The organism is Leptothoe kymatousa TAU-MAC 1615 (assembly GCF_018739865.1).
GTDB lineage: Bacteria > Cyanobacteriota > Cyanobacteriia > Phormidesmidales > Phormidesmidaceae > Leptothoe > Leptothoe kymatousa.
On sequence record NZ_JADOER010000004.1, the window covers coordinates 812982 to 870652 of the forward strand.

At 50.5% G+C, this 57671-nt stretch carries 45 protein-coding genes (2 of these 45 cut by a window edge); 21 read left to right on the top strand and 24 right to left on the bottom strand.

Going from position 1 to position 57671, the window contains the following annotated elements; genetic code table 11:
- On the bottom strand, positions 1-173 hold the start of the coding sequence (locus IXB28_RS05855) for a hypothetical protein (protein WP_215617597.1). Its footprint begins 244 nt before the window's first position; the window shows 173 of its 417 coding nt (coding positions 1-173); it begins with the start codon at positions 171-173; its stop codon lies off the left edge, out of view.
- Between the two features lie 588 nt (positions 174-761).
- Here IXB28_RS05855 and IXB28_RS05860 point away from each other — a divergent pair.
- Together IXB28_RS05860 and IXB28_RS05865 are read left to right on the top strand one after the other, a co-directional pair.
- On the top strand, positions 762-1352 hold the full coding sequence (locus tag IXB28_RS05860; RefSeq protein WP_215617598.1) for a sulfite oxidase-like oxidoreductase: 591 nt from the start codon (positions 762-764) through the stop codon (positions 1350-1352).
- 125 nt (positions 1353-1477) lie between these two features.
- Positions 1478-2263: a cobyrinic acid a,c-diamide synthase gene (locus IXB28_RS05865; RefSeq protein ID WP_215617599.1), complete on the top strand. Its 786-nt coding sequence runs from the start codon at positions 1478-1480 to the stop codon at positions 2261-2263.
- Positions 2264-2290: 27 nt separating this feature from the next.
- Here IXB28_RS05865 and IXB28_RS05870 read toward each other — a convergent pair whose 3' ends face one another.
- Positions 2291-2545 (bottom strand): hypothetical protein, encoded by a 255-nt coding sequence (locus IXB28_RS05870; protein ID WP_216862988.1) that lies wholly within the window; start codon positions 2543-2545, stop codon positions 2291-2293.
- A gap of 236 nt (positions 2546-2781) precedes the next feature.
- Positions 2782-4380 carry an ATP-dependent DNA ligase gene (locus tag IXB28_RS05875; protein WP_215617600.1) on the bottom strand — a complete coding sequence of 533 codons (1599 nt, stop codon included), beginning with the start codon at positions 4378-4380 and terminating at the stop codon, positions 2782-2784.
- Positions 4381-4586: 206 nt separating this feature from the next.
- Here IXB28_RS05875 and IXB28_RS05880 point away from each other — a divergent pair, with 206 nt between their 5' ends.
- Positions 4587-5210: a LabA-like NYN domain-containing protein gene (locus IXB28_RS05880; RefSeq protein WP_215617601.1), complete on the top strand. Its 624-nt coding sequence runs from the start codon at positions 4587-4589 to the stop codon at positions 5208-5210.
- On the opposite strand, the gene IXB28_RS05885 is transcribed toward IXB28_RS05880, so the two are convergent.
- From IXB28_RS05885 to IXB28_RS05920, 8 genes are all read right to left on the bottom strand, one after another.
- Positions 5207-5842 carry a type I restriction endonuclease gene (locus tag IXB28_RS05885; protein WP_215617602.1) on the bottom strand — a complete coding sequence of 212 codons (636 nt, stop codon included), beginning with the start codon at positions 5840-5842 and terminating at the stop codon, positions 5207-5209. The genes IXB28_RS05880 and IXB28_RS05885 overlap by 4 nt on opposite strands.
- 77 nt (positions 5843-5919) lie before the next feature.
- The gene (locus IXB28_RS05890) at positions 5920-6138 is read right to left on the bottom strand and encodes a hypothetical protein (protein ID WP_215617603.1); all 219 of its coding nucleotides are present in this window, start codon (positions 6136-6138) and stop codon (positions 5920-5922) included.
- Between the two features lie 37 nt (positions 6139-6175).
- Positions 6176-7171, bottom strand: coding sequence for a hypothetical protein (locus IXB28_RS05895; protein ID WP_215617604.1), 996 nt, complete (start codon positions 7169-7171; stop codon positions 6176-6178).
- Position 7172: 1 nt separating this feature from the next.
- Positions 7173-7544, bottom strand: coding sequence for a PadR family transcriptional regulator (locus IXB28_RS05900; RefSeq protein ID WP_215617605.1), 372 nt, complete (start codon positions 7542-7544; stop codon positions 7173-7175).
- Positions 7545-7778: 234 nt separating this feature from the next.
- Entirely contained in the window at positions 7779-8264 is a 486-nt protein-coding gene (locus tag IXB28_RS05905) for a DUF4198 domain-containing protein (RefSeq protein WP_215617606.1), read from the bottom strand.
- Between the two features lie 411 nt (positions 8265-8675).
- On the bottom strand, positions 8676-10475 hold the full coding sequence (locus IXB28_RS05910; RefSeq protein WP_215617607.1) for a serine/threonine protein kinase: 1800 nt from the start codon (positions 10473-10475) through the stop codon (positions 8676-8678).
- A gap of 336 nt (positions 10476-10811) precedes the next feature.
- Positions 10812-12152 carry a TldD/PmbA family protein gene (locus tag IXB28_RS05915; RefSeq protein ID WP_215617608.1) on the bottom strand — a complete coding sequence of 447 codons (1341 nt, stop codon included), beginning with the start codon at positions 12150-12152 and terminating at the stop codon, positions 10812-10814.
- 124 nt (positions 12153-12276) lie between these two features.
- Positions 12277-13755, bottom strand: coding sequence for a TldD/PmbA family protein (locus IXB28_RS05920; protein WP_215617609.1), 1479 nt, complete (start codon positions 13753-13755; stop codon positions 12277-12279).
- Positions 13756-14203: 448 nt separating this feature from the next.
- On the opposite strand from IXB28_RS05920, the gene IXB28_RS05925 reads away from it, so the two are divergent.
- Entirely contained in the window at positions 14204-15634 is a 1431-nt protein-coding gene (locus IXB28_RS05925) for an adenylate/guanylate cyclase domain-containing protein (RefSeq protein WP_326520958.1), read from the top strand.
- Here IXB28_RS05925 and IXB28_RS05930 read toward each other — a convergent pair.
- Complete coding sequence (locus tag IXB28_RS05930) at positions 15616-16479, bottom strand: M15 family metallopeptidase (protein ID WP_215617611.1); 864 nt, start codon at positions 16477-16479, stop codon at positions 15616-15618. The two genes, IXB28_RS05925 and IXB28_RS05930, sit on opposite strands and share 19 nt — an antisense overlap.
- A gap of 355 nt (positions 16480-16834) precedes the next feature.
- Between IXB28_RS05930 and gcvH the strand changes: the two genes are divergently transcribed.
- The 6 genes from gcvH to IXB28_RS05960 all read left to right on the top strand — a co-directional run bounded on the left by gcvH (position 16835) and on the right by IXB28_RS05960 (position 25363).
- A complete protein-coding gene (gene gcvH, locus IXB28_RS05935; protein WP_215617612.1) occupies positions 16835-17227 on the top strand; it encodes a glycine cleavage system protein GcvH in 393 nt (130 codons plus the stop codon).
- A gap of 414 nt (positions 17228-17641) precedes the next feature.
- Positions 17642-20548, top strand: coding sequence for an aminomethyl-transferring glycine dehydrogenase (gcvP, locus tag IXB28_RS05940; protein WP_215617613.1), 2907 nt, complete (start codon positions 17642-17644; stop codon positions 20546-20548).
- 229 nt (positions 20549-20777) lie between these two features.
- Positions 20778-21572: a class I SAM-dependent methyltransferase gene (locus IXB28_RS05945; protein WP_215617614.1), complete on the top strand. Its 795-nt coding sequence runs from the start codon at positions 20778-20780 to the stop codon at positions 21570-21572.
- Positions 21573-21644: 72 nt separating this feature from the next.
- A complete protein-coding gene (locus IXB28_RS05950; protein WP_215617615.1) occupies positions 21645-22304 on the top strand; it encodes a Uma2 family endonuclease in 660 nt (219 codons plus the stop codon).
- Positions 22305-22338: 34 nt separating this feature from the next.
- Positions 22339-25071 (top strand): GUN4 domain-containing protein, encoded by a 2733-nt coding sequence (locus tag IXB28_RS05955; protein WP_215617616.1) that lies wholly within the window; start codon positions 22339-22341, stop codon positions 25069-25071.
- The gene (locus IXB28_RS05960) at positions 25061-25363 is read left to right on the top strand and encodes a transposase (RefSeq protein WP_215617617.1); all 303 of its coding nucleotides are present in this window, start codon (positions 25061-25063) and stop codon (positions 25361-25363) included. The genes IXB28_RS05955 and IXB28_RS05960 overlap by 11 nt, the downstream gene beginning before the upstream one ends.
- A 959-nt stretch (positions 25364-26322) precedes the next feature.
- Here IXB28_RS05960 and IXB28_RS05965 read toward each other — a convergent pair.
- Positions 26323-26541, bottom strand: a complete 219-nt coding sequence (locus tag IXB28_RS05965; protein ID WP_215617618.1) for a hypothetical protein — start codon at positions 26539-26541, stop codon at positions 26323-26325.
- A 561-nt stretch (positions 26542-27102) separates the two neighbouring features.
- On the opposite strand from IXB28_RS05965, the gene IXB28_RS05970 reads away from it, so the two are divergent.
- Positions 27103-28035: a diguanylate cyclase gene (locus IXB28_RS05970; RefSeq protein ID WP_215617619.1), complete on the top strand. Its 933-nt coding sequence runs from the start codon at positions 27103-27105 to the stop codon at positions 28033-28035.
- A 409-nt stretch (positions 28036-28444) separates the two neighbouring features.
- Positions 28445-30826, top strand: coding sequence for an alpha/beta hydrolase family protein (locus IXB28_RS05975; protein ID WP_246559629.1), 2382 nt, complete (start codon positions 28445-28447; stop codon positions 30824-30826).
- Between the two features lie 105 nt (positions 30827-30931).
- On the opposite strand, the gene IXB28_RS05980 is transcribed toward IXB28_RS05975, so the two are convergent.
- The 3 genes from IXB28_RS05980 to groL form a co-directional block, all read right to left on the bottom strand.
- Positions 30932-34843: a G8 domain-containing protein gene (locus tag IXB28_RS05980; protein WP_215617621.1), complete on the bottom strand. Its 3912-nt coding sequence runs from the start codon at positions 34841-34843 to the stop codon at positions 30932-30934.
- A 1028-nt stretch (positions 34844-35871) separates the two neighbouring features.
- Positions 35872-36369: a hypothetical protein gene (locus IXB28_RS05985; RefSeq protein WP_215617622.1), complete on the bottom strand. Its 498-nt coding sequence runs from the start codon at positions 36367-36369 to the stop codon at positions 35872-35874.
- Between the two features lie 202 nt (positions 36370-36571).
- Positions 36572-38251, bottom strand: coding sequence for a chaperonin GroEL (gene groL, locus IXB28_RS05990; RefSeq protein ID WP_215617623.1), 1680 nt, complete (start codon positions 38249-38251; stop codon positions 36572-36574).
- Between the two features lie 1176 nt (positions 38252-39427).
- On the opposite strand from groL, the gene IXB28_RS05995 reads away from it, so the two are divergent.
- Positions 39428-39742: a Mo-dependent nitrogenase C-terminal domain-containing protein gene (locus IXB28_RS05995; protein WP_215617624.1), complete on the top strand. Its 315-nt coding sequence runs from the start codon at positions 39428-39430 to the stop codon at positions 39740-39742.
- 215 nt (positions 39743-39957) lie between these two features.
- On the opposite strand, the gene IXB28_RS06000 is transcribed toward IXB28_RS05995, so the two are convergent.
- Positions 39958-40830 (bottom strand): ATP adenylyltransferase family protein, encoded by an 873-nt coding sequence (locus IXB28_RS06000; protein ID WP_246559630.1) that lies wholly within the window; start codon positions 40828-40830, stop codon positions 39958-39960.
- Between the two features lie 195 nt (positions 40831-41025).
- On the opposite strand from IXB28_RS06000, the gene IXB28_RS06005 reads away from it, so the two are divergent.
- A complete protein-coding gene (locus IXB28_RS06005; RefSeq protein WP_215617626.1) occupies positions 41026-41874 on the top strand; it encodes a CPBP family intramembrane glutamic endopeptidase in 849 nt (282 codons plus the stop codon).
- A 23-nt stretch (positions 41875-41897) separates the two neighbouring features.
- On the opposite strand, the gene IXB28_RS06010 is transcribed toward IXB28_RS06005, so the two are convergent.
- Complete coding sequence (locus tag IXB28_RS06010) at positions 41898-43151, bottom strand: YcjF family protein (protein WP_215617627.1); 1254 nt, start codon at positions 43149-43151, stop codon at positions 41898-41900.
- A 219-nt stretch (positions 43152-43370) separates the two neighbouring features.
- Between IXB28_RS06010 and psb34 the strand changes: the two genes are divergently transcribed.
- Both psb34 and IXB28_RS06020 read left to right on the top strand, forming a co-directional pair.
- Positions 43371-43541 (top strand): photosystem II assembly protein Psb34, encoded by a 171-nt coding sequence (gene psb34 / locus IXB28_RS06015; protein ID WP_215617628.1) that lies wholly within the window; start codon positions 43371-43373, stop codon positions 43539-43541.
- A 342-nt stretch (positions 43542-43883) separates the two neighbouring features.
- On the top strand, positions 43884-46010 hold the full coding sequence (locus IXB28_RS06020; RefSeq protein ID WP_215617629.1) for a hypothetical protein: 2127 nt from the start codon (positions 43884-43886) through the stop codon (positions 46008-46010).
- Positions 46011-46029: 19 nt separating this feature from the next.
- Here IXB28_RS06020 and IXB28_RS06025 read toward each other — a convergent pair whose 3' ends face one another.
- Complete coding sequence (locus tag IXB28_RS06025; RefSeq protein ID WP_215617630.1) at positions 46030-48315, bottom strand: caspase, EACC1-associated type; 2286 nt, start codon at positions 48313-48315, stop codon at positions 46030-46032.
- A 534-nt stretch (positions 48316-48849) separates the two neighbouring features.
- Here IXB28_RS06025 and IXB28_RS06030 point away from each other — a divergent pair.
- Positions 48850-49380 (top strand): hypothetical protein, encoded by a 531-nt coding sequence (locus IXB28_RS06030; protein ID WP_215617631.1) that lies wholly within the window; start codon positions 48850-48852, stop codon positions 49378-49380.
- An 18-nt stretch (positions 49381-49398) separates the two neighbouring features.
- On the opposite strand, the gene IXB28_RS06035 is transcribed toward IXB28_RS06030, so the two are convergent.
- From IXB28_RS06035 to IXB28_RS06050, 4 genes are all read right to left on the bottom strand, one after another.
- Entirely contained in the window at positions 49399-49827 is a 429-nt protein-coding gene (locus IXB28_RS06035) for a hypothetical protein (RefSeq protein WP_215617632.1), read from the bottom strand.
- Between the two features lie 234 nt (positions 49828-50061).
- Positions 50062-51351 carry a di-heme oxidoreductase family protein gene (locus tag IXB28_RS06040; RefSeq protein WP_246559631.1) on the bottom strand — a complete coding sequence of 430 codons (1290 nt, stop codon included), beginning with the start codon at positions 51349-51351 and terminating at the stop codon, positions 50062-50064.
- Between the two features lie 369 nt (positions 51352-51720).
- Positions 51721-52737 carry an imelysin family protein gene (locus IXB28_RS06045; RefSeq protein ID WP_215617634.1) on the bottom strand — a complete coding sequence of 339 codons (1017 nt, stop codon included), beginning with the start codon at positions 52735-52737 and terminating at the stop codon, positions 51721-51723.
- A 779-nt stretch (positions 52738-53516) separates the two neighbouring features.
- A complete protein-coding gene (locus IXB28_RS06050; protein ID WP_215617635.1) occupies positions 53517-54221 on the bottom strand; it encodes a pirin family protein in 705 nt (234 codons plus the stop codon).
- A gap of 143 nt (positions 54222-54364) precedes the next feature.
- Here IXB28_RS06050 and IXB28_RS06055 point away from each other — a divergent pair, with 143 nt between their 5' ends.
- The 3 genes from IXB28_RS06055 to IXB28_RS06065 all read left to right on the top strand — a co-directional run bounded on the left by IXB28_RS06055 (position 54365) and on the right by IXB28_RS06065 (position 56808).
- Positions 54365-55255, top strand: coding sequence for a LysR family transcriptional regulator (locus IXB28_RS06055; RefSeq protein WP_215617636.1), 891 nt, complete (start codon positions 54365-54367; stop codon positions 55253-55255).
- 266 nt (positions 55256-55521) lie between these two features.
- The gene (locus IXB28_RS06060) at positions 55522-55713 is read left to right on the top strand and encodes a hypothetical protein (protein WP_215617637.1); all 192 of its coding nucleotides are present in this window, start codon (positions 55522-55524) and stop codon (positions 55711-55713) included.
- 243 nt (positions 55714-55956) lie between these two features.
- Positions 55957-56808: a DUF4114 domain-containing protein gene (locus tag IXB28_RS06065; protein WP_215617928.1), complete on the top strand. Its 852-nt coding sequence runs from the start codon at positions 55957-55959 to the stop codon at positions 56806-56808.
- A 153-nt stretch (positions 56809-56961) separates the two neighbouring features.
- On the opposite strand, the gene IXB28_RS06070 is transcribed toward IXB28_RS06065, so the two are convergent.
- Positions 56962-57396, bottom strand: a complete 435-nt coding sequence (locus IXB28_RS06070; RefSeq protein ID WP_215617638.1) for a hypothetical protein — start codon at positions 57394-57396, stop codon at positions 56962-56964.
- A 129-nt stretch (positions 57397-57525) separates the two neighbouring features.
- Here IXB28_RS06070 and IXB28_RS06075 point away from each other — a divergent pair, with 129 nt between their 5' ends.
- Positions 57526-57671, top strand: the 5' portion of a protein-coding gene (locus IXB28_RS06075) for an aspartyl/asparaginyl beta-hydroxylase domain-containing protein (RefSeq protein WP_215617639.1). The gene runs 583 nt beyond the window's last position; only the first 146 of its 729 coding nucleotides appear in the window; it begins with the start codon at positions 57526-57528; its stop codon lies off the right edge, out of view.

Sequence of the window (57671 nt, forward strand, 5' to 3'; positions counted from 1 at the left end):
ACATTGGCCCACTCGCTGCCCTGGGCAATAAACTCCACCGTTACCCGTTTTCTAGCAGGGCGGCGGCGGCGTTCGTGCACGGGATAGCGATGGTGGGAATCCCTAGGGGAATCTCTATAAATAATGATTTGGCCTGCCTCGGCCATGGTGGCGAGAAGAAAAGGGGATGCCATTAGCCCCAGTGCCCCTAGTTTGAGCCATTGGTGTCGTTTCATAGTAGGTTCAATGCGCTTAGATTGCAGATGAATGGCTGTTTTTATACTAAGTCCATTCCCAAAACGTCCTGATTTCAGTAGCCAGATAATCAAAGTGGTCAGACGGACGGAACCGCCTCATCTGGCTCACGTTGCAGGACACCATGATGATAGAAAAACTCTCTCGGATACCGCTTGTAAATTCCGATGATTTACAACACATTTCCCTGGTAGAAAAAGCTTTGATGCGATCGTTCGCTGGAAGTGATGCGCCCTTTTCAACAGTCCCCGCTAGCTGAGCGGAGTCGAAGCTAACCCCAACTAATGGTCCTTTTCAATAGTCCCCGCTAGCTGAGCGAAGTCGAAGCTAACCCCAACTAATGGTCCTTTTCAATAGTCCCCGCTAGCTGAGCGAAGTCGAAGCTAACCCCAACCCAATGGTCCTTGCAACTTTGCTATGGCTGGTTATTGCCTGGCGTTACTTAAATCGCTTTACAATAAAAACGATAAATATTTTCTCCCTAGCACTGTTAGATTCCATTTGCTTGGGATATAGCCAGCGTTTCCATGAAATTTTTTGAAAAACCGGGTCCTGAGTTAGCCGATCGCGTACCCCCTGGACAGCATTTAGCCAAAGGGTTTCCTGTCTTAACCTATGGCCCCACCCCAGAAATTAACCAGGCCGAATGGCGGCTCAAACTGTCTGGTTTGGTCACTGAAAAATCCCTAACCTGGGATGAGCTGATGGCCCTGCCGCAGCAGGAGTTTACGGCGGATTTTCACTGCGTAACCACCTGGAGTAAGTTAGACGTCACCTGGCGGGGCGTCAAGGTGACTGACCTGCTGGCAACGGTGGATGTGGATCCGCAGGCCGTTCATGTTATGGCCCACTGCTACGGTGGCTATACCACCAATGTGGCCATGGCAGATTTTGCGAGACCCGAAAACTTTTTAGCCCATACCCTAGAAGGCGACCCCCTGCCCCCCGACCACGGCGGTCCTCTACGCCTCGTGGTGCCCCATTTGTATGCTTGGAAAAGTGCAAAATGGCTCAGCGGTCTGGAGTTTTTACCAGAGCCCGCCCCCGGATTTTGGGAGCGGAACGGCTACCACATGCGGGGCGAACCTTGGGCTGAAGAACGTTATGGCGATCTCTAGGAACCCCAGAGTTTCCTGATCGTCATTCTAAATATCTGTAAAACTTTGCAGTTGGTCTATTCTGATCAGCCTTTGCTAAAGGGCTAGCGCACTTTGCGATTCCACCCGGTACCCCCACAGGTCGCATGTCCGCAATTAATAAATTTCACTCGAAAAAGATATACAACCAGCAGCTCATTGCCGCGTTACCCTCGGAGGCACAAACCTGGCTGGCTGGATTGCCCTGGGTGCAGCGGCGTTACGTGCTGTCCCTGTGTCATGTTATGTGTGCCACCTCCCCAGAAGGGCAGGCTCAATTTTTAGACGAATATACCGCCGATGGCGTGGTTTCTCGCTTTATCCACGATCGGGCTACCCAGCAGCGTATTTACCATCACCTGCGGCGGTTTAGCATTAAAACCAAGCTGACTGAATCTGTTTTGCGGCGCTACGTACGGCAGTTTTATGTGCACGAAGCTCAGATGCGCCAGCGGCAGGGGCATGCATATCTAGAAGCCGTACTACGCCTGATGACCGATGGCCAAGAACATAATCGTGTTCTGAGCTATATCCTGGGTTTTGAATTGCTGATATTGCTGTTCGGTATGAGTTGGGAGCAGCATGAACGTTTTTATCGCCTGCAACCCAATCAAGAAGACTTTTTTAACCTGTACATTCGTCCTGTGCAGCAAGCCCATCGCCTCAATGGCATCATCATTCCTAAGGATGAAGAACGCTTTTTTGCCCGCCGAGATTATTTTGTCCGTATTCCTCAGCTCAAATCCGGTCGTGCGGTGGCATTAATTATGGCCAGCTTTGCCCCTGACCAAATTGGCCAGCTGGGGGCTAGCATTATGCGCCACGAAAAAGCGCTCCAGTTTGACTACGAACATATATTTCAGCAGGCATCCGATGCTGCTATCTTCGAGTAGCGGGAAGCTGCGCCGCCCCGTTGGCAGCTAATCGAAGATGCGAACCGCCCCTGCTTGAATGGCATCAAATAGGCGATTGATTTGTTGCCGCTCCTGTTCATCCACGGTGCCGTCGGCCAATACCATTTTGGAAAGGGTTTGATATTGACTGTAGGTCAGGCGTTTCGTGCGGATAAGTTTTTCTACCAGCTGCGCAACGTCGTCATGCTCTGTGGGAATTTGTGAATCTGTTTTGGCGGGGCTGGCTGCAGAATTAGCCGCTTTTTTAGAAGAGTTTCTCATCTTGGTTTTGAACTCTGTGCCCGAACTATATTGGCATCCTACCGGAAAGCTAGGGAGCTTGATCGAGTTTGTTGGGCAGATACTTAATTTTGCGGACGAATTTCAGATGTGTACGTCCCATGGGGGAATCTGCTAATTCTTTTGAGGAGATAAATTATGGCGCTGCTGCTCAGGATGCTGGCATCTGAACGATTTATTCTCTCAATTGGTAACTTGTTTGCCCCTATGACCCTTGGCTATAAAAGGGCCATGGCCGTTTCTAGGGAATCTGCTTCCTGAATGGGTTTATCGTGGCGCCACCGTAAAATGCGAGGAAAACGCACGGAAATGCCTGACTTGTGGCGTTTTGACTGGGCAATGCCTTCAAACCCGATTTCAAAAACATGGGTGGGTTCAACGGAGCGGACGGGGCCAAAGCGTTCCTTGGTGTGGCGACGAATCCACTTATCGAGGGTGGAAATTTCTTTGTTATCTAAGCCGGAATAGGCTTTTGCAAAGGGCACTAATTCTTCTCCATGCCAGAGGGCAAAAGTGTAGTCCGTAAATAGGTTGGCCCTTTTCCCACTGCCTGCTTGGGCGTAGATCAATACCGCATCTAGGGTCATTGGATCCACCTTATATTTCCACCAGTAACCGCGTTTTCGACCTACTAGATAGTGGCTTTCTATGGCCTTTAGCATTAAGCCTTCTGCCTGGTGCTGGCGGGCCTGGGTTCTGAGGGTTTGCAGGGCTTCAAAGCTGGTAAAGTCCACCGTTTGGGAATAACTCATGTTGGCGGCGGGGTGGGTGTCTAATAGAGCCGTCAAGAGCTGACGCCGCTGCTTGAGCGGGTGGTCTCGAATATCTTGCCCCTGGTGCTCTAGGAGGTCATAGGCTAGAAAGTGCACCGGATTGTCGGCCATAAGTTTAGGGCCCACCCGTTTGCGCCCCAGACGTTTTTGTAGATGGTTAAAGTTCATGGGCCGCTGACCATCCCAGCAAACGATTTCTCCATCTAGTACGGTGCCTGGGGGAAGCGCCTGTAGCGGTTCGGCAAATTCGGGAAACTGATGGGTGATTAAATCTTCGCCACGGGACCAGATAAAATGCTCCCCGGCCCGATGAATCATTTGGGCCCGAATGCCGTCCCATTTCCATTCGGCTTGCCACTTGTCCATGGCTTCATGGGCAAATTTTTCTACATCTATGGGGGAGGCTAGAAAAAATGGATAGGGTCGGCTGGGTACCGTTTGATTGGGGTCGTTACAGAGTAGCTGCTGGTAAAATTCCACCGACGGGGTGAAATCTCCCATTAATCTATGAGTGAGGACGTCGGCGGGAATGTCATAGGCAGCGGATAGGGCTTTGACCACGAGTTTGCCAGAGGCCCCTACGCGAAAGGCACCGGTTAAGATTTTATTGAGCACAAAGATTTCATAGCCGTCTAAACTAGCCCACCATGAAAGAATTAGTGTTTGTTGTTCGTTGTCGCCACAGGCTTTGACTTTGGGAATAATGGTTTCTAGCCATTGGTGCAGGGGCTGATTTTGAAACTCTGCTACCGGAGTGGGTAGGGGGGTGTCGGCTAGGAGCAGGGCAATGGTTTCTGCTGAATCGCCCACATGGGCATAGCTAGCGGCAAATAGCCACTCGGGCATATCGGAGGTTTGTAAAAAAATATCCCGCAATACCCTTGAGGTGATTAAGCGTCTACGGGTTTTTCCTAGAAATAAATAGAGAGCCCAAACGGCATTGGCTGCTGACTCTTCGGAAAAATATTGTTTGAGGGCTGCAACTTTTGCATTGGTGGAGGTTGTCCCATCCACCGCCTGAAAAAGTTGGGTAAATCGTTTCATGGATATTTGAACAGCTTGCTTGAGTAATGTAGCGAACCTTGTGGGAAGCGTCCAAGGGAATGGATTAGCGCTAATTGCGCATCATGGTGGAAAGATGAACTTTTGAAGATGATGATAAAATCTTAAGAAATAATTAATATTTCATACTATCCTCGATATATTAGCCTGCACATTGCAGTGCGAATAGTCAGCTGCTATCGATTTTTATGGTCAATAATATTGAACACAACGGAGCTGCTCGGGCATCGTCTAATGTCCCATCCGAGCGTCTGAGTAGTGATAGGTTTCAGTTGTCGCCCGACGGTCTATTTGCAAGCCAATTACAGAGTCAATTGCCGGAAAGTCGCGATCGCATGGCTGTCCTTGTCGATGGGGCAAATTTGTTTTACTCCGCCTCCTATTTGGGCATCGAAGTAGACTACATTCGCCTGCTACAGGCTTTGGTGGGACGGCGACGGTTGTTGCGGTCCTATTTTTATACCGGTGTGGATCCTAAAAATGAAAAGCAGCGGGGCTTTTTGCTATGGCTGAATCGCCATGGCTATCGGGTGGTTAGCAAAGATTTGGCCCAAGTGTCCGATGGCTCGCGGCGGGCAAACCTGCATGTGGAGATGGCCGTGGATATGCTGCAACTGGCGGACCATTGTGAAACAATTACCCTGCTCAGCGGGGATGGTCATTTGACCTATGCGGTGGATGCCCTAAGCTCTCGTGGGGTGCGGGTGGAGCTGGTGAGTTTGCAGTCGATGACCAGCGATACGCTGATTGATCTGGCGGACCAGTATACGGATCTGGCGGAGCTGCAGGATAGTATTTGCAAGCGAGGCTAGGGATTGGCGGAAATCGCTAGCTGCCCCAAATGCTTTAACACTTGCAATACGTTGTATAGATTGTTGCCCTGGTTAAGGAGTGAGAACAGATTAGACCGACTGTATCGCACCCCATCACCAGGGTTTTTTATAACTTTCAAAAATAGAAACTCACTGCCATTTACGACCATCCCAAAGGCTGGCGTCGTTGGTGCTGCCAACATATAGGCCAGGGTTTGGGGAATAGCCTTAGTGATGGAAAATTCTGAGTTTTTAGCTTCAATGACTGTCACCCAAAGTTTATCCTGGAGTACCAGGACATCAATGGAGCCTTGGATGGTTTCCCCTTCATCCGCTGCTGATACTTGAATCAATGTTTCGCCATCGACTCGGAAGGGTGGGGCGTAAAATCCTGCCAGATCAAGCATGGGGGAGAGTACCACCATTTTGACGATGCTTTCCATGACCGGAGATTCCAGCAGGTATAGGTAGTTGCGTTTAACCCGATCCAAGGCTTGTTGCTCAGATTCACTGAGGGAGGGCAACGCGTCCTGCCACTCGGTGAAAAAGGACGCATCGTCAGTGTATTGAAGCTGATACCGTTCTTTTAGATCGGCTAGCTTGATTTTTCGAGCTGCAACGGTTTGAGTCATAGTGGTTGCCCATATTGTGCCTAATTATGACGTGTCTTTTAGATGATTGAAGCAGTCAACCATTTGAGAGCTTTTGGTCAGTCTTCGTCTTGGGCTGTCATATCTACTACTGTGTTCATCGTATCGACAGGCTGATCTTGAGTTGTTGAATGCACTAGAAGACCAGAGCTAAGCAGTAAGGTGACAACAATAGAAGCCAGCTTAATAAAATTCGCGCCAGAGAGTCGAAGCGAGAACTCAATTCCATCGCTTGGCGGTGCAGGCGGTGGCGGAATCGGTTGCTTTTGACCAAACATAAGGTTACTCCTTGGTATTGTGCAGTCGATTTAGAACTCAGTCGTCAATCGTGTGGTCTTGGCCTGAACCCAGAAACAGGTTGTCGATTTGCATTTGGACATAATGCACCCAAAGTAGAAAGACAAATTCATAGATCAACCGTCGTCGAATTTGCCAGGTAGATGTGTTGGTTTTCTTTAATCGACGTTGCAAGTAGCCCAGTTCGGCAACACATTCTTCTGGAAGAAAAGCAATGAGATTTGCAGTATGTGGTAGGTTTGACGAGCCTTGAAGTCTGGTAAGCATCACCACTAAACCAATCAAGACTAAAGTCGATAAACTCAGCAGAATCCCTGATTGCATTAAAGAACGGGCACGATTAGGCTCACGACTCAAGAGAGTTTCTAACGTGTTTCCTTGTTGCAGCGTGAGTTCATGAGTTTTCTCTAACTCTGTCGCAATAATAAGTACGAGGAAGTTTTTGTTAGCCCGACTCAATGTTTGCCTAAGCTCGTGAGCCCGATCCAGATCCTGAGCCAGATCCAGATCCAGAGCCCGATCCAGAGCCCGATCCAGAGCCAGATCCAGATCCCGAGCCAGAGCCAGAGCCAGATCCAGATCCCGAGCCAGAGCCAGATCCCGATCCAGATCCCGATCCAGATCCCGATCCAGATCCCGAGCCCGATCCAGAGCCAGAGCCAGATCCTGAGCCCGATCCAGATCCTGAGCCAGAGCCAGATCCTGAGCCCGATCCAGATCCTGACTCGTGTCTAAACGTTGAAATACTATCTGAGTGAGTTTTAAGTTGCGTTCTTGAGAGATTCTGCGAATCGTTTCGATGGCTCTGCTTAGTTTCTCCTCAGACGTGCCCTCTTGTCCTATGATTTCCGTCGCCTGAGAATACTCTAAAACCCACGAACGATGTACAGGACGGTGCTTGAAAACACTTTGCACTTGCAATGCACAAAAGCCAAAGACTAATAGGCCACCAACGCTAATTAACACCCGGTCTCGCCACAGGTTTCGAAGCTTACTCTTAATATGCTTTTCCACTTCAAGCCCCTCCCCACATAGCCGGAGCCTCAGCCGCTCTTTGAGCCAGCGATGCCCGATACTCCTGCACCGCTCTTAAGGACCTGGCCCCTAAACCAGTCACCTTGTAATACTTGCGGCGAGCACCTCCTGACTCATCCACCTCATCGCCCCATTGCCAGGACACCAACCCTTTCTTCTCAAGGCGATTCAGGGCAGGGTATAAGCTGCCAAACTTCAGCTCACTGGGGCGATCCAGGTTGAGTTGGTCTAATATTTCCAGGCCATACAGCTCACGTCCCAGCAATGCGGTGAGGACATCCTCATCGATGGCTGAGATACGTACTGGTTTTTGATCCTTATCATCAGGACCTTTCTTTTTCTTGGCAGGCATAACACCAACCTCATTACAGACATCGATTTAATATCGACATCTACATACTATTGTAAAAACATATAATTGTGTACGTTTTTAGAAAAACATTTGAAAATCCTTTTTGATGAACATCTATGGAGGTTAGTTCAATGACTTATGGAAAACAATTTTGGATGTCAAAAACAAACTGAGCAGTCGTGAAAGACGACTGCTCAGTGCTCAGAATCTATTGGATGAATGAAAAAAGGTTGGTTACCTAGCGCTTTTGAAACGACGTACTAAGCCCAGCGTTAGCAATGTGCCAAGGGAGAGAACCCATCCTAGATAAGATGTGCTGCCATAGTGAATATCCGCATCACCCGCATCGCTAATCAGCTCATCCGCCACCCCAGCCTCATTTACCGGCACCGTCAAAATATCCCCATGGCCCTGTTGCTGAATCGTCACTTCCCAATCCCCCGTGAGTGACTGGTCGGGTCTAAAACTAAACCGACCGTCACCGTCAGTGATGCCTTGGGTCCAGGGAGTAACCGGATTATTGGGCGAATACACATTCACCTTGGCCCCTTTTAGGGGCTTGCCATTGCTAAAGGTGCTTTGCATATTCAGCACCTGCTGGGATTCGGCACTGGCAAACTGCTCTAGTACATAGTTGGTTTCTACCATATGGGCCGACGCTTTACCCGCGACGCTCAGCATGCCAAATACGATGAACGGAGTCAGTTTGCGAAGTGACATTGCACAAATCCTTAAAAGTTACGTATACCGATTTATCTGTAGCCAGGAATATAGACCCCTATAGGCAAAAGTAGGTTGACCTAACTAGCTATCAGAAGTCACAGACCCCTCAAGTCCCCTAATACTGGGGGGCGGCTAGATTCAACCCGGTATTTTGAGGGCAAAATCTGCCAAGTTAAATTGCTTGCTCATATCTTAATCAATAAAAGATTGAACTCACCTACTTATTCCTCAAATATATCAATAGCTATCTTGGCTGACCCGGAATGTAGTCAAAGAGACTAACGTGCACCCTGATAATTTATTTTTGGAGAGAATATGGCAACAACGTTTGCAAGCATAGCCGTCTCGCCTGCTAGCTGGGCGAAGTCGCAGCTAAAACCAAGCCAGTGCCTTGGGCTGAGGGCGAAATTACGGACGAATTAAACGCCGTTCTACTTTGCGCCGGTAGTTGGCAATGGCATTGGCCCGTTGGATGGGCACATAGGCCAACATCGTGCCAATGCCCACCAGGTTAGAAATTAAGGCGAAGGTGAGCCAGGGGCTGCTTAGTCCCAATCCGAGGCTAATCCCCAGACCGAGGCCCAGCAAGGAGGTGAGCAGCGACAGGCCAATGGCCTGCTTGGGTTGAAATCCCTTCAGCCAAAACCGATCCACCGTTAGTCCGGTCATAACTCCGAGGACACTGCTGCCAAAGATGCCCAGGCCCAGGGTGATGGTGGCGGTGATGCCGTCTATGAGGGCGACATTTAACCCTAAACATAGGGGGGCAACTAGGGCCACCAGGGAGGCACCCAGAATCAAAATGGTGCGGGAGGCGGGGGAATTGAGTTTGGCTTCGTGGAGTAACCAGCTGGCGATCTGGAGCCCGACACCGCTACCAAAAAGGGTGAGCAGGATGAGGGTGTTGATTACTCCGGGGGTAAGGAGAATATTGGGGGCCAGGGAGGTGAGTACCCAAACGGTGACCCAGCAGGCGGCTAAAAGGCCGGCCAATAGCGGGCAGGGAGTGCCCTGGTTGCGAAAGGGCAGGGGCGCTGTTTTGACGGCCAGGTTGAACGAATACATGCCTGAGTTGGCATTGCTTTTCAGCATCAGTTTGCGTTCATAGGTTTGGCCCATCATCAGCTGGCTGGTGTCAATCTGAATCTGAGTGGTGACGTTATTGCCGTTAAAGTTTTCTGGGAAAAAGCGAATCCAGCTGTGGCGACCGCCCTGGATAGTGGGAGGGTCGTTGACGTCTTGGGCCACGTGCCAGTTGCCTTGGAGGACGGTGGCGGGCACCAGATTGTTGAGGGTGACTGCCGTGGTAATAACCTCGCCGCGTTTCTGAGCTGCGAGATCTAAGTTGGTGGTGCTCACCCGTAGCTCTGGCTGGCGCAACCCGTGTTCTGGAATGGCATCTAGGGCTTCCCGTGCATTTTCGAACCGATTGGTCAGCCGGGGGTCGACCATTTTTTCGAGCCACTTGATCCAATGGGGGCTGACGTCGGCTTTGAGTTTGTTGAAGTCGACACGGTAGCTAATGTCCACCAGGCTACCGACCTGATCGGTGGGGGTGTTGGTGAGCAGGCAGAGCAGGGTCATGCCTAAACCATATAGGTCGGAGGCCTCGGTGAGCTGGCGATTAAAGATTTGCTCCGGGGGCATAAACCCCAGGGTGCCTTTGACGACGCTGCTGACGCCGACTTCGCCATCGCCGATGCGGGCAAAGCCAAAGTCTACGAGGTAAACGTCTAGCTCTTCGCCGACGAGAATATTGGCGGGCTTAAAGTCGCGGTGGATGATGGGGGGAATGCGATTTTGCAAGTACGATAGGATTTCGAGACATGAGATCGCAATGGTGCGAATTGCTTCAGGCCCAAAGCTGCGTGGGTTGGCTAAACTCAGCGCATGTTTATATTCCTGCACCATGCACATGCCATCATCATCCTGAAAAAAGCCCAGGTATTTAGGAATGCCAGGATGCTGTAAGTTCTTGAGAACCTGAATTTCTTGTCCTAAGGAATCATAGTCAACCCAGTGGGCCGAAGCGCGAGCAAACTGAAACTGTTTGATCACGACCGATTGTTGCGTTTCCAGGTGGGTGGCTAGATAGGTCACCCGCCCCCCCGCCCGATTGGCCCCTAGCTCGGAGCGAATATCGTAGCCATGGCTGGAAAAATCCGGCAGGCTAATGTCCTCAGACGAACCTCTAGTAGAAATTGTCATTCTTACAACATCAGTAAGACAGTAGGTACTATCACTAACTGACCTGCCATCGCTGAAATATGTTTCAACTTTGGAACATATTGTTACAAAACACGTTCAGTTGATGGCGTTTGATGGTGATTTAAACCATCGACTTTTGGCCAATTGTGATTTCGATAGATAGTAATACACCAAATTAGTTTGGTCTATTGTTCCCCCGAAGTCACTCTCCCAACCCCATAGGCCGTCTTGGCTAGACTACCCACCCGTTGCCTAGGGTGGATAGGGTAAGACTGTGATGATTGTGTGTTTAAACCATCGCTCCTTATCCTAATGGCATGGGCACAACGCTGATGCCTATTCCCCAGTAATGGATAAGTCGTCTACCCATACGTGGGGAGCAACGCCGCTGGAGGTTACCTTTTCGTCGGGGGAGACATAAATAATGGACTGCAGTAGCTGACGAAAATCGCCAGCGACGGTGGCTGATTCAATGCTGGTGCGATCGCCCTTGTTCACTAGCCAACCATCAAAGGGTAGGGAAAAGGATCCCTGCAGGGCATTAACGCCCGCATGAAGAGCTTGTAAATCATCGATCAGAATCACATTGTCGGCGGTTTCGAGAGCGTAGCTAGCCGCCGCTGCATCTCCCTGGGTGATGTGCAAAAAATTAGACCCCACACTTACCTTGGCGCCGATGCTGGCGTGGCCCGTGGGCTGTGCCCCCATGCGCTTGGCGGTGCCGGCACTGTGGAGAAAATTGGTGAGTACGCCCTTTTCGATGATGGGTAGTCGGCGGGTGGGGGTGCCTTCTCCATCAAAGGTTTCGGGGCTGATGTTGCCGGGGTGGAGGGCGTCGTCATAGACCGACAACAGCGGTGAGGCCACCGCTGTTGTAAGGCTCTCGGCGGTGGATAGGCTGCGCTTATCTAGGACGCTTTGGGCGTTGTAAAGATTGCCAAAGGCACTGACCAGGCTTAAAAAGGCCTCCGGTGAAAAGACGACGCGGTATTTGCCGGATTCGATTTTTTTGTAGTCTAGGTGGCTGAGGGTTTTGTCGGTGGCTTCTTGCAGGCAGCCGTCGATATCTAAATTGTCGGAACCGACGCCAATGCGGACGGCATGGCCAGAACGGGGTTTGCGACCCTCTTGCTCGGTCTTGGTATAGAGATAAACCGAGGCGGAGGTGCGTTCTTCGCTGCGTTGGGCGCCAGCGCTATTGACATAAAAATGTTCGACGGCGCTTTGGGCAATGCCGTTGTAGGGCACCGCTGCGATCGCATCATGGGCATTCAACAATGCCTGTTCGGCCTTGACCAGCTGTTCGATCAGCGTACCGACGGGGGCGGGGTCCGCCAGGGCCACATCCACATCCGGGAGAGGGGCTGTGGCTTCGGGGCTAAAGTCAGGGATATTTTCCGTGGCACCAAAGGCGCTGGCTTCTGAGGCTGTTTTTAGGGCCAGCTCCAGGCCGCGCTCATCCACATCGGTGGTGGATGTCACCCCCAGACGTCCCTGGTCGTTCCACACCCGCACCGTCACACTGGCGCGGTTAGAGGCTTTCACCTGTTTGGGTTCGCCTTTGTCCACCTGCACGCTGGTGCTGTCGGTGGTGGCACCATAGATGTCGTATTTTGTAATGCCCAGGCGCTGGGCAATGGTTTGGGCGTTGGCAGAGATTTCGATAACTTTTGACATGGATTAACAGATTGGGAATGAAGAGACTGTTGTTGAGTACAGGTATTAAAGAAACCGGGTTCTTGTATCAGGCTTCTTGACTTTTTTTCGACACCTTAAAAAAGAACCCGGTTTCTAAGGGAGGTTAACGACCACCTACGGTGATGCTGTCCACTTTGATGTGGGGTTGGCCAACGGTGACGTAGACGCTGCCACTGATGGAGCCGCAGAAGCCAGGGGCCAGGCTCAGGTCCTGGGAGCACATGGAAATTTTCTGCATGATGTCCACCGCTTCACCAATCAGCGTCGCTCCCTTGAGGGGGCGAGTGATTTTGCCGTTTTCCACCAGGTAGGCTTCATCCACCGCAAAGTTAAATTGTCCCGTGGCGCCAACGCTGCCGCCGCCCATCTTCTTGCAGTAGATGCCCCGGTCCACCGAGGCAAATAGGTCATCCAGGCTGTGGTCCCCCGCATCAATGTAGGTGTTGCGCATGCGAGACGCGGCCGAGAACGTATAGTTTTGACGGCGACCGCTGCCGGTGCGAGGATGCCCTGTGCGTACTGCCCCAGCCCGGTCAGATAGGAAGTTTTTCAACACGCCATTTTCAATTAACAGGGTGCGCTGGGCCGGCATTCCCTCATCGTCCATGTCAATGGTGCCAAAGGATTCGTTAGAACGGCCTTCGTCCCAGGCGGTTAAACTCTCATGGGCAATCTTTTCGCCCTTTTTGTCGATGAAGGGGGTGGTGCCCCGCTCGATTTGGGTGGTTTCTAGCAGGTGGCCACAGGCCTCATGGAAAATAACGCCGCCGAAGTGGTTGGCCATGATGATGGGATAGGTGCCGGACTCCACATAGTCGGCGTAGAGCATTTTGCCGGAGGATTCGGCCAGCTCTTCGGCGGTGGTGCCGTAGTCCCAGGCGGTGAGAAAGCTAGGGTCGCTGGTGTTACCCAGGCGCTGCCCGATGGAAGACCGGTGGTCGCCGTCGGCACACAGAACATTGGTGCCAACGGACTGGGTAAGGCGGATATCGCGCGCGAAGGTGCCATCGCTGCTGGCCACTAACACTTCTTGCCAATCTCTAAAGTAGTTGGTGCGGCGTGCCTGCAGATGCTTCGCCACTTTCTCCACCGATGCGTTTGCCCCCAGTAGTACATCCCCCATTACCTGCATGGAGCTACAGTTGACTAGCCAGTTTTCTTTGGTGGCACCGTAGTCGCGAAACATTTCCAGGGTGACCTCGGGCACATAGGCCGAGGTGGCGGGCAGCAACAGACCCATGATGGAAAGGCCTTTCTCTAGGGCCGCTTTTAGTCCGTGGAAGCTGACGTCATTGGTACTGACATAGCAGTCGGCCTTGCCTTTAAACACCCGCACCCCTGCGCCTGTGGTCAACCGGGGCGAAATACTGGTGATGGCATCGTCTTCGGCGAGACAGCTGATGAAGTTGGTGCGCTCTAGGAAAAATTCGATAAAGTCTGCCCCGGCAGCTCGACCCAGGCCCAATAGTGTGGAGAGGGGATCTGCCCAAGACGCATCAAACCGATCGGGGGCGGCCTGGTAGGTTTGGTTAGGAATTTCCTGCAGGCGTAGGGATGACAGGGGAGCAGCAGCAAGGGTCATAGCGGTTGCTTTGTTTCCTTAATGTGTGGGTCACGACCCCATCAGTCTAACGCAATGGCTTGGTTTCCGAGGTGGGGGTGGCAGAGCCCCCATATTCAGGGAATTTTCGCTGAGTTTTCAGGAATATCCCAGATAGGGTTTGTAAAATTAGGCACTGGGGCATTTTCCGTAAACTGCCTAATTAAGACTGTTCAATTATTTGTGGGATCTGGCCAATACTTAACCTGGGGAAGATTAGGACGTAGAAGCCTTCTATATTCTTTTTCTTGGGGTAAATCTTGAGCGTCTCATAGTCCATTAGGTCGACCTGCTGGGTGCAGTTTGAGATTGGTTGAGATTTGTGTGGCAATCCACTGGCAAATTCGTTAAATAATAGTTGGCGGTAACCATGGTTAGGGGTTTACGGGCTTCGTTGGGATTGGTTAAATCCCAACTTTCTCAGAAGGTTGTGGTGTCGATTTTTCTGAGCCTTGTGGCAATCGAATTTGTGGTGTTTATTCCGTCTTATTTTCAGCGACGGGCCGATAAACTCCGAGAGCTGGAGGCGGTGTCAGAAGAGGTGCTGCTAACGCTAAAGGCCAATGTGATGCAGGACATGCTGTCCACTGAGCTGTTGGCTTCGGCCCAGGCAAATCTGAGTCCGGACACAATTATTTTGGGGGCTGCTCTGTATGACGAACGGGGGCAGCGGCTGGATTCCTTTGGCGAGGCGCCTGTTTTAATGTCTCCAGCGGGTGGTTTGGATGATATTCAGCGGCTGTTGACGGTGAACGGCACCCGCTACGATGTGGCTTGGCCCAGCCGCCAGTTTCAGGAGCGCTATGTCTTGGTGATTCGCCATGATGCGACGTCGGTGAAACGCTACATGGTGCAATATTCCTTTGGTATTTTTTGCATTGTTATTTTAATCTCGGCGTTTTTAACCCTGATAACAATGATTTTGTTGGGGCGGATGGTGATTTATCCGCTGTTGTTGTTGCGCGACGATCTATGCCATGCGGCCAAGGTGGTGGATCAGCCGGATTTAGCTGAGTTTAAGAGTTTGAACCATACCTGGCGGGGAGAGCTGGGGGAGGTAATTCGAGCCTTTGCTGCGATGTTTGGCCAGATTTCCCAGGAGGTGCAAGAGCGCCAACAGGCGGAGGCCGCCCTGCGCAGTGAGCAGGAGAAAACGGAGGCCTTATTGCAGAATGTGTTGCCAGTTGCGATCGCAAATCGCCTCAAAAACGATCTTTCCAACCGCACGGCCATCGCTTCACGGTTTGAAAACGTCACCATTCTCTTTGCCGATATCGTTGGCTTTACCAAACTAGCGGCCCACACCGCCCCCACCGATCTCGTGTGTCAGCTCAACGACATCTTTTCCGTGTTTGACACCCTGGCCGAACGCCACGGCCTCGAAAAGATCAAAACCATTGGCGATGCCTATATGGTGGTGGGTGGGGTGCCCGCCCCCATGGCCAACCATGCCGAGGCTGTTATGGCCATGGCCATTGATATGCAACGGGCCGTAAAACGTCACCCCTTTAAGCTACGCATCGGCATTAACACGGGGCCTGTTGTGGCCGGGGTGATTGGCAAAAAGAAATTTAGCTATGACCTGTGGGGCGACACCGTCAATGTAGCCAGTCGGATGGAATCCCATGGCGTCGTCGATCGCATTCAGGTGAGTGCCGATACCCATACACTGCTCAAAGATAAATTCCACTTTGAAGACCGGGGCTGCATCGACGTAAAAGGTCGAGGTAGGATGCACACATATTTGTGGATGCCGCTGCCCCTAGAAGCGTTGTCGCCGGTCGCCTCCGGCAGGGCACCGATGCTCAAAAATGTATTGTGGGGTAGCGGCGAGGCCGCCGATCAATCGCCATCTTTATAAAACATTTCCAAACTCTCCTGGTTGCCCACATAGCGCCAGTGCCAGGGCTCGTAGGTCACATTTTGCGCATTGTTCTTAGGGAAGGACATTTCAAACCCATAATAGGCCGCATTCTCCTCTAGCCACTGAAAGGCGGCAGTGTCCTCAAAATCTGCGTTGAGCTCAGTGGCGGGCTGCGCTAGGTCAATAAAGTCCACCGCATAGCCCGTATGGTGTTCGCTGTATCCAGGGGGGGCGCTCACCTCAGCTCGAGTTTGGGTATTTTGTCCGCGCTCTGCCTTGAGATCAAAAAAGAGGTACTGCTGGTCTTCCAGGGACCGGAACCCAGAAATTACGTCCAAGCCAATGCCCAATATTTGCGCTTGATACAACATTTCCTCGACCTGCTGAGCCACTTCTGGCTGCAGCTGGACCGCAGGGTTGGTGGAAATTGACACCAGTGTCGATGTATCAACCACATCGTAGGCTCGATGGCCCAGCAGGCTGTTGGCCTCGTCTGTGGATGCGGCGGCGGTGGCTGTTTGGGGTGCTGCTGCTGTTTGGGGTGCTGAGGCGGTCGCCGCCGTCTGGGGTGCTGAGGCGGTCGCCGCTGTCTGGGGTGCTGCCCCTACAGTTTCGGCTGCCACCGCAGACCCAGTTGTAGAGGATGTCGGGGGGGAATCTGGCGTTTTCACCAGGGGTAGGCGGGGTTTGAACCACCAAATACCTGCTCCAACTAAACCTAAAATTGCCACACCCAGGAAAAGCCAGGGTGCGAAGGAAGATGACGCCCGAGTCGATGGTTCCAAATCGGTGGCCCGCGTCTCGCGCTGAGCCTCTGGAATATCGTCTATGAAATCTGCCATGGGTTTACCAGGGGTGTGACCAATCCACTCAATACGTTCTGCGGCTAGTTTATGGCATCACTGTTTTTTTGCGGGAGGTCTATGGAAAAAATCCTAAAAAACACGCAGAAAACGAGTAAAAAAATCAGTTGACCCCCTATCTATTGAGGCAGCTTCCGTGGCAAACTTTCATCAATGCATGCTACCCATCAATTCGCAGTGTGCTTAATCCCTGCCTTCGCAGGTTTTAGGCCCCTCATTTCGCAGTGTGCTTAATCCCTGCCTTCGCAGGTTTTAGGTCCCTCATTTTGATGTCGTTAGTGCACATTGGCATCCACTTATTGTTTACGAGTTATGGACGTGCTGAGGAATCCCCATGGCTTTTGAATATCCTGACGGTTTGCAGTACACCGATACCCACGAGTATCTGAAAATTGACGGTGATATCATCACCATTGGCATCACTGAATTTGCCATCGATCAGCTTGGGGATGTGGTGTTCCTAGAGCTGCCTGAGCTAGGTGACAACGTGGAAGTTGGTGAAAAGTTTGGCACCATTGAGTCGGTTAAAGCGGTTGAAGACTTGAAATCGCCGGTGAATGGTGAAGTTCTAGAGCGTAACGACGAGCTTTTGGACTCCCCAGAAAGCATTGCCGACGATCCCTATGGCGATGGCTGGTTAATTAAGGTCAAAGCTGATGATTTGGATAGCTTAGACGACGAAATTATGACGGCTGAAGAATACTCTGATCAAGTGGAGGGTTCATAGTCGTCAGCGACGGCTGGCGAATATTCCGAGCAGGTCGAGGGGTCATAGTCGTCAGCGACGGCTGAAGAATACTCTGAGCAAGTGAAGGATTCATGGGCTCCAAACTTCTTAAAACCCTTGTGGTTTAAGGAGTTTTGATCTTTATCCTGGGCTGTTTTTAAGGACGCTCGGGGAATTGCCAGTGAAATCCTTAAGAAAATAGGTAAGAATAAGTACCTAGAGCCATCAGAAATATTCTGATGGTTTTTGCTTTATGTGTAACGGTCATTTTCCGTTGACTGCTGCTAAGGCAATCGGCAAATTCGTCGATTGTGTGTCGGGTTAGCCTTGCCAATCAAGGCTTTGAGGGATGCCCGTTATCCCGAATAACCTGGCAGATGCAATGTTCTATCGATGGATTACTTTGGAGTTTTGATGTCCTACGAACAGTCTGAGTCGATGTCCACACCCGCTACCTGGGTCCATGAGCTCTCTGCCCCCAACGATTTTCCCCAGCGGCATATCGGCCTGACTGACGCTGACATTGAGCAAATGCTGTCGGTGCTTGGGTACGATTCCCTGGGGGCACTGATTGACACTGCCGTGCCTGCAGAAATTCGTTTGGCAGGGGCTTTGCAGTTGGGGCAAGGCATGAACGAACATGATGCCCTCGCCAGCATTCGGGAAATCGCCGACCAAAACCAGGTGCTTACCAGCTACATTGGCCTGGGCTATTACAACTGCATCACGCCCCCCGTCATCCAACGCAATATTTTAGAAAATCCTGGCTGGTATACCCAGTACACCCCCTACCAGCCGGAAATTTCCCAGGGTCGTCTGGAAGCTCTGCTCAACTACCAGACCATGGTGAGCGACCTCACCGGGCTGGAAATTGCCAACTCCTCGCTGCTAGACGAGGGCACCGCCGCCGCCGAAGCCATGACCCTGAGTCTGGGGGTGTGCAAAAACAAAGACGCCAAAAAAGCCAAGACATTTTGGGTATCGGCCCATTGCCATCCCCAAACCATTGAGGTAATCCGCACCCGCGCCCTGCCCCTGGGCATCACTGTGGTGGTGGGTGAAACGCCGGACTTTAGCCAGCCGTTGTTTGGCCTGCTGCTGCAGTACCCTGCCAGCACTGGCGCAATCCATGACTACACCGAGGTGATCGCCGCTGCCCACGGGGCCGGTGCCCTGGTGACCGTGGCTGCCGATTTGCTGAGCCTAACCTTACTCAAGGCCCCCGGTGAGATGAGGGCGGACATCGCCGTGGGTAACACCCAGCGATTTGGGGTGCCCTTTGGCTACGGCGGTCCCCATGCGGCCTACTTTGCCACCAAGACCGCCTATGCCCGTAAGCTGCCGGGGCGTTTGGTGGGTGTGTCTAAAGATAGCAAGGGCAGACCGGCATTAAGACTCACCTTGCAAACCCGTGAGCAGCATATCCGCCGCGACTCGGCCACCAGTAATATTTGTACTGCCCAGGTGCTGCTGGCGGTGATGGCCAGTATGTATGCGGTGTACCACGGTCCGGCGGGGCTGAAGGCCATTGCCACGCGGGTACACCGGCTGACGGTGGTGCTGGCGGAAGGTCTGAGCAAGCTGGGCTTTGGCGTGCCGGAAACGCCATTCTTTGACACCTTGGCGGTGGATGCGGGGGACCAGGCTGGGGTGATCTGCGATCGCGCCCTCACCCAAGGCCTTAACCTGCGCCGCATCGACGCCACCACCCTCGGCATTTCCCTGGATGAAACCACCACCCCGGACGCCGTGGTGCAGCTGCTAAAAATCTTTGCCGGGGACCTGCCCCTGCCCGCCATGGAGCGCCTCAAGTCCGAGGCCGTGATTCCAGCAGACCTGATCCGCACCAGCGACTACCTCACCCATCCCGTCTTTAACCGCTACCATTCCGAAACCGAGATGCTGCGCTATATGTACGCGCTGCAAATGAAGGATCTTTCATTGGCCTCCGCCATGATTCCCCTCGGTTCCTGCACCATGAAGCTCAACGCCACGGCGGAAATGATGCCGGTGACCTGGCCCGAATTTGGCCAGATCCACCCCTTCGCCCCCCTCTCCCAAACCAAGGGCTACCAGGAATTATTCAATCAGCTAGAAACCTGGCTCTCGGAGATTACGGGATTCGCTGGCATTTCCCTGCAGCCCAACGCCGGGTCCCAGGGGGAATATGCCGGACTGTTAGTGATTCGCCAGTACCACCAGTCTCGCGGCGACACCCACCGCACCATTTGCCTGATTCCCCAGTCCGCCCACGGCACCAACCCCGCCAGTGCCGTCATGGCCGGGATGAAAGTTGTCGGCGTTAAGTGCGACGACGACGGCAACATCGACGTGGCCGACCTCACCGCCAAGGCCGAAAAGCACAGCGACAACCTGGCGGCGCTGATGATCACCTACCCCTCCACCCACGGTGTGTTTGAAGCCACCATCCGCGAGGTGTGTGCCCTGATCCACCAGCACGGCGGCCAGGTGTATATGGACGGGGCCAATATGAATGCCCAGGTGGGGCTGTGCAGCCCAGGGGACATTGGCGCTGACGTGTGCCACCTGAACCTGCACAAAACCTTCTGCATTCCCCATGGCGGCGGCGGTCCCGGCGTTGGCCCCATTGGAGTGCAACAACATTTGGTGCCCTTCCTCCCCGGCCATAGCCTCACACCCACCCTGGGCACAGAAGAGTCCGTCGGTGCGGTCTCCGCTGCCCCCTGGGGAAGCGCCAGCATTCTGCCCATTTCCTGGATGTACATTCAAATGATGGGGGCCAAGGGGCTGACCCACGCCACCGAAACCGCCATCCTCAGCGCCAACTACATCGCCAAGCGCCTGGAGGGCCACTACGACATTCTCTACAAGGGCAATGCCGGACTGGTGGCCCACGAATGCATTGTGGACCTGCGGGGCTTTAAAAAGTCCGCCAATGTGAATGTGGACGACATCGCCAAGCGCATGATTGACTACGGTTTTCACCCGCCCACCATGTCCTGGCCGGTGGCGGGCACCATTATGGTGGAGCCCACCGAGAGTGAATCCTTGGCGGAGCTGGATCGCTTCTGCGATGCCATGATTGCCATTCGTGAAGAGATTCGCCAGGTGGAAGCGGGCGCATTGCCCCAGGACAACAACCCGTTGGTGAATGCGCCCCACACTACGGTGGACCTAACCGCCGAGTGGGAGCGGCCCTACAGCCGAGAACAGGCGGTGCATCCGACAACTTGGACGAAGGAGCGCAAGTTCTGGCCCACGGTGAATCGCATTGACCAGGCCTATGGCGATCGCAACCTCGTCTGCTCCTGTCTGCCCATGGACGCCTACGAAGGCTAAGTTAGCCTCCCGTTTACACAGTTTCGACGATTCATCACTGCTTTATTCACAAACGATTATTCGGCAATACTTCCTGTGCTGGCCCTGTGCCCTAGGTTTTTGAGAACTCTAGGGCACAGCCATGGGCGCAGCCATATCTTCTTGTTTGCAAGGGGTGGCTGTGTCTTGTCGGTGCGCAAAGGAAGAGTGCCCTGGGTGTTTAGCAGCGAACTTAGCCACAATGGCATTTATGGATGACAGAAACTCCACAACCTACGCAGCCGCAGATATCGTCAACTATTATGCACAACTAAATCGCCTACAGCCCGCAGAAGCCGATATTTTGGAGCGACTGCGGCACCAATTGCCGACGATGAAAATGTTGGATATGGGGGTGGGCGGTGGTCGCACGGCGCAGCATTTTGCCCCCCTAGTGCAGCAGTATGTGGGCATTGACTACTCTGCTGAGATGGTGACAGCCTGCCAAAAGAGATTTAGCACGTGTAGCTATGCTACACGGTTTGAAACGGCGGATGCTCGTGATCTAAGCCAGTTTGAGGACAACTCCTTTGACTTTATTCTGTTTAGCTTTAATGGCATTGACTATGTGTCCCATGGCGATCGGCTACGGATTTTGCAAGAGATTAAGCGGGTGGGGAAACAAGGATGTTATTTTTTCTTTTCTAGCCACAACCTGCAGGCGCTAGAAAGGGAAATGACCTGGCAAAAACAGATTGCTCCCAATCCGCTGAAGACCTATGAGAACCTGGTGATGCTAGGGTTGTTTTGGTTGTTTAATCGACCCATGACGCGGCAACTATTGGCCACATCACAACATTTGATTGTGCGGGATGAGTCTCACAATTTTCGGTTGGACACTTACTACATCCGAGCGGCGCAACAGGTGGAACAGCTGTCTCAGGATTTTAGTCAGGTGGAGATTTACCCATGGCAAAGTACGGAGAGCATCGCGGATATGGATGCGGCGATTATGGGTCGGGATCTATGGCTTTATTATCTGTGTCGAATAGAAACTGCGAATTGATTAGAATAGGGGGGAGCTTAGTGCTTAAGGCACTGCATACGGTCCAAGGTTTGTTCTGCAAAGATAGCGGCTATGATTGCCATCCCCCATTACATTGGTCCTGAAGACTATCTTGCTTTGGAAAGCCAAAGTTCCATTCGCCATGAGTACCAGCGGGGGCTGGTGTATGCCATGGCTGGCGGGTCGGATAATCATGAGCGAATTGCGTTTAATCTGCTTAAGCTGATTGACAATCACCTGGGCGATGCGTCGGGCTGTCGGTTTCATGCGGGCAATGTAAAGGTTAACTATTTGGATGAGTTTGATGCTGTTGCTGATTTAGAGGATAAAGCGATCCACAGGTCACGCATCCAGACCAAAAAACACATACAAAACCCTATCGGGGATCAGCAACACCAGTTTTTTTATCACCCTGATGCGTTTGTTACGTGTGATGTGCGCGATCGGGAGGATCGCTACATTAAGCGTTATCCAAAGCTGATTGTTGAAGTGTTATCCCCCAGCACTGAGGCATTTGACTGTGGCGATAAGTTTAAGGATTATCAATTGCTGGATTCTCTGGAAGAGTACGTTTTGATTTCTCAGGAGCATCGGCGGTTGGAGTGTCGGCGGCGCTCTATGGCGGGGGATTGGGAGACGGTGGTTTATGAGCTGGATGATTTGGTTGTTTTGACCATTATTGGGTTGGAATTTGGTGTGGCTGAGCTTTATCGCGGAATTGAGGCAACTTGATTAGAATGGGGGCGTGATTTTATAGCCATGCCCCATGTCTTCTGGAAATGAGCCACCGGATAAGTCTTTAGAAGAAAAGCTTGCTGATGCTGCGACTAAATTTTTGGTGCTGGGTGGTGGTGGCTATGGTCTTTACAATCTTTACCTGGAAGACATTCCTAAGGCGGCCATATCCTTTGGCATTTCCCTAACTACCAGCCTGATTACGAGCTTTGGTCAGGGGCTAATGGTTCCGATCAAAGAATGGGTACATAAGTTAGGTAAGAAAACAGGCACGGCAGTAACTATAGGAGCCAGCAGTACCATAGAAAATTGGTCTGGTATTGATGCCAAATATCTCAAAGCATTGCAGGCATATTGCTATGCCCTTGAGGTAGAAGGATTTAAGGCGGATCTGCCTCCTTTAGAACTCAAGGAAATTTTTGTCCCGATTCGGTTAGATTCTGCCCCGAATAATTCAGCTGATTCGGATTCCATCAAGCGTATTTGGGAGCTATTGCCCAAACATAAGGAGCTGGTGAATGAACGCTATCGACGGTTAGCGATTATTGCCGATCCGGGCTATGGCAAAACCACGCTGACTCGCTATTTGACACTGAACTATGCCGACCAGTCCCATCGTGGGTTTGGCGCGGCGGATCGACTGCCGATTTTGCTACTGTTTCGGGCGATGCATGGGCAGATTCAAGATGCCCAGACGCCATCGTTACCAGAACTAATCTTGGACCAGGTGGGTAGGCTACCGCGCTGTCAGGATCTGGAGGTATCGGTCCAGTGGTTTAAGCAGCGGTTAGACCAGGGAAAGTGCTTGGTAATGTTGGACGGGCTGGATGAAGTGCCCAATGCCCGACGAGAACTGGTGAGTAGATGGGTGAACTGGCAAATGCAGGCGTATCCTAGCCAGTTTATTCTCACATCTCGGCCCCATGGGTATGACAGTAGCTTGTTCCAGGGTATTGCCCGTGTGGGTATTTTGGACTTTACGGTAAAGGACAAGGAAGTCTTTATCAATAAGTGGTATCGGACGGTGCTGTGGCACAAAAAGTGGGAGACTCTGTGGGAGCGGAGTAAAAAACGGTCAGCGGAACAACAACTTTCAGAAACTCAGGCTCGGGAACAGTGTGAGGCTGAAGCCATCCATGCTGCGAGAGAACTGATGGGGCACATTGTACGCACCCCAGCTCTGAATGATTTAGCGAAAAATCCGCTGCTGGTTACTATAATTGCCGCTACCTACGAGGCGTTTGAATATTTGCCGGACAAACGGGTGAAGCTTTACAAAAAGATGTTTGACCTGCTGCTGGAGAATCGGCCCTATCGTCGAGAGACGCAGCTAACAGTGACCTCTGTAGAAGAGAGCCAGCCAGTGCTACAGCAGCTAGCATTTAGCCTGACCAAGGCAGGACAGGAGAAATTTACGCCAAAGCAGGGCAGTGAGTGGATTTATTACAGATTAGCCAAGGTACAGCTACCAAAACCGATCAAACCTCAAAATTTTCTCAAGGAAATTCAAACTATTGCAGGACTGTTGACAGGAGAAGAAGGAGGCCTCTACGAGTTTACACACAAAACCTTTCAGGAATATTTAACAGCGCTAGAAATTTTTGAACAGTATTCAAAAGATTATTTATTGCGGCGGTTGGATAACTCTGACTGGCGTGAGGTGATTAGTTTCTATACTGCGATAACTGAGGCTACACCATTTATTTTGGCTATTTTAGATAATCCTACTCCAGAGAAGCTTAAATTTGCTCGTCGGGTAGTGATTGAGGAGCGATCAAAAACTCAAGCAGCTGTGAAAGAAATGCTAGTGAGTCAGTTAGCTAAAGCTGACTTGGGGGCACAAGCAAATGCGCGGGTAAAACTAGAGCAGCGGTTTAGTAAACTAACATTGCAAGATGGCAAGTTAGTGACTTCTGAACCGATTACCTTGGCCGAATATGGTTTGTTTTTAGAGGATCAACGGTCAAAGCAGTTTCATTCTTACGCAACAGAACAGACTATCGATTATCTCAAACAAGGTGATCAGCCTGTGCAGAATATTTCTGATGTAGATGCTCAATGGTTTTGTGGGTGGTTGAGTACCCAAACAGAGTTGGCTGCGGATGCAAGAATATATCATTACCGACCATTTTTTGATGACCCTGACGATAAGTTATGCGTTGTTCGAGAGCAGGTAAATTCTCGCTATGCAAATTTGATTAACTATCTGGCTAATGCCCGTTGGCAAGAAGCAGATAGGGAAACGGAAAACATAATGCTGGGGGTAGCCAATTGTAAGAGCCGGGGCTATTTGGATGTGAATGATATCAAAGCCTTTTCCTGTGAAGACTTACAGCTCATTGATCAGTTATGGCTTAAGTTCAGTGGTGGACGTTATGGCTTTAGTGTGCAACAGGAAATTTACCTGAACTGCAGCGGCAAGACAAATTATAAGTATTCTGAGAAAGTAGAGAAATTTTTTCTTAAAAAAGTAGGTTGGGAGAAAAATGACCACCGAAAATCTAAAATGAAATACGCTATGAGTGCTCCTCGAGGCCACCTTCCTAGGATAAACGTATATACTTCTCAAGTAGAATTTCAGCGCATCAAGCGAAGTGGCTTTCACTCGCGCTTTAAGCCTAGGAATATAATCAAACAAACCAAGATCTTGCATCTCTCTTTCATTGTAGTCAGGATTATAAGCTGTGTAGTGCCCCCCCAAAATAGGACAGGCCTGAAAGAGCGTAATCTGGAGTCCAATAGGGGTAAGGAATATGGCGAGTAAACACCGAAACTACAGTAGCGAATTTAAGGCCAAAGTCGTGCTGGAGATCATCCGTGGCGAACGGAGTGTCAGTGAAGCGAGTCGCGCCCATAAAGTGCATACGTCGGTGATCAATCGTTGGCGCAATGAATTTCTAAAACAGGCGCATTTAGCGTTTAGAGGCAATGGAAGTGGGAATGAATCAGCCGAACGAATCGCAGAATTAGAACGCATGGTGGGACGTCTAACGATGGAGCTGGCCGTGGCAAAAAAAGCTTCAGACTTATGGAATCTGAGCGGAAACGAGCCATGATTGAACAGTTGTAGGTTGGGTTGCACATTGTCAAAATGTTTGAATCCTGATCAACAATTTTGCTAACCCAACATTTTAACCCCAAAAAAATGGCATTGTTGGGTTTCAGCGAGTTCAATCCAACCTACCTTTCTGCTGGTCTCCACCAAAATTGAAGGACGAAAGGAGGGACTCGATATTAGGAGAAAAGCCTAACTATTTCTCTGGCTGAGCACCCCCACTGAGGCTCCTGCCTCCTGGACCCGGTGGCAGAACCACCCGTTATTTCGCGCTGGGCAGAGCCCAGAGGCGAGGGAGAGATTGTTGTAGGTTGGGTTGCACATTGTCAAAATGTTTGAATCCTGATCAACAATTTTGCTGACCCAACATTTTAAACCCAAAAATTGGCATTGTTGGGTTTCAGCGAGTTCAACCCAACCTACCTTTCTGCTGGTCTCCACCAAAATTGAAGGACGAAAGGAGGGACTCGATATTAGGAGAAAAGCCTAACTATTTCTCTGGCTGAGCACCCCCCCCACTGAGGCTCCTGCCTCCTGGCCCGGTGGCAGAGCCACCCGTTGTTTCGCGCTGGGCAGAGCCCAGTGGCGAGGGAGAGATTGTTGTAGGTTGGGTTGCACATTGTCAAAATCTTTGAATCCTGATCAACAATTTTGCTAACCCAACATTTTAACCCCAAAAAATTGGCATTGTTGGGTTTCAGCGAGTTCAACCCAACCTACCTTTCTGCTGGTCTCCACCAAAATTGAAGGACGAAAGGATGGACTCGATATTAGGAGAAAAGCCTAACTATTTCTCTGGCTGAGCCCCCCCCACTGAGGCTCCTGCCTCCTGACCCGGTGGCAGAGCCACCCGTTGTTTCGCGCTGGGCAGAGCCCAGGGGCGAGGGAGAGATTGTTTCTGCTGGCCTCCACCATAATTGAAGAACGAAAGGGCGGCTCAATATTAGGAGAAAAGCCTAACTATTCCTCACCACCAACCTGCTCCCGCGCCTCCTGCAACCGTTGCCCATAATCAGCCCCCAACGGCTCTACCAAAACCCTTTCTAAATCAGCCAACATATCCCACAGCACCCGCCGTTCCGCCCCACATTCAATAGCTAACCGGTCCCGCTTACTAAATCGTGTTAAAAAATCAAACAATACCAGCGCTTGTGCCTTAGATAGGTTAAGAGAAATCATGTCATCACAGTCGAACGGTTTGCTCGCAGCAGCGCCCCAAGCACGAGAATACAACGATTACGTGAATCTCATCACACCCGTGGACCTGCATCACCTTGCATTTATCTTTTTTGATATGTTCAAAAGTCCGCAGCCGTTGAACCGTATTGAAAGTAAGCGTTTTAGCTGACCTAAGCAACAAAAAAACTAAAACAATCAACGGTTGACATCGATCACACAGACTCCAAACTAAATGGAGTTTACTGAATTGTGAGGTAAAAAATCATACATTCCGCTAATGGTATGCGGGGTTTGCCCGCCCCATACCTAGACTTTCAACTAGATAGGCTCCGTATGATTTCGTAGGGGTATGTCTCGGTTGGATAAAGAAATAAAAGTTGTTGTATGTGCCTTTTCCTCGATGGAACAGGCTGAGTTATAAAAGCTTTTGTTGGTCAGTGGTTACTAATAGTTACTATTTGTTCCACCATAACAGAATGAAAGTTGTTTCAGAGTCTTTTTATGAATTCTTTTGGAATTTTCTCTTTTAGTTTGTAGTCATTTTCAACACCGAAGAGCACGATGATGATTAACAAGATTGAGCTGCATCCAGTGAGTTTTTTGTTTCGCCTACAGCGCCTATGCCAAACCTTTGTTCCAAAGCGGGCAAGGCTAATGGAATCTAGGATTAGTTCAATCATTGTCGGATTCGTGGGTGCCTATGTTTTGCTAAAAGTTGTTCCTGCCATTAGTCATATCACCCTTGGTAAGTGGATGTATTGGCTATTGTTGTTCACCTTGACCCTATATTTATTGGGCCTGAGACAATTTTTGGCGAATCATCCCGCCAGTAATATGCTGCGGACGAGCATTCAAAATGTGCAGCTACGCCGGGCCAACCACCAGCTACGGCAAAGCCTGCACGGCCAAGAGGTGTTAAAGCAATCGCTGGAAGCGGAAAATCAAAGGTTATATCGGCTGGCCACCGTTGACGAATTAACTCAAATTTTTAATCGTCGGTTTTTGGACCAACAGCTTGACCAGGAATGGCGGCAGCAGCAGCACGCGGCCTGCCCCCTGTCTGTGATTTTATTTGATGTGGATTATTTTAAGCTTTATAACGACTACTATGGCCATTTGGCGGGCGACAGTTGTTTGTATGAAATTGCCCAATCGGTCCAAAGGAGTCTCCAGGGCGAGGCTGGTTTTGTGGCTCGATATGGTGGAGAAGAGTTTGCGGTGGTGTTACCCAATACGAATGAATATGGGGCCGTTGCGATCGCACAAACCATCCAGCGGGCAATCCATGGCCTAGCGATTCCCCACGCCCAGTCCGACGTCAACGACCTGGTCACCGTCAGCCTTGGCATTGCCACCATTGTGCCATTGCCCGAAAGCTCCTGGAAAGCGTTGGTGGACCAGGCCGACCAGGCCCTATATGAGGCCAAACGCCAGGGCCGCGATCGCTATATTTTCAAAAGCTACTTTCGACGGTGTAGTGCCAACGTCGAATAGCCTGGGACGATAGAGCCAGGGGCCATGTGTAGTGCCAACGTCAAAAGCCTGGGGCGATATCAAGGGGCCATATTTGGTTGAGCTGTGGGGCTCACCAGCCACCAGGTTCTTTTTGAACTTGTTGATGGCGCTCAATATTTTATCTTCTAAATTTGTATCTTCTATGGCATCCATTATTCTATGTCTGGGACGGGTGGGTCCAAAAGTCTAGGCGTCCGTTAGGATAAGGTGCAACGTTGACTCTCTGGGAAAACGCACGCCGGTTTCTGATGTTGAGTTTTGACCGTTGATGACCGATGAATCGTTACGAACGGGCAGTCTCTAATTTTTAGGTTCTAGCTCTAAAGATGTTCTAAAAGACGTTATGCTGCGCCGATTGCTGTTGCTTGTTGTTTTCCCCCTGATGACTATGCCTGCCTCCGCCCAGACTCCGCCGACCCAATCGACATGGCAAAATCCGCCGGAACCGATTGTGTCTATGTTGGATGTGGACCCGCTGCCAGCCGTTTCTATATCGCCGGATAGCCAATGGCTGCTGGAGTTTGAGCGACGGTCGTTGCCCCCCATTTCGGAGCTGGCTCAACCCTGGGTTGCGATCGCAGGTACGAAACTCAACCCGAAAACCTGGGGACCTGCCCAGGAGGGGTTCTACACCGGCATTTCAGTGCGCACACTGGGGGCCACCGACAGCACCCCCATCTATTTACCCCCAGAGGCCCGCATCCGTAACCTGCGGTGGTCCTACGATAGTCGTTATCTAGCCTTTACCCTCACCCAGGCCGATGGCATTGAGCTATGGGTGCTCGATGTGGCCGCGGCGAAGGCGAAGCCCCTCACTGGCCCCATGCTGAATGGGGTGTATGGCACCCCCTGTCGCTGGCTACCGGGGGAAAATGAGGGGCTGGTGTGTAAGGTGCGGCCCCAAGGGGTGGGCCAGCCACCGGCAGAACCGACGGTGCCCCTAGGCCCCGTGATTGAGAGCAGCCAGGGCCGGGTGGCCGCTAACCGCACCTATACCAATCTGTTGGCCAGCCCCCACGATGAGGCCCTCCTGGAGTACTATTTTTCTTCCCAGCTGGCCCACATTAGCCTCGACGGAGAGATTACGCTTTTAGATAATCCCAGCCTGATTCGCAATGTCACCGTGTCGCCAGATGGCCAGTGGCTGTTGCGCTCCACCGTGCACCGTCCGTTCTCCTATCAGGTGCCGCTTTCCCGCTTTCCCGTACGCTACGAGGTGCTTAACCGCCAGGGAGAGGTGATACACGAACTGGTGGATTTGCCCCTCGCCGATGATGTGCCCATTGCGTTTGATTCTGTGCGCCGGGGCAAGCGCGGCATTCGGTGGCGTGCCGATCAACCGGCTACGCTTTACTGGGCAGAAGCGTTGGATGACGGGGATGCCAGTGTGGCCGCCGAGCATCGTGATGCCGTTTATACCCTGGCCGCTCCCTTTGATGGCGACCCTAGGGAAATTTGGCGGAGTACCCTGCGTTTTCGGGGGATGATTTGGGGCAATGGGAATATTGCGATCGCAACAGAGGCTTGGTACGACACCCGGCAGGTAAAAAACTGGGCCATGTCTCCTGATGAGCCCACTGCCGCTCCCATTCTCCTCAGTGAACGAGACTTTCAAGATGCCTATGCCAACCCTGGCCAGCCGGTCACCCAGCCCGGCCCCTATGGCCGTTCGGTGCTGATGTTGAACGAGGCCAACGACAGCATCTACCTAAGTGGAGATGGGGCCTCGCCGGAGGGGGTATTTCCGTTCCTAGATCGGTTGCATCTGTCGGATTTGGAAACGGAGCGGCTGTGGCAGGCCGCGGGCGACAGCTTTAGCCGCGTCACGCGGGTGCTGGATAATGGTGCGCAATCGCTGATTGTGCGGCGACAGTCTCCGAGCATGCCCGGTAACTATTACCAGCTCGATTTGGCCCGTGAAGCAGAGACGACGCTGACTAACTTTGCCGATCCCCTACCCTGGTATGCCAATGTGCAAAAAGAGATTGTGCGCTATTCCCGGGCCGATGGGGTCACCTTAACGGCCACCCTATATTTGCCACCGGGCTACAATCCCGACCAGGATGGTACCCTGCCGACGCTGCTATGGGTCTATCCGCAAGAATTTAAGGACCGTGAGGTTGCCAGCCAAAACACCCGTCCGGAACATACCTTTACCCGGCCCGGCCGAGATTCTGTTCTCTTTTTGCTAACCCAAGGCTATGCCGTGCTCAGTGGCCCCACCATGCCCATTATTGGCGAAGGGGATGCTGAACCGAATGACACCTATATTGAGCAGCTGGTGGCCAGTGCGGAGGCGGCTGTGAACTATCTGGTGGAGCGCGGGGTGAGTGATGGGTCTCGCCTAGCCATTGGCGGCCATTCCTACGGGGCATTTACAACGGCCAATTTGCTGGCCCACAGTGACCTGTTCCAGGCGGGCATTGCCCGCAGCGGGGCCTACAACCGCACCCTGACTCCCTTTGGCTTCCAAGGGGAACAGCGTAATTTTTGGGAAACCCCGGAAACCTATTTGAAAATGTCGCCGTTTATTGCGGCGGAGAAAATCAACGAGCCCCTATTGCTTATCCACGGTGCGGAAGACAACAATTCGGGCACCTTTCCCATTCAGTCCGAGCGGCTCTATGAAGCCATGAAGGGCTTAGGCGGAACGGTGCGCTATGTGTCACTACCGGCCGAAGGCCACGGCTATCGGTCGCGGGAGGCGGTGGGCCATGTGCTGTGGGAAATGGTGGAATGGTTGGATGAACACGTGAAGGGGGAGAATTAATCGGGGTAACCGATCAAGCCTCCCTAAAGGCCCCATCGGTTGATTATCCTGGTGAGAGAGTTCATACCATAAGGGGAGATTGCCCCCTATGGTATGAGCTACAGCCTAGACGCTAACGCCGGTCAATGTGCCGGATGTGCCTTCGAGGGCCAGAAAGGCAATGGATTCATTGGCATGACCCAGTTCCCTATCTAAGGATCTCTCCTCGGCCACTTTGGCCCCGAAGCCCATATTGTCGATACTGTCTATGCGCACGTTGGCGATGTCGGCGTCATAAAAAGAACCTAGTTTGGCAATTACCGATGGTGCTGTTTCAAAGGCCTCGTCAAATTGTATGAATGTGGGCTTTTTACCCACAGAGCGATCCGTCATGCCTCCCTGTAAGATGCTATCCCCATCAAAGCCATTGCCCAAGGCTAACCAGCCAATGGTTTCTTTGTCATGTTCGCCTTCATTTAGGGCTTCTTCCTCTTGCATAGCCAATTGGAAGCCGCTGTTAGTCTGATTTCTCACCCGAGTGGTTACCCAGTCTCCATCATTGGTGGTTTGCACCTGGGAAAGGACTGTGGGCGCATTGCCAAAATTATCCAGCGCGATCGCATCAAACCCATTGGACGTCAATTTATTCGACGTATGGGTGCCCGCAGAGATGCGCCCACCGTTGGCAAGGTTCCAGTCTCCCGCTTCCATAACAATGTAAGAAACAGATTCTTTGGTATGTCGCCCGTCCTTATAGGTGGGTTCCTGTAGGCGCAGTTGAAACGTGTCATCAGTCACGTTCTTAATGCGAACAACCGCCGGGTCTTTCCCTCTCAAACTAGGATCCGACACAATCACCACCGGATTATCGTAGTCATAATCTAGAGAGACTGTTTGCCATTGATGATTAATTCGCAAAGTATCATACTCACCAATAACAGTATCGGTAGGAGCAGGCTCAGGAGTCGGAGCGGGCGTGGGCTCGGGCACAGGCTCAGGAGTAGGAGCGGGCGTGGGTTCAGGAGCGGGCTCAGGAGTCGGAGCGGGCGTGGGCGTGGGCTCAGGGGTGGGCTCGGGTGCAGGCTCGGGAGTAGGCTCAGGAGTCGGTGCGGGCGTGGGCTCGGGTGCAGGCGTGGGGGTACTGCCCTGGTAATCACCACCCAGTTGGACATTATCAATCGCCACAGCATCCCCGTTATTATCTATTCCAGTTGCGTCCACACGGAACATTAAAAATTGATAGCCATCGCCCAAATCAACGGTTTTGCTTAAGGTCTGCGAATCAAAGAACTCGCCATCTTCACCCCCAAACACGTCTGCATACAGTAGCTCACTGGACATGGGTAGCGTACCAACCTGTTCAGGACCAATATCTTCCCAGGGATTATTGTTAAATTGTCCATCAACTCCCCAGAGAGAAACCTTGACCTCATTAAACTGCCAGGACTGATTACTCCCTTCCTTATTAGTGAGATCAAAACTCAGGGTTTGCTCTCCTTTGTGAATCCCCTTATTCTCCACGACCTGGGCAAGTTTTCCTTGGCCGACGCCTACTTTTGAAAGTACGGCTTGGCCATTACTACGACTGACGGCGTCAGTCGCTAGCCAGCCCTCATCAGCCCACCGGCTATTCCCTTTCCAGATTTCCAAATATTGCCCAGAACTGTTAAACTCACCATCCTTAAATGCATTTGCATATGCCGTTGGTTCAACGGTGATCGTCTTGGTTAAGGTGTGGGCTGCACCCTGGTTATCCAAAACTTGCAGCGCGACCTCGTGGGTGCCTGCTTGGTTAAATTGGTGGGTTACCTGACGACCAAAGGCATCAATATTCCCATCATTATCAAAGTCCCAACCATAAATTGAAATACCTTTGCTATTGGACGGATACGCCGAGGCATTGCCATTGAGCTTGAATGGATCACTATCTTGAGAATCACCGCCATCAAAGTTAACGGCAAGCCCGCCTACTGCACTCACCTTAAAATCAGCAACGGGAGCTTTGTTGCCACTTTTTTGATCAAAGGTGGTGTTTTTAATGGCAAAGGCTTCCAAGAACTCATCGCCGTCAGCATCACCAATGTTGCCACCAATGTTGCCACCAAATTTGGTGATGTTATAGGTGTTATTACTAAACTTACTATCAGTAATGGAAGACTGGGTAAAGTCTCTTTCCTCGTCTAGGAACTCTATTTGAACACCTCGATTAAACCCTTGGACATTGAGGTTTTTGTAGTTAGTACTAAACGTGGCATGGTTATGGAAAATGCCACTCCCCCCACTAGGGCTATCAACATTGCCTACAACCAGACCATTCTCAAAATCAAGATTACTATTGTAAGTAACGGTTAGGCCTTCCCAGCGCGTGCCCCAAAGGGTAAAGTCATCAATGAGACCGCGCACTTGGTGTGCCGTTTGGGGCCCGGGGCTGCTGAACTCTAGGTTTCCATCCAGGTTAGTCATCACCCCCCAAACCCTCATTCCAGTTTGGGTGTTATAGCTTTCAAAGCCAGTTTTGGGGCTCAGGGGCGCATCGGTAACGTCGATTTCTTGCTGCCCTGGCTGAGCCACCTGATCGCGCTCATTGGTAAATAGATTTTTTACCTGAATAGTTTCTTTTTCCCGGAAATGATCTTGGGGATTAAGACTATCGCCGAAAATGGTGAGACCGGCATCATTGGTACTGATGGCGACATTGTCCTCCATGACAATCTGGGCAGCACCCTGCAACCAATATCCTTCACCACGAAAGCCAAAATCAAACTTGTTAGCGCGGTTATTTTCCTGCTGTTGGGCCACTCCCGAGGGAATTCCCGTGGTTTTAATAACGATGTTATTTTCCCATCGGCCCAGTTCATTTCCAGCTTCAGCCGCAATGCCGCTACCCGCGACATCAAAGACAACGTTGTCTTTGATAATGGCGTTGCTATCGTGGTGGGCAATGCCCCAACCTGGGGAACCCACAACCGCATTACCTTCTAGCACCGCCGCTAGGCCATTCACATCGTCAGCCCCGGTGCGATGCACATGTAGGGCGTAGCGACCCCGAACGTTTGTGCCAGAGCCACTTGAGCCATCTACGTTTTGGCCGATATCGTCGATCAGTTTAGTTTTATCGGTGCGGCCCAAATTATAGAAACCGGCATTGTGCACCTGCACGTCGGGATTGTGCATGAACATGACATGCCCCCGTTGCAGAGTCGGCGTGTCAGCACCGTCTTCACTTTCGATTACTACGTTGCGGCTAGTGTTGGCTACATAAAGTTTTAGCTGGTCCTTTTCTGCAATATCAGGCCGTACATGGTCAAATCGTAGAACGGTATTATTTCCCTGGGTAATGTTGTCGTTGGTGAACTTGACTCGATTACCGTTAATTTCGGTAATTGTTAATACCTCATCCCGAAAGCGGCTATTGTCGTCATCGTTGCCGTTCGGTCCATAGCTAGTTCCTCCAAGTACCAGTTGGTCGCCCACTGCCCAACCGGTGGGGTTGCCTTTAAGGATAAGCTCACTGTCACCTGCTTCGGCATCTTGGGCCAAGGCAATGAAGTCAGTTTTCTCAGCTCCATAGATGTTAACTTTGCCGTGGGTAATTACCCCGCGACTGAGTTGGGTGGGATCCCAACTGGTATCGATCTTACCTTCGTTGGCAATGATAATTTGAGCTGTTTTATCTGCCTCAATGGGATTCTCTTCTGTTCCTATATTGAGGGTGCCCTGCGGCATCTCCACAAAGGTATCAACCACCATTTTGGTGTTTTGATTGTGGGCAAAGGTGAGGGTGCCATCGAGGCGAACAGTTTTGAGGCGGGCATCGCTTTCACTGTCGTAGAGAACCTGAACGCCCTCTGAAATCATCACATGGGCACCATTATCTGGAATGTTGCCGTCTTTCCAGGTGCTGGCATCAAACCATGGGCCGTTATTAATCGCAATGTGGGTGGCTTGGTCCTTGGGCAACAAATCCATCAGAGCAGAATGCTCTTTCATTTTGGCAGGATCGTCGCTATGGGCCATACCCGCATGTGTCGTATTCATATTAGTGCTGTTACTCCGTAATCTGATTGTTTTCAAATGGCGGAGATGCCCCTTGGGTGTGAGTTTTAAGATTTCCTGCTATGGGAAATGCGGTTACTATGTAGATTTTCTGGTTGGCAGCCCAATTTGCACAGCGAACGCTGCTGAATCTAGATACTGACAGCGTTGGTCGCCTTTGTTATAGGACAATCTTGGCTAAAACCATTGAGCCATCAAGCCCCAATGTGGCAGGCAAACTTTCTAATGCATTGCTGCATATATAAGCTTGTTGCAGCTCCTAAGGTTGAATAGATTGTCTTGTTCCCTACGTCAGAAACGAGATTGTTCTCACTCACTGAATAAAAAAGAGAGTGGTTGGTTTAGTCAGTAATGCCTATGCGATTAAATATCAACATATAAGCTATTTCTATATAAAGGCTAATATACCTATCTATACTTAGAAATAATTCATATGCTGGCTATCATGGACTTAAAAATAGTAAATCCTTAGATTTTAGCTATTTTTAGCATTCAGCTTACAACAACTATCCCGCTAAAAATATGATGTCAACCATATTTAAGCTGGTTTGTTTTGCCAAAATTAGCCAATGATATAGAGCGCTTATTAAGTTTGCGACGCTATGCCCTAACTTAATCAACAAAAACTGGCGAATAATGGCGCTTTTGGGGTGCTAGAAAATCTTTCTGCTTCATAAACTGCTCTGGACTTCGATGGTATCAACAGAGCTCAACTAGCCTAAAAGGAACAATAAGATGCAAATTAAAGTTGCAAGAACACGGACAACAGTAAATTCGTAATCTTATCTAACCACCCTGAAACCAATGCTTTACGCTATTTTTCTAGAACATGAAGATAGCTGCAACTGTTCTATTAAATCTTTTTGGTGATGAAATGTCAACTTTATGAAAATATTGAATCCGGTGTGATTTATCTAACATCGGTTAGATAATCGGTTAGAGACGCTCTGATGTTGCTGTTAATCACGCTGTTGCTACGATGCTGGCGTTTTTAGAGTATTCCGGCGTTATTACTCTAGAAATGATCCGACCATGAGCTTTTGCAGCATCCATACGAGGCTGACTGCTAGGGCTGCGCTCCAGATGGTGGCTGCCAGAATGAGTTTGCCATTGAGGACACATAGACTACCAGCCATGAGTAGTGAGAGCGCTACACCACTGGAAATTCTAACTAGCGTTTGCACAATTTCAGTTAGCTTGCGTAGGCGAGTGGCCACATCATCGCTGGATATGGGAGAGATGGCGGCTTCTAATAAAGTTTGAAAGCTATCGTAATGCTTGGGGTCGATGTGGTAGTAGGTGCCCAAGTCGGTATCGCGTAGGGCGGGGTTGGAACGTAGCCCAAACTGTTTGGCTGTTGCGATCGCAGCCCGTACCTGGCGTTTACTCGCCACGCCGCTAAACGCATCAAACAACGACTCCCGATACACCCCCGCCTTGGCCATTTCCAAGATCCGCTGGCTAAGTTCCACTTCCTGAATCTGGGCGAGGTCAGATACGCGAGTCACTGGCTACTTCCAATTACGGTCTAAGTAAAAATGTACTATCTAGAATATCGCTGATCCCCATTTTTGCGTCAATCAATCAACTAAAAAATACAGATTAACTAAAAAACGTAGGGTCGTTACCAACAACGACCCTACGCCATATCAATCTAGGTTTATCCCTGCCGAAAAGGAGGGGCCTTCGGGCAGAAGGCTTGGGCAAGTGTTACATCATGCCGGGCATGCCCATGCCGCCCATGCCGCCCATGCCACCCATGCCGCCCATGCCGCCCATGCCGCCCATGTCGCCACCGGGCGCGGCAGATTCAGGTTCGGGCTTCTCTACCACTAGCGCTTCAGTGGTGAGTACCATGCCAGAGACGGATGCCGCATCCTGTAGTGCAGAACGTACAACCTTGGCCGGGTCAACAATACCGCTGGCCATCAGGTCTTCGTAAGCGCCGGTTAGGGCGTTATAACCTTCGTTGAAAGGCATGGAGCGTACCTTTTCAACCACAACGCTACCTTCATCACCCGCATTGTCAGCAATCTGACGCAGGGGGGCTTCCACAGCGCGCATCACGATGTCCACACCGGTCTGCTCTTCTGCCGTCAGGCTAGATTTTACGCTTTCCAGCTTTTGCGCCAGGTGTAGCAGGGTGATGCCGCCACCAGGAACAATGCCTTCATCCACAGCGGCCTTAGTAGCGCTGAGGGCATCTTCGATGCGCAGCTTACGGTCTTTGAGTTCAGTTTCAGTGGCTGCACCGACCTTAATGACGGCAACGCCACCAGCTAGCTTAGCCAAGCGCTCAGATAGCTTTTCTTTGTCATACTCAGAATCGGTTTCCGCTAGCTCACGGCGAATTTGACTAATGCGCTCGTCGATGACGGCTTTGTTGCCACTTTCAGACACGATTGTGGTGGTGTCCTTAGTAATGGTGATCTTATTAGCATGGCCCAGCATGTCCTCATTGGCCATTTCTAGGCTAAGGCCGACTTCCTCAGAAATCAGGGTGCCGCCGGTCAGGGCTGCGATGTCGCGAAGCATGGCCTTACGACGCTCACCGAAACCAGGCGCTTTCACGGCTGCAACGTTGAGCACACCGCGGGCCTTGTTGACCACTAGGGTGGCTAGGGCTTCACCATCCACATCTTCAGCGATGATAACCAGGGGCTTGCCAGCGCGGGCAATGTTTTCCAGAATGCCCACCAGGTCCTGCATGGAACTGATCTTTTTGTCGGTGATCAGCAGCAATGCACCGTCAAGGTCAGCGATCATCCGCTCTTGATCGGTCACGAAGTAGGGGGAGAGGTAACCGCGATCGATTTGCATCCCTTCTACCACATCCAATTCGGTGTGGAGGGACTTGGATTCTTCGACGGTAATTACACCATCTTTAGTCACCTTATCCATGGCCTCAGCAATCATGTTGCCGACGGTTTCGTCGCTGCCAGCAGATACGGTGGCTACCTGGGCAATTTCTTTACCTTCTACAGGCTTGGCCGCTGCAGCAATTTCGCTTACCAGCATGTTGACTGCCTTTTCAATACCCCGGCGCAGACTAACTGGGTTAGCACCTGCAGCAACGTTCTTAAGGCCTTCACGAATGATTGCTTGAGCTAGTACCGTAGCTGTGGTGGTACCATCACCCGCTAGATCCTTAGTCTTAGAAGCCACTTCCTGGATCAGACGTGCTCCAGTATTTTCATAGGGATCAGATAGCTCGATTTCCTTCGCGATGGTAATACCATCGTTCACAATCTGAGGTGCGCCGAATTTCTTCTCTAATACAACGTTACGCCCCTTGGGACCCAGGGTAATCTTGACCGCATCGGCCAAGGCATTAACGCCTCGTTCTAAAGCCTGGCGGGACTTTTCATCAAATACTACCAGTTTCGCCATAGTCAGCTCGTTTAGCTCTGCAATGAAAGACCTTAGCACTCTCTGTATCAGAGTGCTAACTAAGCCTATATCACGATACGAAGTTGCTTAATTCGGGATAACCGATCCTTTGGGCTAGGGCCGCTAGCCATGGCTATTCAGGAGGGATTGCTACTAGTCGTCAACTTTTATTGAGTTGCCTATAGATGGCCGCCGAGTTGCGTATGGTATGGATCGCGGTGTTAGACCGAACTCAATTGGTATGACTGTTGGAATATGACTGTTGGAAAAATAAGTTTACCCACTTACTTTCCAATGGCTTTTCAATGGCTTTTCTAATTAAGCCCCGCCTTTTGAGAATTGTGATTGGGATGCTTAAATCAAGTTTCTTTGTTGAAACTGTTTATTCCTTTTTAGGACCATATCTAACACAGTAAAAAAAGAAACTTTTGGTGAAGGAACGTGAGATTTTGCCCATTACTTGTTTTGGGTCGGGGTACCTGGAAAAATTGTTGTCCTTGATACCGTTTTTGGGTGTTTATTGTGACTAAACATCACTCCCATGAGATTTGGGAGTCCGGAAATGTTCGTACGTTTTGTGTTTTTTCAATACACTCTTGCGAGAGTATTTATAGATGTTTATGTAATTCTTCTGATTGCTCCTCTTTTGGATTGGGGCAGTATGACCATAGGTAAGTGATATTTCATGATTTTTAATGAATTAGGTTTCCATAAAACCCTAATATTCTTACCGAATTGCCGTGAGTATCCGGAAATCTGACGGCTAGATGCGTATCTTGCATCAAATACAGGGAAATGTTGTGCTGGTGACCCACAAAAACAGATTTATCTTCTAGTATTTACTAGCTTGATTTAATTTGTTTTTAGGTTTTCACCTTTCTATCTCTTTTATTTTTTTGACTTTATTGGAGCTTTAGAAAATTTTCGTCAGAGTTATTCTTCGCTTTACCTAGAGCTAACTCTAATTGCTTACTGTAGAGGAGATTTAATCGCTGTTCTACAGCCTGCCTATAAAACGTCTTTTCCATATCATTATTAGCGGCTGATTTAAGGGGTAAATTAATCTGAGTAGCGCTTTTCTGTGTCTTTCAGGGTAAACCTCGCCGAGGGTCAGCAACACGAACCCTTCTAAATAACTTCTTTTCCTGAAAAAAGTACGTCTTTATTATTTGAATCATGTCTTCTGCCACTGCATTTCTGAAGAATCATGTCTTCCATGGGGCCAAAAAGCAATTCAAGCCCCTTCAACCCCTTCGCCGTTGGCTAGATAACCTTACGGTTACGGATCCCGCCATCGCGCGCCGCATTGCTCATCTAGTACCCGCTCAATGTCCCTTTGAGCGAGATATCGTTTTGTTTGGTCGCACCATTGCCCACATCCCACCGATGTGTAAGCTGAACCCCCTATACGATGAGGTGGTGGGTTTACGTTTTCGTGCCCTATGCTTCTTGGCGGATGAGTGTGGCGAAGATATCTCCGCTTTGTTTTAACTTGGCATTGAAGGCCCTTTGAGCTCTGTTTTTCTTAGGTTTTAGTCTCTACGTAGGGTCTAAGTAAAGCGCTATCATCCCGCCCGCATTCTCTAGTCCCTTCCCTGCCTGGGACCTTATGTTTGTGCGTTCCCTAGTATGGGTAGGATTAATTGAAAATTAGCAACGTTGGTGGTTCGACTGATCGTCGGCAGCGTTTTTTCTCACCGGGGGAATTAGGTCTTGGTGGTCCCTACCCGTTGAAGTAACGTCATTGGACCTAGCTGTTTCAGCCTATCCATTTGCTCCTGGTTTTTGACGAGTAGCGAACCGGCGAACCCAAGGGAGTTTACTGAAATACCCAGATGGTCGTCTTGGTGACGCGGCACAATCATCATCCAATTTTTTGTTCCTAAAAAGTTATAGGCCTGTTGCTGTTCTCCTTGCCAGGTCCCTGTTGGTTCGCCAATGGCCAGGCTAGTCAGCAATTGGCGATACGTGGTTAACCATTGTTGGGGATCGTCATCGAGGCTGACCTGGGCAATGCCATGGCCATAGGGCAGCAAGGGCGATTGTCCGATCCCGTTAATAAACGTGGTGGCCTGCACGGCGGTTTCAACCGGCAATGCCATGGATTGTTGGGGGACCACTTGCAGATGTTTGTGGGGTTGGCTGGCGCCTGCTTGGGGACCGCCGTTGTAAAAAAATAGGCCTGGAACTTCGGCTAAGCTGCGGTGGAGGGCTATAAAGTCAGCGAGGGTGAGCCAGGTGAGCTGCGATTCGAAAGCGCGGGTAACGATGAGAAAATGGTGATCTACGACATTGAATTTGTTGAGTAAACAGACGTGGGTTTCGGAAACGTCGGTTACGTATAGATTCGCATCGTAGGGGAGAAAGGGATTCGTTTTTTCTTTGGTTTGAACTTTGCGAGCTTGGGCCTTGCGATTGAGGTTGGTTAAAATTCGCACAATGAAGTCGATGTTACCGTCCTTGACGATTTCGTAGTCGGTATCGATGGGGGCTAAGGCTCCGGTGGCAAGCCCATGGTCAGTTTGGGTTCGGAGTTTGGACCAGAGGGTCTTGGATTGCCAGGGTTTGCGATCGCTCATGGGCATAAAACAGCGACTACTTTATCGGTATTAGGTCGTGGCACGAAATTGGTCAGCAGCGTGAATTGGCAGCGGCTATCGGCAACGCCCAATGCATTTCTATCATGGCGACGGCAAAAATGACCTGGGAAGGACTGTTCCCTTCGCTTACAATCTATCTAATTAAGACCTAATTTTATTGGTAACCAGTGCAACATGGGCAGGAACCCTTTCGATATCCTTAAATTCCGCAGCCATGTGCTCATTACCTTTCTATTGAGCTACTCCTTGGTGGTAACTCTATATGTCATCTTAGGGTACTTCCAACTACTGCCCTGGCCCCTAGAAGATAGGCTTTGGCAGCCTGTCAATTCCATGCTTATCTTTGGCATCATGTGTGCCACCTTAGTTGTGACCGGTAAACAAGCTGGCCTAAGTTTGCCTCGGCTGTTTGGCAAAGCACCTCGATTTCCCTGGGGCTATGGCCTGTTGCTGATCACCAGCATGTTTATTTTCTCGCTCAGTAGCTCCCTCATAATTTTCTATGGCATTTCCCTGTTTGCCCCCGGATTTGTTGAAGAGCGCCTATCGGAGTCATTGCTCAATGTAGAAACCTCCGTACCTCAGCTGTATCGTTATTTAATGTTGTTTGTGGCAATTATTTTTGCCCCGATTGCTGAGGAATTTATCTTTCGAGGTGTTTTGTTGCAGCGCTGGGCCGTACGCTGGAACCTATCCGTTGGCATTCTCCTGTCATCGGTTCTGTTCGGCATTTTGCACCTCAACAATCCGTTGGGCCTCACCATGTTCGGGGTGATTATGGCGTTGCTCTACATTCGCACCCGTAGTCTCTGGGTGCCCATTTTGGCCCACGCCTTTAATAATATTGTGTCAGTGACCCCAGAGTTGTTGTCATCTACGCCTGAGACCTTTGACCTGGGCGAATTTCAAAGTAGCTGGTGGATAGCTCTGATCGGGCTGTGTGTGGCCGCACCTACCCTCAGCCACTTTATTTACACCACCTGGCCCAAAAAAGAGGCTCCACCTCCGTACTTGCGCAATTAGCTACAGGTGCTCAAGTCTTCTCCCTAACGCTTTTGTGCTTTAAATCTCTCTTTTGCAGATTTGAACGCTTCTTGCATGGCGGTTTGGATTCTTTCCGGGTCTGGCTTTTTGCCACCCATCAAATCGCCAAAATAGATGCAAGCGCCTTCCCCTAAAGCCCATGTGTAAGCAGCGGCCCAGGATGCCGCAATCACACTGCCAAGACCGGGAACAAGTTTAATTAACTCTCGCCCAACGGCCTGGGCTAGGAACCCACCGGCGATGGTACTAGCCACCCCCCCCGCTTGGGAAAAGCTCAGCCGCTGACCATAGAGCTGCCCCACCACCACAATCATAGAAACCTGTAATGCCGTGATGGCGGGCATGGTGGCAAAGGGCAGGGGCACAGCGGCTAAGGTGGCTGCAATGACGGAAAAAGCAGAAATATAACGCCGGGCCACATCTTTATAAATGGCTCCCAACTGGGTTGTGGCTTCATCCGCCTGATCGAGCAGTTGATGAATGGCATTGGACTCTGCTTCGGGGAGTCGGTCGGACAATATCTCTAGTAGGGCATTTAAGCCATACAAAACCGGGGTATATCCATCTTCCTCCAAGGTGAAGTCGATCATGACAGCACTGTCATACAGCCCATCAAAACTCCGTTTCAGTTCTCCAAATGCCCGTTGGACTTCGGTTTGGCTGGGGGGATAAGGAGAATGCTCCTGATCGTTAGCATAGAGTTCATGGAGGCAGGTAACCACTAAAACGACAGGAATGTTGGGATGCTGTTTTCTCAGCTGTTGTAAGGTTCGATGTAAGCTGCCCACAGCAAAATCAGTGATCTTGACTGTGACTAAGAGTATTCTTGCCCCCCGGGCCTGTTGCCCCAGGTCGTCCTGTAGTTCCTGAATAATGGTGTCTACGTCTTGTTCTATATCCCCTAGGCCTACGGTGTCGGTGAACAGCAACAGGGGTAAATCTTCAGAGGGGTAGGCGTAGCGCTGGGTGTGTTGAGTGTGGGGGCGAAATCCTTGGCCAATGATATCGGTGGATACGCCAGTGAGGCCGCGCACGATGGAACTTTTGCCAGACTGAGGTTTGCCAATTAGCCAGGCCTCTGTTGTGGGTAGTTCCGTGCGAATTTCTTCTAAAATGCTGGCAATCTGCTGATCGTCGACCACAAACCATTTCAGCAAACGCTGGGTTAGCTGTTCGGTGGACAAAATAGCTTTCAGGGATGACCAAGCGGGACGTATTGTAGTCCCCAAAAATTCTTCAGGCGCGGATGCTACCATCGCATCTCCTCACATGCGGCAATAGCATTGTAGCGATTCTTTGATGGCTACTTGGGTAGGGTTCCTACCCTGATTAGGTGCTGATGTTACTACATAGTTTTGCGGAGGTTGCCCCCTGGAAACTGATGTCGAACTATTGAGTTGTGTGTAAATTGCGATAGATATCTACATCAAACTTTGCTAAAATAAAAATCATCAGCGTAGTAAGAGTTTATACCTATGCCATATACCACTGAAGAAGGTGGACGCCTTAATAATTTTGCTTCTGAGCCTAAGATGTATGAGGCTGAGCCCCCCACATCTAGTGAGAAGCGCAACTACCTTATTTTCGGTATCTTGGGCGCTTCCCTGGTGGTTGGTCTAATTGCCATAACTGCAGTCGTTTCCTAGCAGTTCAACTTTTTGGTTGTTGCTACGGTGATAGTTATTGATTGATAATTGCTGGATTTTTGATTTATTCAATGCCTAGGCCAGATTAAATGTCTGAGTTCTAGGCGTCGTAGTCAGTGATTATTCAGTGCTCAAAGGTCCGTTTTGGCGGGCCTTTTTTGGTATCTGGGTTTATTTATGTTGCCAGGGTTGGTTTTCGATGGGCTGTGCCCATAGCTTTTGCTACTAAAGGCTTTCAGGGATATCAATTGTATTGACTAGCTTGACCAGTGCTATGGGTCCTTGCTGTTACTGTAATATTCAGATTCAACTTTCAAGGCTGTAAAAACGCTGCAGGTAAGTATGTCTGAATTGGCTACGACGTCGGTCTGGATCACGGGGGGAACCCGTTGTGGAAAAACTGAGGCGTTGATCCATTGGCTATCCCAGCAGCAGGGGGTGGCTGAACGGCCGTGGTTGGTGTTTGCTGCCAATGGCGATAATCGTATGGCCCTGGCCCAGCGGTTGGCGGCGACGGTTCAAGATCGGGTGCCCTATCGGACAACAACGCCCGCTGGTTTTATTCAAAGTGAGATCATTCTTTTTTGGCCATTGTTGGTGGAATTGTTGGATCTCAAGGCCCAGTTTCCGTTGAAGTTACGCCCTGAAAATGAGCAGCTTCTGGCCTTGAGACTTTGGCAGCCGCTGTTGGCAGAATCGCTGCAGGTGGAGGGGTGGTCTGAGTCGCAAATGGTGCGGCGGGCGCTGGATTTATTTCAATTGGCGGCATCTGCTGAGATTCCAACGGAATCCATTACCCCTCGTCTTTGTCAGGGACTGGTGCGCGTGCCCCCGCAGATTTGGGAGCAGATGGGGGCGGCCCTGTTGGATTGGCGAGCCTGGTGTTTGCAGCGGGGGTTGCTGACCTATGGATTAATGACGGAGTTGTATTGGCGGTATCTACTGCCCTTGCCCCAATACCAAACCCAGCTACTGGAGCGTTTTGTGGGCACGGTGGCGGATGATGTGGATGAGTATAGCGCGATCGCAATTTCTCTGTTTCGGGTCTTTCAAGCTGCCGGTGTCTCCCAGGCATTTACCTACAATCCCAGGGGGCAAGTGCGTTTGGGGGTGGGGGCCGATCCGGTGGCGACGGGGGCATTATCTGCGGGCTGCCAGGGTATGGAACTGGCCGCTGCCCAGGCACACCAGAATTTAGGCAGTGTGCTGGCTGACGATATGGTGCGGTGGGTTCAGGACCCGCTGGCGGTACCTGAATTGCCTGCCGCAGTGCAGCTAATCAGTGCCACCACCCGGGGCAAAATGCTGCGGCAAACCGCAGAGTTTATCGCCGATGCTATTCATCGCCAGCAAGTGACCCCCCAGGAAATTGCGGTGATTGGTCCTGGCCTCGATGCCATTGCCCGCTATAGCCTGATTGAAATTTTAAGCAATCGCGGCATTGGGGTGGCCTCCCTCAAAGATCAAAGGCCGCTGATTAGTTCGCCATTTGTGCGATCTCTACTCACCCTATTTACCCTCGTCTATCCCAACCTGGGTCGCCTCGTCAATCGAGATGCCGTAGCTGAAATGCTAGTGGTTCTTAGCCAAACCCCAGAAACCGATGCCAGTTTGCCCTGGTTTGACCTCACCCACATTGACCCGGTGCGCTCAGAACTCATTGCCGACCACTGCTTTGTGCCCGATATTGAGCATCCGCGGCTGTTGCCAGTGGAGAACTTTCCCCGGTGGGATCGACTGGGGCACCAAGCAACAGCGGCCTATGGACGTATTTTGGACTGGATCAACACCCAAAAACAACAACAGCGTCAGCGTTATCCCATTAGTCCCGTCATCGTCCTAGACCGGGCTGTGCAAGACTTCCTATGGCGGGGCAACTATTTACCCACCGATCAGCTATCGGCGCTGCGGGAGTTAATGGAAACCGCCCAGTACTTTTGGGAGGTGGAGCAACGGTTAGCCCTCTACGACGGCATGCCTGGAACCAATGCCCTGAGCGATGTAGGGCGTTTTATCCAATTGTTGCAACGGGGGACCGTATCCGCTAATCCGTATCCAACCCGTTCCCTAGATGGCATTGCCCCAGGCATTACCTTAGCCACCGTGTTTCAATATCGGGCTCAACGGCTAAATCATCGCTGGCAGTTTTGGTTAGACGCCGGCTCTCCCCGTTGGCTAACGGGGCGCGATGAGCTATTTGGGGCAGAGGTTTTCCTCAGCGATTGGCCCCAGAGGCCGGTCACCGCCTTGGATACAGAAACCATGCATGAAGCAAGGTTAGAGAGAATCTTACGAGATTTACTCGGCCGCACAACAGAAAACCTATTTCTGTGTCACAGTGAGCTAGCCCTCAATGGTCAAGAACAGGTTGGCCCTCTCCTGGCCGTTGTCAATGCTGTTGAGCCAGGCGATGCCGATGATATCCCAGACAACGCCAACGCTCTGCTGGGGGAAACTAGCGGGGGGTAGTCCCGGTGACCTAGCCGCACTATCCCCCTTGGAGCATCAGTTTGAGACGCTCACGCTTCTCTGGTGTTAACCCATAGATCAGGGATGCCGGTTTGCCAATAATGTGACCTTGTACGTAGGCGACCCCCAATTTTTTTAGGTCATACAGTGTAATAGGGGCTTCTTCGTCTAACCCTTCAACAATGATCTTGGTGATGTGCAGTTCGTTGGAGCGAGCGGCAATATTGTGCACAAACTGGATAATGGTTTCTACCTGTTGTTGATGGAGAATATCGCGATCAATTTTGATATAGGGCGGCCTTAGGCCTGCCAGTCTGGACACCGAGGCATGGCCTACCCCAAAATCATCAATACCAAATTGAATGCCCAGTTCCTGGGTGTATTTAATTAACCGATTTTTGAAGTTTTTGAAGGGAGATTTTAGCTTTACTCCGTTGTTATAAGTGGGGAAGCCTACTTTTTCAGAAATCTCCAAAATCAAGCAGTGGGACGGTAGCAGCGGATCGCCATTTTCATCGGGTTGGGTTAGGGCGGCAACGGTTTCAAAATAAGCCGTTCTCATCAGCGATTCTGGGTACACATTCACCGATAGGGGAGCCATATCCATCGTGTTGATCGTGTCCCGTTCCCGATTGTGTTGCAGGTTTAGGTCAATATATTGTTTGACCGAACGCTTGAGGAGTTCGATATCTAACTGGATGGTAAATTTACGCCCCCATATTTCCGCCGCATCAAATAAATCCTTCGGCGCAGTCAGGCTTTCTGGATCTCTGGCCAAGGCTTCCCAGCCGCTAATGGCAATTCGCCTAACATCTAAGACCGGTTCAAAATGCATGTTGATCTGGGCCAGGCGATTACAAAACAGTTCATAGCGTCGGTTATAAAATGCCAGCGGCAAAAACCCATAATTGTGCTTTAGAGTGTCTAAAATATGGGCTTCTACTCTTTCCGGGGTCAGGCCAAAGTTTTCAATTGCGGCAAAAAAGCTAGTGACAATATTGGTGTAAGCGTCATTGATATAGTCTGACCCTCGCTTTAACCCACACACCACCATAAACTCATCACTGTGGGATAGGTTGAGGGGAATGACAATAAAGGCCTGGGGATTTTTAGTGGTTTCATCTTCTAAAAATCTATAGAGGCCATGGCGTCCAGTGGTAAAAATAGACTCCACTGAGATCGTCGATAAAATCTCCTCCTTCAGAATTTCGCCATAGATAATCTCATTGTCTTCACTGGCTAAATTGCTTTGTGACCGTAGCTTCCATCCATTTTCTCCTTTGGAATGGCTGATGGTGAATACCAAATTGGCATCGGAGGCAATTCTGATGGCTTCTAGAATAAACTCAGGCCACTTGCTGCCATCGTCATTAAATGCGCTTCCCTGGGTGAGGCGACGATTTTTGACTTGTTCAATCAGTCTTTCGATAAACAGTCGCAGGGGATCGAGCAGGCTGGGGATGGGGTTATAGGGGCTATCATCATCGATCTGAATTTTATTTTGAATTGAAATATGGTCTAGGGCAATTCTTTTTTCGGTAATATCGGGTTCTTCCTGGAGCTTCGGCTTAACCCTGGCCAGGACAATGTCAAACCCTTGGTCTTTTAGGACAATGATTTTGGGGGTAATGTGGGGGAGTTCGTCTTGAACTTTGCGGGTTGCATATTCGTGTAGTTCATGAATGGAAATTTTTCCATCTTGGTTGATATCAGCGGCACCCGTTTCAATTCCTTTTACCAGGTGGTGTGTGTATACAGAGAGCTTGGCATCCTTAGATTCAAAGGAATATTGGGTGGAACTAGAAGACGTTAGAACCACGTGTCCTTCGGCCCCAAGCTGTCCGACAAAGTCGATGGAGTCGTCATTTTTAGCAAGGTAGTCGTTTTGAAAGGCACCGCTGAAGCAGCAGTCGAGAATCAGGGCCTGCCGTTTTGCCCGACACCGGGTCATTTGGTCGCGAACAAACATGGCACTAACGGCAGAGGACTGCATCAGTTCTCCGGTTTCATGCTTATAGGTTTCTTGGGTGGCAAAAAAGAGTTTGTTGCGGTTGTCTTTGATGCCATGGCCAGAAAAGAAAACTAAAGCCAAGTCATGTTTGGCGCAGCTTGCGAACAGCTCTTCAATAGCCCGCTGCATTTCATGGGAGTGGGGATTGATTAAGGTTTTGACTTCATTAAATGCACCAGCTTCAGGATCTTTCAACACCTGGGCCATGGCGCTGACGTCATTTTCCGAAGAGGGTAAAGGCGTGAGGTCAGAATTGTACTCACTCACTCCAATCAAGAGTGCTCGCTTTTGCATATGTCCGTCTAAATGAGCTTAGGATTCCCATCAACTTTGGTTGATTAACGTTAGGCCCCTAACGCAGTAGGGCAGGACAGATGGCGCAGAGCGCGTTTGATTTTGAGGGCTTAGGGGTGTTTTAACCAAATAAGGATTGCTCGACTTGGTACACAGTCTTGAATGATACGCTGGCTGCTGCTGGCTGCAGGTAGAAGATATCTTTTTTAGTTGCCGGAGGTATTAAGCATTGTTGCGAATCGAGTTTTTCTGTATAGCTCAAAAAAGTGTTGGGCAATACTTATAGTTATCAGAACTTCCATTGCGATTCTATCTTGAAGATTTAGCTCTCGGATATATTGCCAAAATCAGTACGAGCGACAAACTTGCGAAGGGCCCTCTGCCTGTAGTTTGCTTTGCGCATAGTTGTTTGCAATCTGTCTTCATTGTTTGTTGAGAGATAAATGGCAAGCAATAGGTTCTTGCCTCTGCGATGAATCCCTAAACAGCATCCAGGTTCTGAATGATATGGAACAAGCTACCCCAGGAAGTTAGATGATGTTTAAAGGACTCTTTAGCGGCACTATTTTAGGCTTCATTGCTATATTTTCCCTTGCGGCATCTAGTCGGGCTTCACCCAGTGAACCTGTGACTGTGGATGTTTATGGTTCTTCCTATAGTGTGGAGTTAGAGTATGCGGCTACGCATCGGCTATTGAGCCATCAACCCTGGTGGGGAAAGAAGCGACTGGCTGGTGAACTGTGTGAAGCGCTGGTGGAACAGGGCACTGAGATTGCCAATGTAGGTTTTAACGTGATGGAAATTAGCGGTAAAACCTATATTGAAGCATACCTCGTGATGCCATCGGCTACCTGTAGTGGCCCGGTTGTTATTTCACCAGAGGATATCGGTGAATCGGCAGGTGGAACCTTTGTTGTCGTCTCTAATAGCCATATTTGCTTGACTGATAGTTCTCCGAATGAACCGGTGGCTCAACTTGATAAGAACAATCGGCCTGAAGTCATGGATGATTATGGGATGGTGACTTGGAATTGCAGCTATTTTAATTATTCCATGGTGTATTAGGGCGCGATCGCAACGACGTTACTGGGTATCTGGATTGATGGGCGTGATGTATTGATTGTTGGCGCGTACGTAGCATGTGTAGTTAACGGCGGCCTCGTTGACCACAATGTGGCGCACATCCAAAACGTTGGCATTAACCTTTAGCCAGGGACTACCGTTAATGCGGCTGATGGCATCATCGCTATGGAAGGCAGAATCAACGACAGCGCCATAGGCTAGGGTCACAACAATGTCACCGTTGCTATTGCGGCAGTTGAGACCGGTTCTATCGGGTTCAATCACCAGCCACTGCCTGTGGGGATAGGTGCCCCGGTTGCCCCTGACCCTGGCGGTAATAAAGTCTCCATTTTCGTCAAAGTTGGGCACATCTGCCATTTGTGCCTGGGCTGTTGTAGCGCTACAAAGCCAAGCGCAGAGGAACGGTAGTAGAAAAGTACGAACCTGCATGGCAACACTCCTAAGCCTGGGACAGCAACGATTGAGTATATCTTGTAAAACAACTATAGAGAACAGTAGGGGGTGGCACCATCCGATAAATGTATGAACTAGAGGTGTCGGTGGTGATTGCTAAGTTTAAATAACAACGCCCGCAGCTAAATTTAGCTGCGGGCGTTGCTGATGGATTTCCCTTTTATGGCTTGGCGCACAGCAAACTGCTGCATGCATCCAGCCTATCCAGGTCTATAGGGACTGTAGGAAGCGCACAAGGGCTGCACGGTCTTCTGCGGACATGTTAGCAAAGGCCGTTTTGGAGCCTTCGGCTTCGCCACCGTGCCAAAGAATCGCTTCTTCGAAGGTGCGCGCACGACCATCGTGTAGATAGCCGGAGTAGGGCAGCACGGTTTGGGCTAGACCCACACCCCAAAGGGAGGGGGTGCGCCATTCCTTACCATTGGCCTCAAAGTCAGCGCGGTTATCTGCCAGTTCATCCCCCATGTCATGGAGCAACATGTCGGTGTAGGGATGGATGTCTTGGTTTTCGAGGGCAGGATATTTGTGGCTGCCGGTGCGGAAACTAGACACGTGGCAAGTGGCGCAGCTAGCGTCGGTAAACAGCTTTTCGCCGCGTTGCACTTGGGGATCGTCCATTAGCGTGCGGGCTGGGGCTGCTAGGGTTTGGGCATAGGCTGCCGCTAGGACTAGCTTTTCGTTGTCAATCTCGGCGGAGCCGTCTTCTCCTGGGAACATGGGGCTAGTGACACCCATGTCGTTAAGGTAAGCGTCTGCGCTTTGCTGTAGGAGATTGGGCACGTTGGCCTTCCAGCCAAAGCGGCCTAGGGCCACGTCCTTGGTCTGTTCGTCCCACACCTGGTTAGGACGGCCAGAAATGCCGTCGCCATCACGATCGTTCGGATCGGCGAGGGCCAGGATATCTTCCTCGGGAATGGCTTCTAGTAGGCCTAGACCGTATACGTGGGGAGGAATGCGGGGTGAAACTTGGACCGTATCGGGCAGGGCTTCGCCGTTGGGTAGGGTGACGTTAAATTGGGGCGATCGCAATCGGTAAGGGGTGCCATCTGCGTAGTTGCCGGCTTCCTCTTTCCACAGGATGTCCACCTTGGCTTCTGGGGTTTCACCCACGATGCTAAAGTCTTGGATCTGATTGCCTAGGCCCGCCACGGGTGGGGCATTTTTCAGATCGCTAGCTTTGCCTGACTGGTGGGCCGCCATGGCTTCACCATCGGTAACCCGCAGCAAGAGCTGACCGGGCTCAGGCATGCCCCGGCCGTTGCGGATGTGGCAGCTAACGCAGGACGCATTGTTGAATACTGGCCCAAGACCTGAACTTTCGGTGCCTGGTGTGGAAACAAAGGCTTCCTCAAATACCTCATCGCCGAGGTCGTGATCTTCGGTTTCCCATTCAATTAAGTTGGGGGGAGCCTCCTCATAGGCGCTGGAGGTGCGGTTAAACGTTGTGGCGTCGCCCGCAGCCGGGGACATTTGGGCATGGACAGCGCTGGAGAGAAGCATGCCTCCTAGGGCCGTTAACACAGTTGTTAGTAAGACAACTAGGCCGAATCGTAAGCGCTTGGAAACAGCACTTAAGGATCGTCGAAATTGCATATTCAAAGCGGTTGGTAGATTACACGGGCAGCAGGTCTAAACACTGGCGTTGCTGATCCTCGTGATGATTCCAATGGCTAGATTCAGACCGATAAGTCAGGATCACAGATTGTTTCATCCTCAAAATCAACAACGGCAAAACCTAGCTGCATTGACTACAACATCAAGTTGTAAAACAGTTAAAAGTGATGTCCCTGTTGGTATTATTACCCGAATCAGACTGCTAGATGTCTAGTATTGCTGACAGGCTGTTTGGGGCGGCTAAATCAGCAAACGCTAATTTTTTACCAAGGGCAACACTTCGGTCTCTAATAGTTCAAAGGCCAGTTCCAGTGAAGACTGGGCCTCGACTAGTGAGGTGGTATTGCTGGGATCGGCCATGGCCTGTTCGATGCCGTCTAGGGCCACGGTCAAAGAGGTTTGAATTTGGCTGTCGATGTCTGGATTTGCGATCGCAACCAGTTCACTCACACCAATGGTTGTCTCATTAGGTGACTCCACAGTGCCTAAATAGGCCGATTGAATCCCTTGCAAGCTACTGGTCAGCAGCTGAAGCGTCATCTCATCGGGGGCTTCTGCCAGGGTGGTGGATGTTTCTAAAAGATCGGGCAGTTCTTCCCCGGCAACAACATCTAAGCTGTTGATGATGGTGCGAATAATTTCCTCAGACCCCGCCTGCACGGATAGATAGGTCGAATTTCCAGGACTGCCTGCCGTAGAGAGCAACGTGCTATAGGCCGGATAGTTGTTCCAGCCCCCTTGCCAAACCGCCAAGATATCCCCCGTCACCGCTTGGGCCCTAGTGGCCAGGGCGGTTAAATAGCGTCGTTCTTGGGCAGAAAAATCAGCCGCCGTTTTCTCGTCTGCTGTTGCCAACACATAGGCAATGGCCTCAAAGCCCTGCAACGATGGCAACAAGGCCGCTACGTTAAACTCTTCTGTCTCTGTTGCGTTGGCCAGCAGCAAATCTATACCGGTTTCATCTACAGGAGATTCTAGGGCGGTGCTATAGCCCAGGGAGTGCACCGGACCAAATGCGATCGCATTGCTGCTGGTCCATTGAGATAGTGTGTCCAACCAAGCAGCGCGCACGGCCCCTAGATTGTCCTCCGTGGGGTCCGCTTCAAATGCCTGGGCCGTTTGCACCAGCACATCCATCCGCAGTCCCAGCGCCTGGTATCCAGGAATAATGACTTCATTTGAGAACTGCTGATTGAGCTGTGCCATGGTGGCTTGGATATCGGGCGCTGCATAGCTGGCTCCAGCCCCGAAGACTAACGTAGAGACTCCCACCGCACCTAAAAAGTGCGTGACCCCCCTGATGGGCCATGGGCGCTTTTGACTAACTAAATTTGTTGGCATGATGCACGTGATCTTCGTAACGACTTTAGGCTTAATATGAATGACTAAGCAATAGCCACTCACCTTAATCCTGTTCCATTACCGATTCATAAATGGGCTCATGGCGATTGCTTCTGTAGGATATAAACTCGCAAGGCATGCAGATGCATCTGAGCCGCGAAAATATACCGAAAATCAGCAATGCCGATTCATTTATGGAAGTAATCGATTAGCTGGAAAATACAACACAAATTGTGTGTATGTACCATAATTAGAACCTATTAATAAAATACTATGAAGTCCCCTTTATATTGAAGCGATTGTTACAGATACTTCTGTTTTAGGCCCTGGGGTTAAAACTAATCTCAAGGAAGCCCAAAACCTTTGTTCTCAAGGTTTAGAGTCCTATCTTAAAGACCAAAAAATATTTATTTTTATGGGAAGATATGGGAAATACCTATGCCGGATGCAGTATCTTACTATACTTCCTCAACTTGAGGTTTGTTTGGCGCTGAAATTTGCAACAAACAATATAAATAACAGCGGTAACTTCATGAAATCTAAAAAATAACTGGGATAGTGATTGTTATTGATGGAATGACCCTGGTCGGAAGGCGCTGACCCCAGAACTACATACTCCGGGGTCAGTATCCCCCCTTGTCTGACGATGGGATCATGGGGGTGCGATCGCTATGGATGTGCTGTTTGTTATTAGCACGATCTATATGACCCTAGGCGGGCATATCAAATAACAAAATCTCCGCATCATCTGTTTGGCCAACCATCGTCAGGTTTGTGGCCGCTGTTATTGCGGCCCCATCACCGGCGCTCAACGCCTGTTCCCCTAGTTGGATATTGCCCCGAACGATTTGGAGCCACATAATCCGATGGTCGGGTACAGGGTGGCTGAGCCGTTGCTTAGCGTTAAGCTGGGCTGCGTACAGGTTTAGGTCCTGATGGATGGTAATAGACCCTGCCCGACCATCGCGGGAGCCCACTAAGCGTAGGGTATTTTGTTTCTCCTCCGGGCCAAAGTAAATTTGTTCATAGCCGGGGTCAATCCCCTTTTGTTCAGGGAGTACCCAAATCTGGAGAAAGTGAACCGCTGCCTCTTTGGACGCATTGTATTCACTGTGGCTAATGCCGGTTCCAGCAGACATGCGCTGGACATCCCCAGGCTTAATGATGGACCCATTGCCGATGCTGTCCTTATGTTCTAAAGCACCATCAATGACATAGGAAATAATCTCCATGTCTCGGTGGCTATGGGTGGCAAACCCTTGCCCGGGGGCAACTTTATCTTCATTAATCACCCGCAGATTGCCAAAGCCCATGTGGGCAGGGTCGTAATAATTGCCAAATGAAAATGTGTGGCGGCTATCTAGCCAACCAAAATTAGCATTGCCCCGTTCCGATGCTCGTCGAATTGTGATCATGGTTGACCTCCCGTTGCAGGGTTGCAGTACGGTTGAACGTTGATTTCATTATGGATTGATATTTATAAAATGACAATAGCCATTTTTGTGGACGTATTGTATCTTTTTGGGCGACAATGCTGCTGTTGGACTATTGCCTCAGCATGGATAAGTTTGCCGCCATGCACGCCTTTGTGCGTGTAGTTGAAGCCAAGGGGTTTGCTGCCGCTGCTCGGGAAATGGGCATGTCTCGTTCAGCCATTAATAAACTGGTGATTGGCCTAGAAACGGAGCTGGGGGTGCGGTTGCTGCAACGGAGCACCCGCCGAGTTTCGCCTACGGCCACAGGGACTGCTTTCTATCAGCGGTGTTTGGGGATTTTGGCCGATTTAGAAGAAGCCGAATTGGCCCTATCCCAAGCCCAGGCAGAGCCCGTCGGCCCTTTGCGCATCAATGCCCCCATGACCTTTGGCACGATGCACCTGGGGCCGATCCTGGCGGAGTTTATGGCTAACTATCCTGGGGTGCAGGTGCAGCTAACGTTGGCAGACCGGTTTGTGGATCCGCTGGCAGAAGGCTTTGACCTGACCGTGCGGATTGCCAAATTAGAAACAGCACCGCCGCGGTTAGTGGCCCATGAACTCACCCCCTTGCCCCGTTTGCTCTGTGCCGCCCCTGGGTATTTGGAACGCCACGGTATGCCTAAAACAGTGCAGGACCTAAAGGACCATAGCTGTTTAGCCTATGGCGAACTGGCCAATCGCCATGGCTGGATTTTAGAAAATGCCGGTGAAGAGATTGATATTAATATCAGCGGCGCCATGTGTTCCAATAATGGTGAAGTGCTTCGGGATGCTGCCATTCAAGGGTTGGGGATTGTGTTGTTGCCCCGGTTTATGGTTCAAGCCAGTCTGGACTGTGATGCCTTGAGAGAGATTGCCCTCAACTATCGGCCCACAGCCCTATCCCTTTGGGTGATGTATCCCACAAATCGACATTTATCAACAAAAGTGCAGCTGTTGACATCTTTTTTGCAGCAGCGGTTTAGCGATTAATGGCTTGTGTTCCGGCGATGGGGGCGTAATGCTGCGGACGAAGAGAGCTGGAGCCATTTCCCAAGGGTAAAAGCACTGACCCCAAGGGTAAAAGTACTGAACAGGAACTATGTTTTGTTATCTAAAAAATAGTTTCTATTTTTCAGGGCCTTAACCATGTTGGGCCTGTCGTGGGTTCTACGGAGTCTGCATCATGGGTTGCCCAAAGAGGACATATCCAATGTTGTAGATGATGCATGCGCCATCAGGGATTCCGTGAATGATTCATGGTTTTATTAGGTCTTTTGGCTTTCTTTTTAATGTGCTTGAAGTGCTTTTGGGAGCGTGAATTTCTGGTGGCGCTGATTGATTTTTTTTGTTTTCTTGATGCCTGTTTGCCAAACTTTAATACTACGGTTATAAAACAGCCTGAAAACTCAGTAAACACCACAGGTGGGAAAGTGATGAAAGATACGTAGTCTGGCGGACGTGGATGGTTGCTGTTGTTCAGCATACTGAATGTGTTCGAACGCATAGAGTTACTGATTTAGAGCCGTCGGAACAGTTTTATCCCTGCTAAATGGATTGTAGGAATGCTGAGGTTTCCTGCCGTCGATGGCGCTAGTGCATCCTCTAAATCTGCTCATAACTTGGTTGCCCGTATTCTACGTTTTCTCCTGTTACATCTTTAGTCATTGTCCATAGTGTTGAAGCAGCCTATTATGAATCGTCATTTTCTTTTGTCTGGTCTAGTTACATTAGCGGGGACTGTTGCGGCCTTTATGCCAACGGCTGCCCACGCCTATAGCTTTGGTGGTCCACTAACCAACAGCGCTAGGGACTTGCTGGCGATGGATGCAAGTGCTACAGGCTATGACGCGCATTACAGCGAAGTCAAGAGCGCGTACCTCAACCAGGCGTCAGATTATTCTTTGGGCTTTGATGACTGGGTCACAATGACTGGGTTGATTTACGATCAACATGTTGAGGGAGTTAAGCAGGAGAGTCTTAATAGCATTGGCCTGGAGACCCTAACTTGGGAAGCGGGCGCCAATGATGTGGAAGTCTTCTTTGTGAATGAAGGTGCTGGCTACTGGAACCAATTTGGTTATGGTGTGGATGTGACATCTCCTGTAACTTCGTTTAACAACAGTGAAGTAACAACTATTTGGAATTCCCTGGCATCGGTTAATAGTGCGTTTGCCAATGGTGGCAGCATGAGCTTGGGTGAAGGCTATAAAATTGGCGATGTGTCTGAGGGCGACACGCTTGACTTCTTCTTGAGAAATGGCCCAGGCAATGTTTTTGATAGCCTAGCTGCCTCTGAGACTGCTAATGCTGATGGCTTGCAGCATGTTTCCACCTACCAGCACAACGACTTTTTGGTCTTGGCCTATGAGGACCTCTATGGCGGTGGTGACGAAGACTACAATGACGTTGTTATTGCTGTTCGTGGTCTGAAGGATACTGAAATTACTGAAGCGGATGCTGCGGATGTGCCTGAGCCTTCTGCTGCCCTAGCACTGCTGGGTCTGAGCTTTGCTGGCAAATTGCTGAAGCGTAAGCAGGGGTAATTGAGTTGCGCCATGGGCGCTGAAAAGCTGAAGCGTAAGCAGGGGTAATTGAGTTGCGCCATGGGCGCTGAAAAATTGACCTAGGGACGATGGACGAAGCGGTCTGCTGACAGAATTCAGCAGACCGCTTTTAGCATTGTTAGCCCACAGGGCCTATCCTTTGGGCAAGCGATCGCAAACAAATTCTTCCATTTCCTCGTATAGAAACTGCAGCTTTAGGCCAGATTCAATATCCGAGGCTTGACCGCTCAGTTCCATCAATTCCCCCACACGATTGGCAATCAGTTCACTGGAGCCGCGCAGGGTATTGGGGGTGATGCCCCCTCGGCGACCCGCTTCCAAAAAAGTAGCTTCCAAATCCTCTCGCAAATAGGCCGGATTAATAATGCCGTTGGGAAAGCTCACCGCCAAATAAGCCCGGCATTCCAGCTCCATGCGATCCGCTCTGTCCCCCAGCATGACTGAGTAACCCTCTTGATTGACAGTGGTTTCCACCTCGGGGGTATTTTCCACCGGAATTACCTGGGCCAACGCGGGGGCAACACACACTGTGCAAGTACCAAGGATAGAAAGCAAAAGCGATTTCATAGGGAAACGGGTATATGCATACTGGGATGAGGACTTAACCCGATACTATATATCTTTACGCTGGGTTAACTATGAAATTAGCCCAGTTTTTAGATTGTTCTTTAGCTTATCTTAATATCCTTGGAGGTCATGCAGTTTACGCCCCCCCAAAGCCCAGAAACCCCGATCCATCCAATTTTTGATCGTCCCTGGTACCGTCGATTTGAAGCCTGGTTGGGGGATTCTTCTCCCCTGGGTAATCGGCCCATATTTTCGCCGGACACATTTCCCTGGGC

What these genes read in the sequence shown, in the direction of transcription:
- IXB28_RS05860 (WP_215617598.1), top strand. Translation starts at nt 762, where the DNA reads ATGAAATTTTTTGAAAAACCGGGTCCTGAGTTAGCCGATCGCGTACCC.
- IXB28_RS05865 (WP_215617599.1), top strand. Translation starts at nt 1,478, where the DNA reads ATGTCCGCAATTAATAAATTTCACTCGAAAAAGATATACAACCAGCAG.
- IXB28_RS05870 (WP_216862988.1), bottom strand. Translation starts at nt 2,545, where the DNA reads ATGAGAAACTCTTCTAAAAAAGCGGCTAATTCTGCAGCCAGCCCCGCC.
- IXB28_RS05875 (WP_215617600.1), bottom strand. Translation starts at nt 4,380, where the DNA reads ATGAAACGATTTACCCAACTTTTTCAGGCGGTGGATGGGACAACCTCC.
- IXB28_RS05880 (WP_215617601.1), top strand. Translation starts at nt 4,587, where the DNA reads ATGGTCAATAATATTGAACACAACGGAGCTGCTCGGGCATCGTCTAAT.
- IXB28_RS05885 (WP_215617602.1), bottom strand. Translation starts at nt 5,842, where the DNA reads ATGACTCAAACCGTTGCAGCTCGAAAAATCAAGCTAGCCGATCTAAAA.
- IXB28_RS05890 (WP_215617603.1), bottom strand. Translation starts at nt 6,138, where the DNA reads ATGTTTGGTCAAAAGCAACCGATTCCGCCACCGCCTGCACCGCCAAGC.
- IXB28_RS05900 (WP_215617605.1), bottom strand. Translation starts at nt 7,544, where the DNA reads ATGCCTGCCAAGAAAAAGAAAGGTCCTGATGATAAGGATCAAAAACCA.
- IXB28_RS05905 (WP_215617606.1), bottom strand. Translation starts at nt 8,264, where the DNA reads ATGTCACTTCGCAAACTGACTCCGTTCATCGTATTTGGCATGCTGAGC.
- IXB28_RS05910 (WP_215617607.1), bottom strand. Translation starts at nt 10,475, where the DNA reads ATGACAATTTCTACTAGAGGTTCGTCTGAGGACATTAGCCTGCCGGAT.
- IXB28_RS05915 (WP_215617608.1), bottom strand. Translation starts at nt 12,152, where the DNA reads ATGTCAAAAGTTATCGAAATCTCTGCCAACGCCCAAACCATTGCCCAG.
- IXB28_RS05920 (WP_215617609.1), bottom strand. Translation starts at nt 13,755, where the DNA reads ATGACCCTTGCTGCTGCTCCCCTGTCATCCCTACGCCTGCAGGAAATT.
- IXB28_RS05930 (WP_215617611.1), bottom strand. Translation starts at nt 16,479, where the DNA reads ATGGCAGATTTCATAGACGATATTCCAGAGGCTCAGCGCGAGACGCGG.
- gcvH (WP_215617612.1), top strand. Translation starts at nt 16,835, where the DNA reads ATGGCTTTTGAATATCCTGACGGTTTGCAGTACACCGATACCCACGAG.
- gcvP (WP_215617613.1), top strand. Translation starts at nt 17,642, where the DNA reads ATGTCCTACGAACAGTCTGAGTCGATGTCCACACCCGCTACCTGGGTC.
- IXB28_RS05945 (WP_215617614.1), top strand. Translation starts at nt 20,778, where the DNA reads ATGGATGACAGAAACTCCACAACCTACGCAGCCGCAGATATCGTCAAC.
- IXB28_RS05950 (WP_215617615.1), top strand. Translation starts at nt 21,645, where the DNA reads ATGATTGCCATCCCCCATTACATTGGTCCTGAAGACTATCTTGCTTTG.
- IXB28_RS05955 (WP_215617616.1), top strand. Translation starts at nt 22,339, where the DNA reads ATGTCTTCTGGAAATGAGCCACCGGATAAGTCTTTAGAAGAAAAGCTT.
- IXB28_RS05960 (WP_215617617.1), top strand. Translation starts at nt 25,061, where the DNA reads ATGGCGAGTAAACACCGAAACTACAGTAGCGAATTTAAGGCCAAAGTC.
- IXB28_RS05965 (WP_215617618.1), bottom strand. Translation starts at nt 26,541, where the DNA reads ATGATTTCTCTTAACCTATCTAAGGCACAAGCGCTGGTATTGTTTGAT.
- IXB28_RS05970 (WP_215617619.1), top strand. Translation starts at nt 27,103, where the DNA reads ATGATGATTAACAAGATTGAGCTGCATCCAGTGAGTTTTTTGTTTCGC.
- IXB28_RS05975 (WP_246559629.1), top strand. Translation starts at nt 28,445, where the DNA reads ATGCCTGCCTCCGCCCAGACTCCGCCGACCCAATCGACATGGCAAAAT.
- IXB28_RS05980 (WP_215617621.1), bottom strand. Translation starts at nt 34,843, where the DNA reads ATGAATACGACACATGCGGGTATGGCCCATAGCGACGATCCTGCCAAA.
- groL (WP_215617623.1), bottom strand. Translation starts at nt 38,251, where the DNA reads ATGGCGAAACTGGTAGTATTTGATGAAAAGTCCCGCCAGGCTTTAGAA.
- IXB28_RS05995 (WP_215617624.1), top strand. Translation starts at nt 39,428, where the DNA reads ATGTCTTCTGCCACTGCATTTCTGAAGAATCATGTCTTCCATGGGGCC.
- IXB28_RS06000 (WP_246559630.1), bottom strand. Translation starts at nt 40,830, where the DNA reads ATGAGCGATCGCAAACCCTGGCAATCCAAGACCCTCTGGTCCAAACTC.
- IXB28_RS06005 (WP_215617626.1), top strand. Translation starts at nt 41,026, where the DNA reads ATGGGCAGGAACCCTTTCGATATCCTTAAATTCCGCAGCCATGTGCTC.
- IXB28_RS06010 (WP_215617627.1), bottom strand. Translation starts at nt 43,151, where the DNA reads ATGGTAGCATCCGCGCCTGAAGAATTTTTGGGGACTACAATACGTCCC.
- psb34 (WP_215617628.1), top strand. Translation starts at nt 43,371, where the DNA reads ATGCCATATACCACTGAAGAAGGTGGACGCCTTAATAATTTTGCTTCT.
- IXB28_RS06020 (WP_215617629.1), top strand. Translation starts at nt 43,884, where the DNA reads ATGTCTGAATTGGCTACGACGTCGGTCTGGATCACGGGGGGAACCCGT.
- IXB28_RS06025 (WP_215617630.1), bottom strand. Translation starts at nt 48,315, where the DNA reads ATGCAAAAGCGAGCACTCTTGATTGGAGTGAGTGAGTACAATTCTGAC.
- IXB28_RS06030 (WP_215617631.1), top strand. Translation starts at nt 48,850, where the DNA reads ATGATGTTTAAAGGACTCTTTAGCGGCACTATTTTAGGCTTCATTGCT.
- IXB28_RS06035 (WP_215617632.1), bottom strand. Translation starts at nt 49,827, where the DNA reads ATGCAGGTTCGTACTTTTCTACTACCGTTCCTCTGCGCTTGGCTTTGT.
- IXB28_RS06040 (WP_246559631.1), bottom strand. Translation starts at nt 51,351, where the DNA reads ATGCTTCTCTCCAGCGCTGTCCATGCCCAAATGTCCCCGGCTGCGGGC.
- IXB28_RS06050 (WP_215617635.1), bottom strand. Translation starts at nt 54,221, where the DNA reads ATGATCACAATTCGACGAGCATCGGAACGGGGCAATGCTAATTTTGGT.
- IXB28_RS06055 (WP_215617636.1), top strand. Translation starts at nt 54,365, where the DNA reads ATGGATAAGTTTGCCGCCATGCACGCCTTTGTGCGTGTAGTTGAAGCC.
- IXB28_RS06060 (WP_215617637.1), top strand. Translation starts at nt 55,522, where the DNA reads ATGGTTTTATTAGGTCTTTTGGCTTTCTTTTTAATGTGCTTGAAGTGC.
- IXB28_RS06065 (WP_215617928.1), top strand. Translation starts at nt 55,957, where the DNA reads ATGAATCGTCATTTTCTTTTGTCTGGTCTAGTTACATTAGCGGGGACT.
- IXB28_RS06070 (WP_215617638.1), bottom strand. Translation starts at nt 57,396, where the DNA reads ATGAAATCGCTTTTGCTTTCTATCCTTGGTACTTGCACAGTGTGTGTT.